This window comes from Streptomyces sp. NPDC055103, from assembly GCF_053607625.1.
The window spans coordinates 1-56,502 of sequence record NZ_JBSGTX010000021.1 but is presented as its reverse complement, the minus strand read 5'-3'; the positions used below and the strand labels follow the sequence as shown (position 1 = coordinate 56,502).

Below are 56,502 nucleotides of genomic sequence, written 5' to 3'. Positions count from 1 at the left end.
CGCGCTGCCGTTCTTCGGGATCGTCAGCGAGATCATCCCGGTCTTCGCCCGCAAGCCGATCTTCGGCTACGCGACGCTCGTCGCCGCCACCATGGCGATCACCGGCCTGTCGGTGGTCGTCTGGGCACACCACATGTTCGCGACGGGCGCGGTGCTGCTGCCGTTCTTCTCGTTCCTGTCGTTCCTGATCGCGGTGCCGACCGGGGTGAAGTTCTTCAACTGGACCGGGACGATGCTGCGGGGCTCGCTCTCCTTCGAGACGCCCATGCTGTGGTCCGTCGGCTTCCTGGTGTCGTTCCTCTTCGGCGGGCTGACCGGCGTCATCCTCGCCTCGCCGCCGATGGACTTCCACGTCACCGACTCGTACTTCGTCGTGGCCCACTTCCACTACACGGTCTTCGGCACGGTCGTCTTCGCGACCTTCGCGGGCTTCTACTTCTGGTGGCCCAAGTTCACCGGCCGGATGCTCGACGAGCGGCTCGGGAAGGTCCACTTCTGGACCCTGTTCGTCGGCTTCCACCTGACGTTCCTGGTGCAGCACTGGCTCGGCGCCGAGGGCATGCCCCGGCGGTACGCCGACTACCTGGACGCGGACGGCTTCACCGCCCTCAACACGGTGTCGACGATCGGCGCCTTCCTGCTCGGAGCGTCCACGCTGCCGTTCCTCTACAACGTGTGGTGGACCTGGCGGTACGGCGCGAAGGTCGACGTGGACGACCCCTGGGGCTTCGGGCGCTCCCTTGAGTGGGCGACCTCGTGCCCGCCGCCCCGGCACAACTTCGAGGTCGTGCCGAAGATCCGCTCCGAGTCACCCGCCTTCGACCTGCACCACCCGGAGTTCGCGGACTACGAACGGATGCGGCTCACGAGCCCGCCGCCGACTCGCCGGCGCTCCTCCCCGCCGTCTCCCCCGCCGGCCTCCCCTCCGTCCGATCGAGAGCCCGGGACAGCCGGTCCCTGAGGTCGCGGACCCGTTCGGTCAGCTCCGGCGGCTCGACCACCTCGAATTCGAGGCCCATGAGCACCACGTGCACCACCGCGAGCTGGAGGTTGTGCGCCCCCGCCCGCAGAAGGCAGGTCCCCTCGCTCTCGGGCTCCAGGATCCCGTCCATCGGACCGACGACCCCGGCGGCCTCGGCGAGCGGGACGAAGAGCCGGACGGTGACCTCCGTCGCGTAGGCCGCGCCGGACACCCCCTTCGACACGTGCGCGGCGAGGTCGTCGGCGGGCGGTTCGCGGGGCGGGAAACGCGGGCCGTGCGGCGGCTTCGGCTCGATGCGGTCGGCCCGGAACGTCCGCCAGTCCTCGCGGTCCAGGTCCCAGGCGACGAGGTACCAGCGCCGCTCGGTGCAGACCAGCCGGTGCGGCTCGACGGTCCTGCGGGTGGCGGCGCCGCCGTGGTCGCGGTACGCGAAGCGGAGCCGCTCACTGTCGCGGCAGGCGTTGGCCAGCTCGGTGAGCACCTCCGGGTCCACCATGTCCCGGGGCGTACGGAGCATGGGCACGGTGAACTCGGTGAGCGCGCCGACCCGTCGCCGCAGCCGCGCCGGCAGGACCTGCTCCAGCTTGGCGAGGGCGCGCACGGAGGTCTCGCCGATGCCCTCGACACCTTGGCCGGCGGCGGTGCGCAGGCCGACCGCGACCGCCACGGCCTCCTCGTCGTCGAGGAGCAGCGGCGGCAGCTCGGCCCCGGCCCCGAGCTGGTAACCGCCGCCGGTGCCGGGGCTGGCGTGCACGGGGTAGCCGAGCTCGCGCAGCCGGTCGACGTCGCGCCGTACCGTACGCGAGGTCACCCCGAGCCGGTCGGCGAGATCGGCACCGGACCATTCCCGGTGGGCCTGGAGCAGCGATAGCAGACGCAGCAGCCGTGCGGAGGTCTCCAACATGCCCCGAGTCTGCCAGCCCTCGCGGACAGCTACGGTCCTCGATACGACCCCGAGGGGGGCACCCGCACCGAGGACCGTCGGGCCGGAGTCCGTCCCGCCGAACTCCGTCACGCCGAAGACCGACCCGCGGAATCCGTCACGCCGGAGTCCGTCCCGCCCAGGACCGTCCCGCCGGGGACGGTCACGCCAGAGTCCGTCAGCGGATGCGGCGCAGCAGTCCGCGGGCCAGGCGGCCCGCCCTCGCCTTCAGGGTGTAGACCGCGTCGACGGCCCGGCCGACGGCGTGGTGCCGCTTCGCGTGCCCCGCCGCGTGGGTGCGCCGACTAGCGCCCCGGTCGACGAGTTCCGTCCAGAGCGCCTCGTGCCGGGCTCCGATCCGGGCGGGGTCGAAGCGCTCCGAGGCGGCGAGCGCCGCCCGCGCGGTCTTCGCGCGCAGTTCGTCGTCCTCGACGAGACCGCGCAGCGCCCCCGCGACCGCGGCCACGTCGTCGACCGGCACGAGCCGCCCGTCGACCCCGTCCTCGATGATCTCGCGCGGTCCGTTCGGGCAGTCGGTCGACACGACCGGCAGCCCGCAGCGCATCGCCTCCACGATCGTCATCCCGAAGGACTCCCGCTGCGAGGTCACCGCCGCGATCGAGCCCTTGACCCACTCCGCTTCCATCGAGTCGACGGCGCCCATGAGGAAGACCTGCCCGCCGAGGCCCCGTTCCTCGATCTGCCGGGCCAGCGCGCCCTTGAGGTCCTGGACGGCGTCCCCGGTGCCGTAGATCCGGAGCTTCCAGTCCGGGTGGTCCGCGGCCACGTCCGCGAAGGCGTCGATCAGCACGTCGTACCGCTTGACCCGGGTCAGCCGGCCCGCCGCGACGACGGTTTTCGCCGCGGGGTCGGCGGGCGGGATCGCCGGCGCGGGCACGCTGTTGGGCACGGCCTCGATCCGTACGCCGGGCAGCCCCAGCCGCCGGTAGGCGCGGGCGTCGGCCTCGGTGACCGTGGTGACGGCGTCGAGGAGCGCGTACTCGTGGCGGATGTCCCGGCGCAGCCGCACGCTGTGGCCGTCCAGGATCAGGTGTTCCTGGCCGATGAGGACCGGCCCGCGCCGTGCCTGCCGGGCGAGGTGCACGTTGAGCCCCGGGCGGGTGCCGACGAGGACGTCGGCCCCGACGCCGCGCAGGTGCTCCCCGATCCGGGCGTCGGTGAGCGCGCTGTACTGCTTCCAGCGGCCGTCGCCGCGCGGGAAGACCTCGGCGGGCCGGTGGAAGTCGGGGTGGTCGCCGTCGTAGTCGGGGCTGTCCTTGCGCAGGTCGACGAGGTGACGCAGTGACACGTTCGTGGGGAGGCCGAGGAGCGGCCGGTCGCGGTGCCGGAACACCGAGACGATCTCGACCTCGTGGCGCGTGGCCAGTTCCTCGGCGAGCGTGAAGGTCGACCGGATCGTGCCGCCGTAGTGGTAGCCGTTGTGAAGCAGAAAAGAGATACGCATCGCGCTGCCGGTTCCCCCCGGTCAGTGAGTCGGTCAGTCGGTCAGTCGGTCGGTCGGTGAATCGGTCAGTCGGTCGGTGAGGCCGTCTGTTGGTCGGTCGGCCCGACTGTACTGCCGGGACGGACCCCCGTTTCACGGCAGGTGTCCCCCGGTCCATGTCTCATGGCCGATAGGCGAGCTGGGGCACGGTCGCGCAGTTCTCCGTCATGTCGCCCTGACCCACCCAGCCGCGACCGCCCTCCCAGCGCGCCACGGACAGACAGGTGTGACGGGTCTCGGGCGGTCGCGCGAGGTGCTCGAAGCGGACGGGCAGCAGCAGTCCGCGCGCGGTGTACGGCTCCGGCCGGTTCAGGAACTCCTCGACGCACCCCCGGGTGAGCCCGTCCCCCGCCAGGCAGGAACGGGCCGCGTCGGTGAACCACATCGCCGCCGCCCACCCTTCCAACTGCCACTGGGACAGCGGCCGTTCCCCCATGGCGTCCCGGAACTCACGGACGGCCGGATGGCCGGTTTCCTGGTGGTTGCGGCTGGACCCGGTCACCCACAGGGAGTTCAGGCAACCGGGGGCGCGGGCGTAGTCGCGGGCGACGGACGAGGACCAGTTCTGGACGTTGGTGACCTTGGCGTCGACGCGGACCCCGAGCGCCTCCATCGCCTCGCACAGCCGCACGTTGCCGTGGGTGTCCAGCGCGTCGAAGAGGAGGTCGACGTCCCGGTCCCGCAGATCGGCCGCGACCGCGCGGAAGTTGGGCAGGGCGAAGTCGACCTGCTCGTCGACGACCCGGTAGCCCTCGGCGCGCAGCCCGTCCGAGACCAGCCGGGCGTACGCGGCGGACGCGGCCTGGTTGTACGAGACGACGGCGGCGGTCCGCGCCCCCTTCTCCCGCTCGAACCAGCGGTAGACCTCGGTCCCGCCGTACAGCGTCCCGTCCCAGCCGGGCTTCCCGCCGGTGCGCGGGGCGGAGCTGCCGTAGATCCCGTAGAGGTGCGGATACGTGTCGTAGGCGGGCGTGAGGGGCTGGCCGCCGATGTCGGGGACCCCGGCCTTGGCGACGAGGGGCGCGCCCGCGTAGTTCAGGGCGGTGGTGGCGACGAGCGCGAAGACGTGGCGCTCGTCGATCAGCCGGTGCACGCAGGCGTTGTTGCCGACCCCGCTGCCGCCGTCGTCGCAGGTCTCGACCTCGATCCGGCGCCCGTCGAGGCCGCCGCGGGCGTTGAGCGCGTCGAAGTAGGCGCGGGCACCGTCGCGGGGGCCGGTGAAGGCCTGCCCGCCGACCGGGCTCGTGGCGCTGGTGATGATCCCGACGCGGAGCGGCTCACCGCCGGAGGGGGTGGCGGTGGGCCGCGTCTCGAAGGCGCGCTCCGGGAGCCGGCTGCCGCAGCCCACGAGAAGGGCGAGCGACACGGCCAGGAGCAGCGCCGCGACCGCCTCAGCAGCCCTGAACGGTGACACCGCTCAGCTCGACCAGGCCGCAGAGGGTCTTCACGGAGACCTTCCAGGTGTCGTCCTGGAGGATCGAGGTGCCCTGGGAGTCGGGCAGGGCGGGGGACCCGCCGACGAGCAGGTCGTAGGTGACGTTGGCCTCGGTGGCCGAGGTGAACTCGACGCCCGTGACCTTCGCCGAGGTCGCGGCGGCGTTCTCGTTGCCGACGAAGGCCGCGAGGACCGGCCGCATCTCGGCGCCGTTCTCGAGGACCCTCACCTTCTCGTCGGCGGAGGTCTTCGGGTCGAAGAAGGCCGTCCAGTTCTTGATGATCTCGGCCTCGGCCGCGGCCGGGTCGGCGGGCTCACCGGCCCCCGGCGGCTGGGCGGTCATCCCGGGCGGCGGGGTCTCCTCGACCTGGTTGCCGGACTTCGTGTCGTCCGAGCAGCCCGCGACGGCGGGCACGAAGGCCAGGACGGCGACGGCGGCGAGGGCCGCGAGCCGGGGGCGTCCGCCGAGTCGTTCGAGAACCATCTGGCTCACCACCGGGTGTGTCTCCAGACCGAACGGTCTGCTACTACCAGGGTGGGGCGAACCAGGGCATAGTGCAAGGAAGGGGCAAGGAGAAGAGGCGAAGAAAGAAGGAGAGGAAGACGGAAGGCGAGAGACGAGGGAGGCCCGTGCCGAGTTCCCGGATCCTGCTGTGGGGCGGTGTCGCGGCGGCCGCCGGTGGCGCGGTGCTGTGCGTGCTCGGCTGGTACGGGATCTCCGGCGAGCGCTTCGCCGAGCGGCAGCTGCCCTATCTGGCCTCGTGCACGGTCCCGGGGGCGGCGCTGATCGTGGCGGGCGCGGTGCTCGTGGCGGCCACGCTCCTGCTGCCGGCGCCCTCTCCGCTGCCGGCCCCACCGGAGCCGGCGGAGACTCCCCCACCGTCCTCGGACGGCCCGCCGCTGCGCGTCCCCGGCGGGACCCTGGCCCACCGTCCGGACTGCCCGCTGGTGGCGGGCAGGGCGGAGGCGACGGCAGCGGGCGACGCGGCCCTGGAACCCTGCCCGATCTGTGAACCATGGCCTCCCTGACGTACGAACTGACGCTCGCCGGCCTCGCGGTCGGCAGCGCCGCCGCGCTCACCGGGATCGGCCTGGTCGTCACCTACCGGGCGACGGGGGTGCTGAACCTCGCGCACGGCGCCGTCGCCATGATCTGCGCGTACGTGCTGCGGCAGCTGGTGGTCGTCTGGGACTGGCCGCTGCCGCTGGGCGCCCTGGTCACACTCCTGCTCGTCGCTCCCGGCCTCGGCCTCGTCCTCGACCGTGGCGTCTTCCGCCCGCTCGCGCTCCTCGGCTCGCACCCGGCGCAGACCCTGGTGGCCTCCCTCGGCGTCTTCGTGCTGCTCGTCGGCGGGGCGGCGCTGCTGTGGGGCGGTGGGGCGCGGGACGACGCGCCGGTGCTGCTCGGCGACGACCCGTGGGCGCAGCTGGGGGCGGTGGTGGCGCTGGCCTGCCTGGTGGCTGCGGTGACCCGCTGGACCCGGTTCGGCCGGGAGCTGCGGGCGGTGGTGGACAACCGTCCGCTCGCCGTCCTCTCGGGGGTCGACGCGGACCGGGTGGCGGCGGCGGGGTGGGCGTTCGGCTCGTTCACCGCCGGGCTGACGGGGGTACTCCTCGCCCCGTACGTGCGGCTCGACCCGTACGGGATGCCGCTGCTCGTCGTCGAGGTGATCGCGGTCGCGGTGATCGCCCGGATGCGCTCGCTGCCGGTCGCGGTGGGGGCCGCGATCGCGATCGGCGTCGCCCAGGCGCAGATGACGCGACTGCACCCGGAGGGCTGGGCGGGACCGCTGGTGCAGGCGGTCGGGGCGAACCTGTTCGTGGTGGCGCTCCTGGTGGCGGCGGTGGTCCTGCCGGGCGTCGGCGGCAAGGGCCGGGACGCCCTGCCCCCACCGGCCCGCGCCGCCCGCGTCCCCACCCCCCTCTGGCTGGTCACCGGCGTCCTGCTCCTCCTCCCCCTCGGTTTCGCGGGCTCCGACCTGCACACGGCGGTGCAGGTCCCGGCGCTCGCCGTGATCCTGCTGTCCCTGGTCGTGGTGGCGGGCCGGGGCGGTCAGATCGCCCTGGGCCAGGCGGCGTACGCGGGCCTGGGCGCCCTCCTGACGGCCCTGCTCGCGACGGCGGGCGTTCCCGCGGTCCTGGCGCTGGGGCTCGCGGTACCGATGGTGGCGGTGGTGGGCCTGGTGACGGCCTGGCCCGCGATCCGCCGTCACGGCCTGGCGCTCGCGCTGGTCACCCTGGCGATCGGCGTCGCGGTGAGCCGCTTCGTCCTCACCCAGCCGTACGCGACGGCCGGGCTGTCCCTGGGCCGCCCGACGGGCTTCTCGGACGACCGCGCCTTCTACGCCCTGGAACTGGCCGTCCTGGCCGGCTGCCTGGCCCTGGTGGCGGCGCTGCGCCGGGGCCGCACGGGCCGCGCGCTGGCCGCGCTGCGGGACCACGAGCCGGGCGCGGAGGCGACGGGCGTCCCGGTCCCCGCCCTCAAGCTCCTCGCCTTCGTCGTGGGCGCGGCCCTGGCGGCCCTCGGCGGCGGCCTCCTGGGCATGGGCCTGCGCGCCTTCGACCCGGGAGCGTACGACCCGGTACGCGGCCTGCTCTGGTTCGCGGCGGTCCTGGTCCTGGGCGCCGACAGCCTGCTCACGCCGCTGGCGGCGGCCGCGCTCCTGATCACCCTCGACGCGGGCCCCCAAGCGGGCGCGGCAGCGGCCGTAGTAGGCCTCCTGGCCACCCAGACAGGCCGCCTGCCCCCACTGACGACGCTCCTGCTCCCGCGCACACGTCCGGCGACTACCGGCACCGGTACGGGCACCGCCACCGGCACAGGGACCGGCACCACCACGGGCACCGGCACCGGCACCGGCACGGATGTCCCGGCCGAAGGCCGGGGGGCCGAAGGCCGGGGGGCCGAAGGCCGGGGGGCCGAAGGCCGGGGGGCCGAAGGCCGGGGGGCCGAAGGCCGGGGGGCCGAAGGCCGGGGACGCTTCGCGCCGGGTGGGGCTCCCGCTTCGGCCGAAGGCCGGGCGCACCTCCACCGGCCTGCGGCCGCCGACGGCGCCGCACCCCCCACGGGAAGACCGGCACCTCTGTCGACGATCCGCACGGGTGGTGCGGGTGGGAACTCCAGCCCGACCGCAGGTCGGGCGCACCCCCGCCGGCCCGCACCGGGCCACCCACCCGCACCACCCGCCACCCACCCCGCACCCCCACCCGCCCCGGAACTCCGCGCGGACGACCTCACCCTCACCTACCCCGGAGGGATCACCGCCCTCTCCCACGTCACCCTCACCCTCGCCCCCGCCCGCGTCACCGCCCTCGTCGGCCCCAACGGCGCCGGCAAGAGCACCCTCTTCGACTGTCTCGCCGGGACGCTCCACCCTCGCCGGCACCAGGGGCTGATCACGCTCGACGGCGCCGACATCACCTCACGCCCGGCACACGCCCGGACCCGGCTCGGGATCGCGCGGACCTTCCAGCGGCTCGCCGTGTTCCCGTCGCTCTCCGTCGAGGAGAACGTCCGGCTCGGCGCCGAGCGGGGCCGGGTCCGCGGGGACCCCGCCGCCGTCGAGCGCAGCCTGCGGCTGCTCGGCCTCGAAGGCCCCGTACGGCACCGCGTGGCCGCCGGCCTCCCGACCGGGACGCTGCGCCGTGTCGAGCTGGCCCGCGCGCTCGCGGGGCAGCCGCACACGCTCCTCCTCGACGAGCCCGCCGCCGGCCTCGACGCCGACGAGACCGCCGCCCTCGCCCGGCTCCTCGCCGCGCTCGCCGCAGACGGCCTGACGGTCCTCGTCGTCGAGCACGACCCGGACCTCGTCGCCGGGATCGCTGAGACGGTGCACACCATGGAAGGGGGCCGGATCGTGTCATGAGCGTCGAGATCGAGCTGCGCGCGGCCCGGGTCCGCTACGGCCCCCTGGAGGCCCTGCACGGCCTCGACCTGCCCGTCCCGTCCGGCACGGTCACCGTGCTCCTGGGACGGAACGGATCGGGCCGCACCACGGCCCTGCGGGCCCTCGCCGGCACGGTACGGCTCTCCTCCGGCCTCGTGGTGTGGCGCGGCGCCGACGTGACCCGGCTGCCGCCGCACGAGCGGGCACGCCGCGGGCTGTGCTTCGTACCGGATCTGCGGGCGGTGTACGAGGGGCTGACCGTCGCCGAGAACCTCGCGCTCACCGCGCCGGACGCCCCCGCCCCGTACCCCGAGCTCGTCCCCCTGCTGTCCCGGTCCGCCGGGACCCTCTCCGGTGGGGAGCGCCGGATGCTGGCCCTGTCCCGTGCCCTGCTGAGGCCCGCGCGCGTGGTGCTGGTCGACGAGCCGTCGCTCGGCATGGCCCCGGCGGTCGCGGCGCGGACGTACGGGCTCCTCGCTGCGCTCGCCGTGGAACACGGGGCGGCCGTGGTCCTCGCCGAACAGCGCGTACCGGCGGGGCTGCCGCGCGGCTCGCTCGTCCACGAGCTGCGGCGCGGCTCCCGCACGTCCTCCGGCGAGCCGCACGAGTTCCCCCAGGGCCCCACGGCCTGACCTCGCGGCCTGACCCACAGGCCGACGTCACGGCCCAACCCCACAGACCGACCCCGCGGACCGGACCTCAGAGCGGCGCGATCCGCAGCATCGTCCCGACGACGATCCGGTTCGGGTCGGGCCCGACGAGACTCCGGTTCGCCGCGTAGAGCGCCTGCCAGCCGCCCTTGACGGCGAAACGGCGGGCGATCGAGCCGAGCGAGTCCCCCGGCTGGACGGTGTGGACGCGGCCGCTCAGCCCGTACCGCTTCGAGCAGACGGGCCAGGCCCCCCAGCCCTGGCTGCGCAGGACCTCCTCGGCGATCGTGATCTGCTGCGGGCGGGTGGCGAGGTCGGCGCGCGCGGCGTACTTCCGTCCGCCGTGCTCGACCCAGGTCGGCTGCCAGAACTGGAGCCCGCCGTAGAAGCCGTTGCCGGTGTTGACGTGCCAGCGGCCGCTGCTCTCGCATTCGGCGACGCATCCCCACGGCCACTGGTCACCGGCGCAGGCGTAACCGGGCACGGCGGCCGCCGCGCGCACGGCGTCGGCGGAGGCGGAGACCGCCCCGGAGACCGCCTCCGCCACCGCACCGGACACCGCACCCGACACCGCCCCGACGGCCGCTTCCGCCGTCGCCCCGGCCGCGGCCGCCCCGACGGCGGCCTGCCACGGCTCCTCGGACGCGTCCCGGGCCTGCGCGGACACCGGCGTCAGCGTGATCAGGGCCGCCGCCGCGGCCACCACGGAACCGGCTGTCCAAAATCGGATCTTCGACATCGGGGCAGGCTAGGCAGCCGCCCGGCGGCCCCGCCCCGTGCCGCGCGGAACAGTGTTCACACCCCACCCGGTCGGAGTCACGGGCCCCGCCGCACACGCCACCGGCAAGTTGCCTCGCTTCCACGCGTGACCCCTGCCGATCCTGACCCGTTGAACTCGGCATGAGACGCCCGGGAACGGCCCGGCGTCCCCCCGTACCGAGTCCAGGGAGCCCCCCGTGCCGCGCATGCTCGACGTTCACGAGGACGTACGCGCCGAGATCGGCGACGAAGAAGCCGACCGTCTGGTTGCCGGCGACAACGCCCCGGGCAGCTACGACTGCACCTCCTGCCGCACGCCGGGGGACTCCGAGCAGGAGCGCACCAGCACGGTGCTGTTCGTCGGTGAGGAGACCGCGGTCCTCGCGTTCGCCCACGCCAGCTGCATCCCGTCGCAGGTCGTCAAGGTCGCCGAAGCCCAGCTCCAGGGAGCCGTCGCCTCGATCACGGCGGCGGACGCCGCCGACGCGCTGTCCGCCGCCCACCCCCAGCAGGCCGTGCTCGGCGTCACCAGCGGTCTCGTCCTGATCGAGGGCGAGCTGCACCCGGCGCTGGTCGTGGAGCCGACCGCCCCCGTGGCCCGCCCGGGCACCGACGGCCTCGTCGACGAGTTCCTGCCGCTCCTCGGTGAGCAGGGCTTCCGGCCCGTCACCGACCTCAACGAGAAGCCGGCGGTCCTGCCGGGCTGGTCGGTCCTGGTCGCCATGGGCCAGCTGCACTCCGTCCTCCAGCCGGGGCCGAACGGCGCGGGTCAGGCCGCCTGGTGGCAGGCCCACCAGCCGCTCCAGGTCACCGAGGGCTGGCGCGCCGCGGCCAACAAGTCGCACACGGTCCTGGTCTTCGCCGCGCCCGTGGGCTCCATCGGCCAGCAGCCGCGCGAGGACCTGCTGCGCGACGCCCTGGAGAAGGCCGCGGCGAACGGACGCCTGGTGGCGGCCGCGATGCCGCTGGCCGGTACCTGATGGACGACGGCCGGCCCGGCATAGGGCCCGCGCGGGCCCCGGGGGGACGGGCGGGCCCGTCGGCGCCCGGAGGACTGGGAGAGCTGGGCAGGCTGAGCGGACCGGCAGGGCGCGGCGGACCGGCGACGCCCGTCGGTCCGGCGGCGGGCATCCCGCCGGGGGCGACCGCCGATCCGGCGGCGGCGGGCAGCCCTCCGGGGGCGACCGCCGATCCGGCGGCCGCGGGCATCCCGCCGGGGGCGACCGCCGCGGCCGGCACGGCGGGGCCCGAGGTCCCGACCGTGCCGCGCCCCCGGCGGGCGGCTCTTTCGGAGAGTCGCCCGCATCCGACCGGCGGCGGGGTCGTTGGCACGTACGTGCACCCATACGACCCTTTCCTCCAGCCGCATCCGAGCCAGATCCCCTCCATGCGCCCGGCGCAGGACGTCACGGCGGGCCAGTCGGCCACGCCGATCTACGACGCCCTGTTCTCGGAGTACCGCCGGTCGTTCCGCACGCTGCCGGGTGACCGCAGCGGCGAGGAGGAGGTGGCTTTCCGGGCCTTCGGCACGACCGCCAGCACGGGTCTGTACGGAAACGGCCAGGGATACGGTGCCGGGCAGGGATACGGCGGCGGGCAGCGGTACGCCTCCGCGTATCCACCGATGTGGTCGGCGCAGCAGCACCACACGCCGGCGGCGCTCCCGCCGGGTCCCCGCCGGGGACTCTGAGGCCGGCGGACACCGCGGCGGACTACCGTGACACGGCTGAGGGCCGGGGCTCGTCGCCCCGGCCCTCAGCCGTGTCCCACCGCGCGGTCACACCGCGCACCGACTACTTCTTGCGGCCGCGCTTCTCGCGCACGCGCACCGAGATGTGGATCGGGGTGCCCTCGAAGCCGAACTCCTCGCGCAGACGGCGCTCGATGAAGCGCCGGTAGCCGGCCTCCAGGAAGCCCGAGGCGAAGAGGACGAACCGCGGCGGCTTGGTGCCCGCCTGCGTACCGAAGAGGATGCGGGGCTGCTTGCCACCGCGGATCGGGTGCGGGTGGGCCGCGACGATCTCACCGAGGAAGGCGTTCAGCCGGCCGGTGGGGACGCGGGTCTCCCAGCCGGCGAGGGCGGTCTCGATGGCCGGGACCAGCTTCTCCATGTGGCGGCCGGTCTTGGCGGAGACGTTGACCCGGGGTGCCCAGACGACCTGCTGCATCTCGGTCTCGATCTCGCGCTCGAGGTAGTAGCGGCGCTCCTCGTCGAGCTCGTCCCACTTGTTGTAGGCGATGACGATGGCGCGGCCCGACTCGACCGCCATCGTGATGATGCGCTGGTCCTGGACCGAGATCTTGTCGGTGGTGTCGATGAGGATGACGGCCACCTCCGCCTTCTCGATGGCGGCGGCGGTCCGCAGGGAGGCGTAGTAGTCCGCGCCCGACTGGAGGTGGACCTTCTTCCGGATGCCCGCGGTGTCGACGAACTTCCAGGTCACGCCGCCGAGCTCGATCAGCTCGTCGACCGGGTCGCGGGTGGTGCCGGCCAGCTCGTTGACGACGACCCGGTCCTCGTTCGCCACCTTGTTGAGCAGGGAGGACTTGCCGACGTTCGGACGGCCGATGAGGGCGATGCGGCGCGGGCCGCCGACGGCGTTGCCGAAGCGCTGCTCGGGGGCCTCGGGCAGCTTCCTCAGGACCTCGTCGAGGAGGTCGCCGGTGCCGCGGCCGTGCAGCGAGGAGACGGGGAACGGCTCGCCGAGGCCCAGGGACCAGAGCGTGGCGGCGTCGGCCTCGCCGGACTGGCCGTCGACCTTGTTGGCGGCGAGGACGACCGGCTTGCCCGCGCGGCGGAGCAGCTTGACGACGGCCTCGTCGGTGTCGGTGGCGCCGACGGTGGCGTCCACGACGAAGAGACAGGCGTCGGCGGCCTCGATGGCGAACTCCGCCTGGGCGGCGACGGAGGCGTCGATGCCGAGGACGTCCTGCTCCCAGCCGCCGGTGTCGACGACCTTGAAGCGGCGCCCGGCCCATTCGGCCTCGTAGGTGACGCGGTCGCGGGTGACACCCGGCTTGTCCTCGACGACGGCCTCACGGCGGCCGATGATGCGGTTCACCAGGGTCGACTTGCCGACGTTCGGCCGGCCGACGACGGCGAGGACGGGGAGGGGGCCGTGTCCGGCCTCCTCGATCGCGCCCTCGATCTCTTCGGCGTCGAAGCCTTCTTCCGAGGCGAGCTCCATGAACTCCGCGTACTCGGCGTCGCCAAGTGCCCCGTGGTCGTGCTGGTCGTTCATGAAGTCCGTTCCTTGATCATTCGTGGTCGGTGGATCCCCGAGCCGCGGGGCCCACTACTGAAAGTCTCGCTCAGCGCCCGGTGAGGCGCCTGGCGTTTTCCAGGTGAGCGGTGAGCCGCCCCTGGATCCGTACGGTGGCCTCGTCAAGCGCCTTGCGGGTCCGACGGCCTGAACCGTCCCCCGCCTCGAAGGCGTCTCCGAAGACGACGTCGACGCGGCCGCGCAGCGGAGGCAGTGCCTTGACCAACCGTCCCCGGCGCTCGGTACTTCCCAGGACGGCGACCGGGACGATCGGCGCGCCGCTGCGCACGGCGAAGTACGCGAGGCCGGCGCGCAGCGAGGCGAAGTCGCCCTCGCCCCGGGTGCCCTCCGGGAAGATCCCGAGGACGCCGCCCTGCTCCAGGATGCCCAGGGCGTTGCCTATCGCGTTGCGGTCGGTGCTGTCGCGGTCGACCTTGACCTGCCCGATGCCCTCCAGGAAGGGCCCGAGGGGCCCGACGAAGGCTTCCTTCTTGATGAGGAAGTGCACCGGGCGCGGTGCGGTGCCCATGAGCATGGGGCCGTCGATGTTGTGCGCGTGGTTGACGGCGAGGATGACGGGGCCGGAGGCCGGCACCCGCCAGGCGCCGAGGACGCGCGGCTTCCAGAAGCCGTACATCAGGCCGATGCCGATGCGTCGGCCGACGACGGCGCCCTTCGCGGAGGGCAGGGTCACTTGGCGGCCGCCCTCTTCTCCGTGCCCTCGGTCGCGCTCCGCCGCTCGTCGACGAGGGTGACGACGCACTCGATGACCTGGTCCAGGGTGAGGTCGGTGGTGTCGACCTCGACGGCGTCGCCGGCCTTCGCGAGCGGAGAGGTCTTGCGGCCGGAGTCGGCGGCGTCCCGCTTGATCAGGGCCTCCTTCGTCGCCTGCACGTCGGCGCCCTTGAGCTCGCCGGAGCGGCGGGCGGCACGGGCCTCGGGCGAGGCGGTGAGGAAGATCTTGAGGTCGGCGTCGGGCAGGACGGTGGTGCCGATGTCCCGGCCCTCGACGACGATGCCGTGCTCGGCGCTCTTCGCGATGGACCGCTGGAGCTCGGTGATGAGCGTCCGCACCTCGGGGACGGCGCTGACGGCGCTGACCTTGGAGGTGACCTCTTCGGTACGGATGGGCCCGGCCGCGTCGGCACCGTCGACGGTGATCGTGGGACGGCCCGGGTCCGTGCCGGAGACGATGACCGGCTTGGCGGCGGCGTTGGCCACGGCCTCGGCATCGGTCACGTCGACGCCGTTGCTGATCATCCACCAGGTGATCGCCCGGTACTGGGCGCCGGTGTCGAGGTAGCTCAGCCCCAGCTTGGCGGCGACCGCCTTCGAGGTGCTCGACTTGCCCGTGCCGGACGGCCCGTCGATGGCGACGATCACGGATTCCACGGTGGGAACACCTTCCTGGGGAAGCGGTAGGGCCTCGGCGGAGATGCAAGGGGCCCCCACAAGGTTACCGAGTCCCACGCACCCGTTCGGCCCAGCCCGCGTCGGGACCCCCCGCGGGACCCCTCGGAGGGGCCCCGCGGGAAGCCGTCGGCGCCGTCAGCTCGTACGCAGGGCCCAGCCGCGTTCCTGGAGGGCAGCGCCCAGGGCCGGGGCGCCCGCGGGGTCGACCATGAGCTGGACGAGGCCCGCCTGCTGGCCGGTGGCGTGCTCGATGCGGACGTCCTCGATGTTCACGCCGGCGCGGCCCGCGTCGGCGAAGATCCGGGCCAGCTCGCCCGGCTGGTCGCTGATGAGGACGGCGACGGTCTCGTAGGCGGTGGGGGCGGCGCCGTGCTTGCCGGGGACACGGGCACGGCCGGCGTTGCCACGGCGCAGGACGTCCTCGACGCCGGAGGCGCCGTCACGCCGCTTGTCCTCGTCGGCGGACTGCAGGGAGCGCAGGGCTCGTACGGTCTCGTCGAGGTCGGCGGCGACGCCCGCGAGGACGTCGGCGACGGGGCCCGGGTTGGCGGAGAGGATCTCGAGCCACATGCGCGGGTCGGAGGCGGCGATCCGGGTGACGTCACGGATGCCCTGCCCGCAGAGGCGTACGGCCGACTCGTCGGCCTCCTCCAGACGGGCGGCGACCATCGACGACACCAGCTGCGGGGTGTGGGAGACGAGGGCGACGGCCCGGTCGTGGGCGTCGGCGTCCATGACGACGGGAACGGCCCGGCAGAGGGCGACGAGCTCCAGGGCGAGGTTCAGGACCTCGGTGTCGGTGTCGCGGGTCGGTGTGAGGACCCACGGCCGCCCCTCGAAGAGGTCCGCGGTCCCCGCGAGCGGGCCCGAGCGTTCCTTGCCGGACATGGGATGCGAACCGATGTACGCGGTGAGGTCGAGGCCCAGCGCCTCCAGCTCCCGCTTCGGCCCGCCCTTGACGCTCGCCACGTCCAGGTAGCCGCGCGCGATGCCGGCCGACATCGCCTCGGCGAGGGTCGCGGCCACGTGCGCCGGGGGTACGGCGACGATCACGAGGTCCACGCGTCCCGCGGGCGCCTCGTCGGTGCCCGCGCCGAGCGCGGCGGCCGTCCGGGCGCGCGCCGGGTCGTGGTCGCGGAGGTGGACGGTGACGCCGCGGCTCGTGAGGGCCATCGCGGCGGAGGTGCCGATCAGTCCGGTGCCGATGACGAGCGCTGTTCTCACTGGGCGATGTCCTTGCGCAGGGCGGCCGCGGCACCGAGGTAGACGTGCGCGAGCCGGGACTTGGGCAGATCGGTCTCGACGTGGGCGAGGAGCCGCCGGACGACCCTCGGCGTCGCCCCCTCGATGTCGAGCTCCTGGGCGCAGATCAGGGGTACATCGTCGATGTCGATCCCGACCCCCCGGGCCGCGGCGGCGGGGAAGTCGCCGTGCAGGTCCGGCGTGGCCGTGAACCAGACGCTGATGAGGTCGTCGGCGGTGAGTTCGTTGCGCGCGAGGACGGCGGTGAGCAGCTCCACGTTCTGCTCGCGCATGTGTCCGGCCTCGTCCCGCTCCAGCTGGACGGCGCCTCGGACCGCTCGTACGGCCACGTCCTCCTCCTTCGCCTGCGTCAGATGCTCCGTTCAGCCTAGGCCCTGTCCGTCGGATCATGATCGGGGCCCCGATCCGACGGACAGGGCCTGGCCGGCCCTGGACGGGACGCGTCGCGGCGCCCGCCCTCCGAGACGGAGAGCGGGCGCCGGGGAGACCCGTCAGAGCTGCTGCTGGCGGATGAGGTCCTCCAGGGAGCCCTGGGGCACCGAGCCGTCCGGGGTCAGCTTGTCGACAGCCTGCGGCAGGGACCGGGCGATCTCGTCGGCCGCCTCCTGCGGGCTGACGCCGGCGTCGGCGGCGACCTTCTGGAGGGTGTCGTCCGGGAGGGCGTCGGCGATCTGGGTGCCGCTCACGGGCTGGTTCTCGCCGGTGCCGACCCAGGACTGCGTCTGGTCGGTGAGGCCGGACCTGGTGAGCATGTCGAGGAGCCCGCCGAGCGGGTTCGAGCCGTCGGCGCCGCCGCTCTTGCCGCCCGCGAGGGCGCCGAGCAGGGAGCCGAGGATGCCGCCGGCGCCGCCGCTACCGCCCTGACCGCCGCCTCCGAGGAGGCCGCCGAGGAGACTGCCGAGGTCGTTTCCCGCCATCGTTCTGCCTTTCGTCCGGTACGGAACACGCCCAATCTCACCCATACCGGGGTGTTCCGCCACCGGCGTACACGTCGGACGCGGTGGACCGGTAGAACGGTCGCCATGCTGCTGCACGTCGTACCACTGGCCGACTGGTCCGCCGATCCCACCGCCCCCTACGCCCCGGCGTCGCTCGCCACCGAGGGCTTCGTCCACTGCTCGGCCGACGGGCCCGCGGCCCTGGCGATCGCCGACGGCCCGTACCGGTCCGTTCCGGGACCGCTGCTGGTCCTCGTGATCGACGAGTCCCGGCTGAGCGGCGAGGTCCGCTGGGAGGGCACGGAGGGCCGGCTCTTCCCGCACGTGTACGGAGCGATCGAGCGGGCGGCGGTGACGGAGGTCCTGGAGGTCCGCAGGGACGCGGACGGCCGTGCGAGGGAGCTGACACCCCGCCCGTAGGCGTGTTGCGGTGCCCCGGGACGGGGCGCCACCAAGCTGGTGCCATGACTTCACGTGCCACGAACCGCCGTACCGTCCTCTTCGCCGCCGCGGCCCTGACGACGGGCTGCGGCTCGGACGGCGGGGGTGACGGCGGGACGGCGACGAGCGCCCCGGCCACGACGGGCGCCCCGGCGACGTCGGCCACGACGACCGGTGCGCCCCCACTGGCCATGACCTCCGAGATCCCGGTCGGCGGCGGCACGGTCTTCACCGAGGAGAAGGTGGTCGTCACGCAGCCGACCGCCGGCGAGTTCAAGGCCTTCTCCGCGGTCTGCACCCACCAGGGCTGCCTGGTGAACAAGGTCGCGGACGGCACCATCAACTGCCCCTGCCACGGCTCCAAGTACCGCGTCGCCGACGGCTCGGTGGCGGCGGGCCCGGCTCCCCGCCCCCTCCCGGCCGCGCGGATCAATGTCTCGGGGGAATCGATCACCCTCGCGTAGCCTCACCGGCATGACCCCGGACGAGCTGGTGCGCGACCACACGATCTACTCCTGCGTGATGGGATCGCGCGCCTTCGGTCTGGCGACCGAGGACAGCGACACCGACGTGCGGGGCGTCTATCTCGCCCCGACGCCGCTCTTCTGGCACTTCGACAAGCCCCCGGCCCATGTGGAGGGCCCGGCCCCGGAACAGTTCAGCTGGGAGCTGGAGCGCTTCTGCGAGCTGGCCCTGCGGAACAACCCGAACGTCCTGGAGTGCCTGCACTCCCCCGTCGTCGAGCACGTCGACGACCTGGGCCGCGAACTCCTCTCCCTGCGCGGGGCGTTCCTCTCCCGGCAGGCCCACCAGACCTTCGTCCGTTACGCCGGCGGCCAGCGCCGCAAGCTGGACGCGGACGTCCGCCAGTACGGGCATCCACGCTGGAAGCACGCCATGCATCTGCTGCGGCTCCTGATCAGCTGCCGCGACCTGCTGCGCACCGGCGAGCTGCGCATCGACGTCGGCGAGGAGCGCGACCGTCTCCTCGCGGTCAAGCGCGGCGAAGTCCCCTGGCCCGAGGTCGAGTCCTGGATGAACCGCCTCCAGGAGGAGGCGGACCGCGCCCACGACACGAGCCCGCTGCCGGCCACCCCCGACCACACGCGCGTCCAGGACTTCCTGATCCGCGCCCGCCGGTCGGCTGTCTGAAACGCGGACGGCTGAACAACGAGAAACCGGTGCCCCGGCGGACATCCCGCCGGGGCACCGGCATGTCCGTCCCCACGGAAGGCCCCTGCGGAAGGCCCCTGTCGGACAGGCCTTCTAGACCGCGCCGCCGGTCCGGACCCGTACGACGAGGTCGTGGAGCGCGTCCCACGCGCTCGGCGCCTCCGCCAGCTCCGACGCGGCCTGGGCCTCGTCCAGGACGCCGTGCAGCGCCTCGACCTCTGCCCGTACGTCCTCGAACGCCGTCTCGGCGGGCCCGTGCTCGGCCGCCGCCTTCGCCGCGACGAGGTCGGGCAGCCGGACCGGAGCCTCGGCCACCTCCTCCACCAGGGTCGGCAGATGGGCCTGCACCTCGCCCGAACGCATCAGGTGGATGCCGGTGAGCAGCACCCGGTAGGTGTACAGCAGCGGCTTGAGCTCGCCGCTCTTCTCGAAGAGCCGCCACTGCGTTCCGGCGAAGCCGCGGTAGTGGTGGGCGTGGTGACGGGTGAGCACCGCGGGCACGAGCGCGCGCAGCTCCGCGTGGGTCTCCGTGGTGTGCGCCACCAGCGGGGACGTGAGCTGCTCCAGGACGTAGCCGTTCGGGCGCAGCATCAGCCGGACGAACTTCCGCAGGTCGTGGGTGACGAGGTCCATCTCGACGCCGTCCCGGTCCCACATCCGGCTGCGGGTCTCCTCGGGCTCGCGCAGCCCGATGAGCGCGTCCACCGGCAGCAGGTGCGCACCTCTCAGGTCCACGTCCGAGTCACGGGACGGGAATCCGTAGAGGTGCGCACCCGACACGGTCGCGAAGAGCAGGGGGTCGGGCTGTTCGGCCACGACGGCGGCGAGGTCGGTGTCGAGGGCGGACCCGAGGGCGAGTGTCATGGCTCAAGCGTCCCAGAGCGCGCCGAACGTCAGCAGGTCGCTCCGGTACTCGACGTGCTCCGCCCATTCCTTCGGCCAGGCGTCCGCGCCCAGGTGCGCGCCGGCGAAGGCGCCGGCGAGGGCGGCGATCGAGTCGGAGTCGCCGCGGGTGCAGGCCGCCCTGCGCAGGGCGGTGAGGGGCTCGCCGGGGAAGAGGAGGAAGCAGAGCAGGCCGGTCGCGAGGGCCTCCTCGGCGATCCAGCCGTCGCCGGTGTACGCGCAGGGGTCGAGCTCCGGGTCCGCCGTGCGCTGGACGGCGTCCAGGCGCTCCAGGACGGCCAGGCACTCGTCCCAGCCGCGCCGGACGAAGGAGAGCGCCGAGGGGTCCTGGGAGCGGGTCCAGAGGTCGCCGAGCCAGTGCTCGTGGTAGCGGTCGCGGTTCTCGTACGCGTACGAGCGCAGCTGTCCGACGAGGCCGGCCGGGTCCACGCCCTGGGCCAGGAGGTACACCGCGCGGGCCGTCAGATCGGAGGCGGCGAGCGCGGTGGGGTGGCCGTGGGTGAGGGCCGCCTGGAGCTGGGCGGCGCCCGCGCGCTGCTCCTCGCTCAGCCCGGGGACGAGGCCGATCGGCGCGACCCGCATGTTGGCGCCGCAGCCCTTGGAGCCGATCTGGGAGGCGTCCTGCCAGGGCCGGTCGCCGTCGAGGAGCAGGCAGGCGCGCAGGCAGGTGTTGCCGGGGGCGCGGTTGTTCTCCGGGGAGTGGTACCAGTCGACGAACTCGTCCCGGACCGGCCGGGCGAGCCGCAGCGGGGCGAGCACGCCGCGGTCCATGGCCGTCCGGATGCCCCGGGCGAAGGCGAGGGTCATCTGTGTGTCGTCGGTGACGTACGCCGTCCCCCGGGTGAGCGGGAGCGGCATCTCCCGCCAGGGGCCGAACGCGGCGAGGATCGACGGCACGTCCTTGAACTCGGTCGGGAAGCCCAGCGCGTCGCCGAGCGCGAGGCCGGTCAGGGAGCCGGTCGCGGCCTGCTTCGCCGCGGTACGGGGCGGGGTCAGGGTCATGAGGGGTGTCCTTCCGGTCGCAGGAGGGGCGGGTGGAGGGCCGTGGCCTCGCCCGCCCGGTAGAGAGCGGCCGGTTTCCCCCGTCCGCCGGTGCGGCGCGGCGGACCTTCCACGGCCCGGACGAAGCCGGGTGTGGTGAGGACCTTGCGCCGGAAGTTGGGGCGGTCGAGTGCGACGCCCCAGACCGTCTCGTACACCTGCCGCAGCTCGCCGAGGGTGAACTCGGGCGGGCAGAAGGCGGTGGCGAGGCAGCTGTACTCGAGCTTGGCGCCGACGCGTTCGCGGGCGTCGGCGAGGATCCGGTCGTGGTCGAAGGCCAGGGGCCCGTACGAGCCGTAGGGCAGCCACCGCGCCTCGACCGCGTCGCCGCCGCCGCGCGGCTCGGGCAGGCCGGGGACGAGCGCGGTGAAGGCGACGGAGACGACCCGCATCCGCGGGTCCCGGTCGGGGTCGCTGTAGGTGCGGAGCTGTTCGAGGTGGAGCCCCGCGACGACGGCCTCGGACAGCCCGGTCTCCTCGGCGAGTTCGCGGCGGGCGGCCGTCTCGGCGGACTCCCGGGGCAGGACGAAGCCCCCGGGCAGCGCCCACTCCCCCGCGTACGGCTCCTGGCCCCGCTGGACGAGGAGGACGTGCAGGCGTTCCTCGCGGACGGTGAGGACGGCGAGGTCGACGGTGACGGCGAAGGGCTCGAAGGCGTACTTGTCGTAGCCCTCCGGTGCGGGCGGGACGGTGCTCATCGGCGCTCCGGGAGGGGGTCGGCGAAGCGCGCGCCCTCGGCGAGCAGCGCGTCGACGGCGGCGACGGCCGCCGCGAGCCGCTCCTCGTGCGGGCCGCTGAGGACGGCCGTCCGGCGGCCGGTGTGGGCGAGCTGGGTGAGGAAGCGCGCGGTCATCCAGGGCCGCAGGCGCTCCCCGTCGCGCAGCGCCGCGCCCTCGTCGTTCTCGAAGGCGACACCCCGGTGGTCGGTGAGCAGCCAGAGGTGCTGTCGGCCGTGGGCGGCGATCTCCCCGGTCTCGGGGCTGGCGGTGCCCATGTACCGCTCGTGCCGGATGGTGGTGGCGAAGGCGTCGGTGTCGCAGAAGAGCACGGGCGAGCCGTCCCGGGCCGCCTCCTCCTCCAGCTCGGCCTGGCGCTGCGCGATGACGGGGAAGTCGGAGGAGCGGAAGGTGACGTCGGACCAGGTGGCGTCGGGGTGTCCGGCGCGGAGCTCGGCGAGTTTGAGTGCGCTGTACTCGCGCCCGTACTCCGGTACGTACCGGGTGCGGGCCCAGACGCCGCCGCGCCGCCGGTAGTGGTCGGCGAGGGCGAGGGCCATGGTGGTGGTGCCGGTGGACTCGGCGCCGAGGACGACGACGCGCCGGGTGAGCGCGGAGCGGACCGGCGGCTCCAGAAAGTCCCAGCAGCCGGCGAGGTCGGCGCGGACGGCGGTGCCGGAGACGGGGAAGCGGGTGCGGTCGGGGTCGACGGCGACGGACTCCGCGCCGAAGCGGCGGCCGAGCTCCTCCCCGTACGGCTCCGAGGTGAAGACGGCGTCGACGCGCTCGGGCACGGCGGCCCGGAAGACGGCCATGTGGGCGTCCCAGCCGTCGGGGTCCTGGAGGTCGACGGGGGTGTCGTCGACGGCTCCGACGACGAGGGTGTCGGGGTGGATCTCGCGCATCCAGGCGACGCGGTCGTCCAGGGACAGGGTTTCGACCGAGGAGGCGCAGACGAGCACGGTGAGACGGTCGCACCGCTCGCGCGCGGTGCGGACGAGGTGGTGGTGGCCGGCGTGCGGCGGATAGAACCTGCCGAGGACGAGGCCGTGGCCGTAGCGCTTGACGCCGCCGGAGTTCACACCGTCGGAGTTCACGCCGCCGGAGTTCACGCCGTCGCAGTTCACGCCGTCACCTCCGCCGGGAGGGCGGCCCGTACCGCGGGGTCGAGGGCCTCCACCGCCCCCACCGGGACGGTCTCGGAGCCTGGTCCACCCCCGTGGGTCCAGGTCCGCCGGCCGTACGCGGCGAGGGCGATGAAGACGGACGGGAGGCCGCCGTCGGCGTGGATGTCCGTGGCACTCACCCTCCTTAAGAGTCACTCTGACTATAAATGACGGCGGGCTTCGGCCACAAGCACGAAAAGGACATGGGAAAGGCCCGTGACCGACCAGCGGTCACGGGCCTCCCACGGAGACGGCGGGAACTACATCCCGACTTCCTTCATCAGCATGCCGACCTCGGTGTTGGTCAGACGGCGCAGCCAGCCCGACTTCTGGTCACCCAGCGAGATCGGGCCGAAGGCCGTACGGACCAGCTTGTCGACCGGGAAGCCGGCCTCGGCGAGCATGCGGCGCACGATGTGCTTGCGGCCCTCGTGCAGCGTGACCTCGACCAGGTAGTTCTTGCCGGTCTGCTCGACGACACGGAAGTGGTCGGCGCGGGCGTACCCGTCCTCCAGCTCGATGCCGTCCTTGAGCATGCGGCCGACCTCGCGGGGCAGCGGGCCGGTGATGGCCGCCAGGTAGGTCTTCTTCACGCCGTACTTGGGGTGCGTGAGGCGGTGGGCCAGCTCACCGTGGTTGGTGAGCAGGATGATGCCCTCGGTCTCCGTGTCGAGCCGGCCGACGTGGAAGAGCCGGGTCTCACGGTTGTTGACGTAGTCGCCGAGGCACTGGCGGCCTTCCGGGTCCTCCATGGTGGAGACGACGCCGGCGGGCTTGTTCAGCGCGAAGAAGAGGTGGGACTGGGTGGCGACGGTCAGGCCGTCCACCTTGATCTCGTCCTTCTCCGGGTCGACGCGCATGCCCTGCTCGAGCACGATCTGACCGTTGACCTCGACGCGGGACTGCTCGATGAGCTCCTCGCACGCACGCCGCGAGCCCATGCCGGCGCGGGCGAGGACCTTCTGCAGACGCTCACCCTCCTGCTCGGCGCCGGGGAACGTCTTGGGGGTCTTGATCTCCGGCTTGCCGGCGTACCGCTCCCGGTTGCGCTCCTCCGTGCGGGCGTCGTACTCGCGCGAGCGGGACGGCTCGGTACGGCCGCCACCGCGCTGCGGGGACTGCCGGGGGCCACCCTTGGCGCCACCGCGCGCGGAGGCGCCACGGCCGCTCTTGGGGCCGCCGGCGGAGCCGCTCAGGCCGGGTACGTCGTACTGGCGCTCTTCGGGACGCGGGTTGCGCGGCCTGGCGCTGCCGCCGCCCTGCCTGTCGTCGCGGCCGCCGCCGGCGCCGCGGTAGCCACCGCCACCGCCGCTGCTGCCACCACGGCTGCCGCCGCCACCGCTGCCACCACGACCGGCGCCACCGCCGCTGCCGCCGCCTCGGTAGCCACCGCCACCGCTGCTGCTGCCGCCGCGGCCACCGCCGCTGCCGCCGCGGCCGCCGCTGTTGCCACCACGGCTCCCGCCGTTGTTTCCGCTGCTGTTCCTGCCGCTGCTGCTTCGCATCAAATTTCCGTCTTGTCGTCTACGTCTGCGTCCGGATCGAACGACGGGACGCCTTCCAGGGAGTCCGGCTCGACCGCCTCCGCCTCGGGGAGGAAGGGCGCGAGCTCGGGGAGTTCGTCCAGGCCGCGCAGGCCCATCCGCTCCAGGAAGAAGTTCGTCGTCCTGTACAGGATCGCACCTGTTTCGGGTTCCGCGCCCGCCTCCTCCACCAGACCCCGCTGGAGAAGGGTCCTCATGACCCCGTCACAGTTGACCCCGCGCACCGCGGAGACCCGGGAACGGCTGACCGGCTGGCGGTACGCGACGACCGCGAGGGTCTCCAGGGCCGCCTGGGTGAGCCGGGCCTGCTGCCCGTCGAGGACGAAGGCCTCGACGGCCGCCGCGTGGGCGGCGCGGGTGTAGTAGCGCCAGCCGCCGGCCACCCGGCGCAGCTCGAAGCCGCGGCCCTGGGCGGTGTACTCGTCGGCCAGCTCGTGCAGGGCGTCGGCCACCTCGCGCGGGGACCGGTCCAGGACCTTCGCGAGGTGCTGCTCCGTGGCGGGCTCGTCGACGACCATCAGGACGGCTTCGAGGGAGGGCTTGAGATCGCTCACGCGGTGGTCTCCTGGTCGAACTCGTCGGTCACGGCCCCGGACGGATCCGCCTCCCCGCCGGTCCAGGAGACCGCGAGGTCCCCCAGGGCGGTCTCCTGGTCGAGGGCGACGGCCTTCTCCCGGTAGAGCTCCAGGAGGGCGAGGAAGCGGGCGACGACGGTCAGGGTGTCGTCTCCGACGTCCTCGATCAGCTCCCGGAAGAGGGCCGTGCCGCGCTCGCGCAGCAGCGCGACGACCACGGCGGCCTGCTCGCGGACGCTGACGAGCGGGGCGTGGATGTGGTCGACGTACACCTGGGGCTCGGCCTTGGGCTGCATGGCCTTGACGGCCAGCCTGGCGAAGCCCTCGGCCCCGATCGAGATGACGACCTCGGGGAGCAGCTCGGCGTACCGCGGTTCGAGTCCGACGGTACGGGGGTGGCGGCGGCCCTCCGCCTCCCAGCGGTCCTGGAAGATCTCCGCGATCCGCTTGTACGCGCGGTACTGGAGGAGGCGGGCGAAGAGCAGGTCGCGGGCCTCCAGGAGCGCGAGGTCTGCCTCGTCCTCCACCTCGGCGGCGGGAAGCAGCCGGGCGGCCTTCAGGTCGAGCAGGGTGGCGGCGACGACGAGGAACTCGGTGGTCTGGTCGAGGTCGCCGTCGGGCCCCAGGGCGCGGAGGTGCGCCATGAACTCGTCGGTGACCTGGGAGAGGGCGACCTCAGTGACGTCGAGCTTGTGCTTGGTGATCAGCTGGAGGAGCAGGTCGAACGGCCCCTCGAAGTTCGCGAGCCGCACGGTGAACCGCCCACCGCCGGGCTCGGCGGCATCGCCGGGCTCGGCGGCATCGCCGGACTCGGCGGCCGTGTCAGCCGCGGCGGGCTCAGCGGCCGTGGCAGCCACCGTGGCCTGGACGACCTTGGCGGCCGGGGCGGCCGGGCTGGGCTCGGCGACCCTTACGGCCTCGGCGCGCCCGGCGACCGTGGCGGCCTCGGCGGCCACGACGTCCGTCGCGGCCTCCGCCGGACGTCCCTCCGCCACCGGAAGCCCCTCCGCCGCCGGAGCGGCCTGCGGGCCCGCGGGCCCCCGCGTCTCGCCCGGGCCGCGGCCCAGGGGGCGGCGGCCCGGCGGGCGGGACGTTTCGTCAGAGGCGTGGCGCATGGGGGTCCAGGGGGAACGGGGAGCTCGGCAGCCCGCAGGCTACCCTCAGCGGCCGCGCAGGCGGCGTACGAGGATGCTCGCGTCGCCGCGGGACTCCAGGTCCGCCAGGACGACGGCGACCGCCTCACGGACGATCCTGCCCCGGTCGACGGCGAGGCCGTGCTCGCCCCTGAGGACGAGGCGCGCGTGCTCCAGGTCCATGAGCTCCTCGGCGGAGACGTAGACCGTGATCTTCTCGTCGTGGCGCTCGCGGCCGCTGGGCCGCCGGTTCGGGGCACGGCCACCACGTCGCCGCGCCGCCGGTGCCGGCACCGTGGCGGGGTTCGCCGGCTTCGTGGCGGTGCCTTCCGGCTCCGCCGTCCGGGCGCGCGGTTCGGCCGCCTCGGAGTCCGCCGTCGTGTGTTCCGCGGAGCCCTCGGCCGCCGTCGTGTCGCTCTCGCCCGCCGGAGCCGGGACGGCCCGGCGGGGTGAGGACGACGTGAGCGCCGTCCCCCCGGTCGTACGGAAGAGTTCGTCGGCGCCGGGCAGACTCACTCGGCGTGACACCGGGCGAGCACCTCCCTGGCGAGCTGACGGTAGGCGGCGGCGCCCACGGAGTTGGAGGCGTAGGTGGTGATGGGCTCGCCGGCGACCGTGGTCTCCGGGAAGCGCACCGTCCGCCCGATGACCGTGTGGTACACGTGGTCGTCGAAGGCCTCGACGACGCGCGCGAGGACCTCACGGCTGTGCACGGTCCGCGAGTCGTACATCGTGGCGAGGATGCCGTCGAGCTCCAGGTCGGGGTTGAGCCGCTCCTGGACCTTCTCGATCGTCTCGGTCAGCAGCGCCACTCCGCGCAGGGCGAAGAACTCGCATTCCAGCGGCACGATGACCTTGTGAGCCGCCGTCAGGGCGTTCACGGTCAGCAGGCCGAGCGAGGGCTGACAGTCGATCACGATGTAGTCGTAGTCGTTCATCAGCGGCTTCAGGGCGCGCTGGAGCGTGGACTCGCGCGCGACCTCGCTGACCAACTGGACTTCGGCGGCCGAGAGGTCGATGTTGCTCGGCAGCAGGTCCATGTTGGGAACGGCGGTCTTCAGGAGGACCTCGTCCGCCGACATGCCCCGCTCCATGAGCAGGTTGTAGACGGTGAGGTCGAGCTCCATCGGGTTCACACCGAGGCCGACCGACAGGGCTCCCTGCGGGTCGAAGTCGACGAGCAGCACCCGTCGTCCGTACTCGGCGAGCGCGGCACCCAGGTTGATGGTCGACGTGGTCTTGCCGACGCCGCCCTTCTGGTTGCACATCGCGATGATCTTGGCGGGTCCGTGGTCGGTCAGGGGACCCGGGATCGGGAAGTACGGCAGCGGCCGTCCGGTGGGGCCGATCCGCTCGCGGCGCTGACGGGCAGCGTCGGGTGCGAGGGTGGCCGCGTACTCCGGGTCGGGCTCGTACTCGGCGTCGGGGTCGTAGAAGTGCCCCTCGGGCACCTCGTCAAAGGCGGCGAAGTGGGTGGACTCTCGGCCCATCTCGTTGCCGGCCGTGGCGTTCACGTGTAGGCCGTCCATCGTCTTCATCGTGTGGGCTGTCGTCATGGGCTGGTGCGTCGCGAAGGTCCGCACCGCGACGGAGCCGATCGGAGCACCTGGCGCACCGCTCCCGGGAGTAATTGTCGACTCATTCACAAGTCGTCTTACCTCCTTGGATGTCACCAGGAACATTTATCGATAGGTCAGCGTGGCACCATGCCGACGGTTGGCGACTCTATGGCGTGTCACCGCTCCGCAGCAACACAATCCGCCGGACCCGGCCGGATGTGTCGGCAACCGAACACGTCTCTGTCAAGGGTGCGCAGGCATGCATCCACACGTTTCAGGGGTGCGCGAAACGGTTAAAGGGTTACGTTCGAGGCGAGTTGCGCGGGCCCCGGACGTGGCCGGACGCACAGCCGGCCGGACCTTGTCGAACAAGGTCCGGCCGGGTGTGTGGCATTGACGGCACGCGTTGACGGCGGTGCCTCGGGGATCAGCCCAGGAGGGTGCTCAGCTCGACGTGGTCGAGGCCGTGCGCCTCGGCGACCTCCTTGTAAACCACCTTGCCGTCATGGGTGTTGAGACCCAGACCGAGCGCGGAGTCGCGGCGCAGCGCCTCGACCCAGCCGTTGTTCGCCAGCGACACGATGTAGGGCAGCGTGGCGTTGGTGAGCGCGTAGGTGGAGGTGTTCGGGACCGCGCCCGGCATGTTGGCGACGCAGTAGAAGACCGAGTTGTGGACCTGGAAGGTCGGCTCGGCGTGGGTGGTCGCGTGCGAGTCCTCGAAGCAACCGCCCTGGTCGATCGCAATGTCGACAAGGACACTTCCGGGCTTCATCTTGGCGACGAGCTCGTTGGTGACCAGCTTCGGGGCCTTGGCGCCCGGGATGAGGACGGCGCCGATGACGAGGTCGGCCTCGACGACGGCCTTCTCCAGCTCGTAGGCGTTGGAGACGATCGTCTTCACCTTGGTGCCGAAGATCTTGTCGGCCTCGCGGAGCTTGTTGATGTCACGGTCGAGCAGGGTCACGTGGAAGCCCATGCCGACGGCGATCTGCGTGGCGTTCCAGCCGGAGACGCCGCCGCCGATGACGACGCACTCGCCGGCGTGGGTGCCGGGGACGCCGCCGGGGAGGACGCCGCGGCCGCCGACCGAGCGCATCAGGTGGTAGGCGCCGACCTGCGGGGCCAGACGGCCCGCGACCTCGGACATCGGGGCGAGCAGCGGCAGGGCGCGGTTCGCGGTCTCGACGGTCTCGTAGGCGATGGCGGTGGTGCCGGACTCGAGCAGCGCGTCCGTGCACTCGCGGGAGGCCGCGAGGTGCAGGTACGTGAAGAGGGTCTGGTCCTTGCGGAGGCGGTGGTACTCCTCCGCGATGGGCTCCTTGACCTTGAGCAGCAGGTCGGCAATGGCCCAGACCTCGTCGGCCGTGGCGAGGATCTCGGCGCCGGCGCCGACGTACTCCTCATCCGTGATCGAGGAGCCGACACCGGCGTTCTGCTCGATGAAGACCTGGTGGCCGTTGCGGACGAGCTCGTGGACACCCGCAGGGGTGATGGCCACGCGGAACTCGTTGTTCTTGACCTCGCGGGGGATGCCGACCTTCATCGTCGATCACGGTCCTTGAATCTGGGGGGACAACTGGGTTATTGCGATACATACCCGGATGCACTGCGGCGCACCGGGGCAGACCACGTTCGAACGCGGCGGACCCAGTCTAATGAAGGAGTTCCCGGTGTCTAGCCTTTCAAAGTACTAATCTTTCTCGAACCCACTGCGGATTTCGTAGGCTGGGGCTTCCGTTTCCAGCAATCGCTCGGCTGCGGCCCTGTGCAGCCTTGCGGCGGCCGGGTCGCCGAGCCGGTCGAGGGTGTCCGCGAGCCGCAGCTGGAGGGCCGCCTGGAGCCGGCCGTCCTGCGCCCGGCGGGCCCATTCCACCGCCTCCTCGCAGGTCCGCAGCGACTCCTCCGGCCGCCCCGCGTACTCCTGGACCCGGGCCGCCTCGCTCAACGCCCGGGCGTGGCCCGGGAGATCGGCGAGCCTGCGGTAGCCGGCGGCGGCGGCCCGCCAGTTCCGCAGGGCTTCGCCGTACCGCCCCGCGTAGGTCTGCACGGCGCCGAGGCGGCCGTACAGCCGGGCCTGGTCGGCGCGCTCGTCCCGGGCGAGGCGCTGGGCGAGCGCCCGCCCGTACCAGTCGCCGGCCCGCTGCCAGTCCCCCAGCTCCTGATACGAGCCACCTACGGATTCCATTGCACGACCGGTGGCGTACGGATCATTTGCCGCCCTGCCGGCATCCAAAGCCAACCGATATCGCAGCAGAGCGTCCTGCGTCCGTCCGGTCCTGGCGTCGAGATCCGCGAGGTTCAGCAGGGCGGCGGCCCGCTCGCGGTGCAGTCCGCGCCGCTCGGCCACGTCGAGGACCAGCTGGTGGAGGCCGTACAGCTCGGGCGCCGCGGCCTCGGCCCCCCGGTGCGCGGCCAGCGCCCTGACCAGGGAGGCGATCAGGCGGCGGGCCAGGGTGTCGAGCTCCCCGTCGGCGACGGCGAGGCGGGCGGAGGCGAGCAGGACGGACTGCCGGGACCGGAGCCACTCGGCGCCGGCCTCCCGGGTCGGGAAGCGCAGGGCGCGCGGCAGTCCGGCCAGTTTCCGCCGGGAGGCCGAGCCCTCGGGTTCGGTGACCGCACGGCACGACTGGAGGAGCCGTACGGTCCGCTCCAGCATCCGGGCCCGGGCGAGCTGCACCTCGGCGGGCCGGTCGCGCTCCTCCAGCTGAGCGCGAAGGAGGGGGACGAGATGGCCGGGCACCTCGTACTGCCCGTCGTCGCCGGCGGCGACGAGACCCAGGGCGGCGAAGTCGGCGAGGGTGGTGGCCGCCGCCGAGACCGAGCAGCCGGCCAGGGCGGAGGCGGTGTGGGCGTCGGCCCGGCCGAGCGGGGCCAGGGAGAGGAATCGCAGTATCCGGGCGGCGGTCGCGGGCAGCGCCTCGTGGGCGAGCAGGAAGGTCCGGGTGAGCGGATCGCCGCTCAGCCCGCGCAGCTGCTTGGCGAGGTCCGCGACGGAGGCCTTGGGGCGGGCGGCGAGCCAGCCCCCGGCAAGGACGACCGCACCGGGCATCCCCCCGCACGCCTCGACGAGCGTCTCGGCGGCCTGCGGGTCGACGGTGATGCGGACGGAGCCGGTGAAGGCGGTGAGCAGCTCGATGGCCGACTTGGGGTCGAGCCCTCCGAGGGTGCAGGGCCGTACGTCGGGGATGCCGGTGAGCGGCCCGCGCGAGACACCGACGACGAGGGTGTCCGGGTTGTCGGGGATCAGCGGGTCGGCCTGCTCGGCGTCGACGGCGTCGTCGAGGATCAGGACGACCCGGCGCTCGGCGAGGGCGTGGCGGACCAGTTCGGTCAGCTCGTCCTCGCCGGCCCCGGGCGGTTCGGCCACGCCGAGCGCGGCCAGGAGTTCCTGGGCGACGCGGGCGGTGGGGACGGGGTCGCCGCCCGGCTCGGTGAGCCGGGCGCGGAACACCCCGTCGGGGTAGCGGTCGGCGAGCCCGTCGGCCAGCTCCTCGGCGAGGGCGGTGCGCCCCGAGCCCGGCTTGCCGGCAACGAGCAGGACCCGGGCCCGGGGTGCCTTGCGGCCCGTGAGGGTGTCGAGGCCGGTCCGCTCGATGTCGGCGCGCAGAGCCTTCAACTCCCGCTGCCGGCCGAAGAACCGCCGGCCCACGGCCGCCGCCACCGCCTGATCCGTCACGGGCCACGCTCCCGTCCACCTGCGCACGAGCCGATCCCGCGGGGGGCTCCGCACGGGCGATCCCGAGCGTAGTTCAGGGCACGGCACGGACCCGGTGGAGCGCGGCGGACACATCCCCCGATCGGATCAGCGGATGGTCACACCGCAGGGTCGCGGGCGTACGCCCCGAGAGGACGCCCACCCGGACCGCTGCGGCCAGGGTTCGTCTTTCTGATCAGACCGGATCAGGCCGGATCAGGCCGGATCAGGGAGCCCCGCGAGCCTGCCCTGACCCCGAAGACGGCCCCAGGACCGGACGGCCCCCGCGCCCCGAAAGGGGTCCTACGCCTCGAACGGCCGGGCCGGCCAGGGCGCGTCCGCCGGGCGCAGCGCCTCCAGGCCCTCGCCCGCACGTGCGGCGGCCAGCGACAGGACGCCCACGACGAGGCAGTTGTTGTGCAGTTCGCCCGCGAGGACCCCGCGCACGAGCTCCGCGAGCGGGACCCGCGCCAGCTCCATGTCGGCCTCCTCGTCGGCGACCTCGAAGCGCTCGCCCTCCGCCTCCGCGAGGTCCCGGGCGAGGAAGATCCGTACGGCCTCGTCGCAGCCGCCCGGGGTCGTGTAGACGTCGGTCAGGACCCGCCAGTCCCCGGCCTTGACGTGGGCCTCCTCGAACAGCTCGCGCTGGGCGGCGTGCAGCGGGTTCTCACCGGGCACGTCGAGGAGTCCCGCCGGGATCTCCCACAGCTTCTGCCGCACCGGGTGCCGGTACTGCTTGAGCAGCAGGACCCGGTCCTGCTCGTCCAGGGCGAGGACGGCCACCGAGCCGGGGTGGACCTGGTAGTCGCGGCGTGCGACCGTGCCGTCCGGCATGACCACGTCGTCCGTGCGGACACTGGTCTTGTTTCCCTGGAAGGGGGTCGTCGTCGCGACGACCCGCCACTCCTCCGGGGTGTCCTGCAACTCCATCTGGGTCCTCCCACGTACGCGGACATACGAAAGCCGGGGTACGGATCCTCAAGGACCCGCACCCCGGCAACGTTAACGCCCGGCGGTTACTCGGCCGGCTTGCCCGTCTTGCGCGCTTCCTCCTGCCGCTGCACGGCTGCCTTCACCAGGCCGGCGAAGAGCGGGTGCGGGCGGGTCGGGCGGGAGCGGAGCTCCGGGTGCGCCTGGGTGGCGACCAGGTAGGGGTGGATCTCGCGCGGGTACTCGACGTACTCGACGAGCTTGTTGTCCGGGGAGGTGCCGGAGAAGACCAGGCCGGCCTTCTTCTCCAGCTCCGCGCGGTAGGAGTTGTTGACCTCGTAGCGGTGGCGGTGGCGCTCGTCCACGTACGGCTGGTCGCCGTAGACCTCACGGACGATCGAGCCCTCGGCGAGCTTCGCCGGGTACAGACCCAGGCGCATCGTTCCGCCCAGGTCGCCGGCGCCTTCGACGTACGCGAGCTGCTCCTCCATCGTGGAGACGACGGGGTGCGCGGTCGCCGGGTCGAACTCGGTGGAGTTGGCGTCCGGGATGCCCGCGAGGTTCCGCGCGGCCTCGATGACGATGCACTGGAGACCGAGGCAGATGCCGAGCAGCGGCACCTTGTTCTCACGGGCGTACTGGATCGCGCCGATCTTGCCGTTCACACCGCGGTCGCCGAAGCCGCCGGGGACGAGGATCGCGTCGACGTCGCCGAGCTGCTTCTGGGCGCCGGCCGGCGTCTTGCAGTCGTCGGAGGTGACCCACTTGACCTTGACCCGGGCCTTGTTGGCGAAGCCGCCGGCCCGCATGGCCTCGGTGATCGAGAGGTAGGCGTCGGGCAGGTCGATGTACTTGCCGACGAGCGCGACCGTGACCTCGTGGTCGGGGTTGTGGACGCGGTCCAGCAGGTCGTCCCAGGTGGACCAGTCCACGTCGCGGAACGGCAGGTCGAGCTTACGGACGACGTACGCGTCCAGGCCCTCGGTGTGCAGGACCTTCGGGATGTCGTAGATCGACTTGGCGTCGATCGCGGCGACGACCGCGGCCTCGTCGACGTCGCACATCAGCGAGATCTTGCGCTTGATGGCGGTCGGGACCTCGCGGTCGGCGCGCAGGACGATCGCGTCCGGCTGGATACCGATGTTGCGCAGGGCGGCGACCGAGTGCTGGGTCGGCTTGGTCTTCAGCTCGCCGGAGGGGCCGATGTAGGGCAGCAGCGAGATGTGCACGACGAAGACGTTGTCGCGGCCGACCTCGTGGCGGACCTGGCGGACGGTCTCCAGGAACGGCAGGGACTCGATGTCGCCGACGGTGCCGCCGACCTCGGTGATGACGACGTCCACGTCGTCCGTCGCCATGCGGCGGATCCGGGACTTGATCTCGTTGGTGATGTGCGGGATGACCTGCACGGTGTCGCCCAGGTACTCGCCGCGCCGTTCCTTGGCGATGACCTGCGAGTAGACCTGGCCGGTGGTGACGTTGGCCGAGCCGTCGAGGTCGACGTCGAGGAAGCGCTCGTAGTGGCCGATGTCCAGGTCGGTCTCGGCGCCGTCGTTGGTGACGAACACCTCGCCGTGCTGGAAGGGGTTCATCGTGCCCGGGTCGACGTTCAGGTACGGGTCGAGCTTCTGCATCGTGACCCGGAGGCCGCGGGCCTTGAGGAGCGCACCCAGGCTGGAGGCGGTCAGCCCCTTGCCGAGGGAGGAGGCGACACCCCCGGTGACGAAGATGTGCTTGGTCGTCGTGGTGTTGGGCGGCATCGCCAAGAGGGGGCTCCCGTGGTCGCGTTCTGGAGGTGCGTACCGGCGTCCCCTCCGGAAGAATCGGGGGGTGCCGTCGCTGCGGTTTCGGGGTCCTCGGCTGTCGCCGTTTCCCACCGGTCCACGGGGTACCAGGGTATCAGCGACATCGGGAGACCGCTTCCGGCCACACGCGGCAGTCGGGTGTACACGGACGGCGACGGAAGGGCGGGGCGGGATCCGTGCGGCGGGGTGATCCACGGGGTCACGGGCCTGTTCACCTGATCGGAGCAGCGACGTTACCCGGGTGATCACCGGGTCATTAGGGTGCGACGTATCCTGCTGGGACCTTGCCCGCCGAGCAGGCCGGCCTGAACACCCCGCCGGCACAACACAAGCAAGCGCCCCCTGGGGGCGGACGTGGCCGTTCGACTGGAGTGAAGCACGTGGCCGGGCGCATCGAGGATTACGCACTCATCGGGGACATGCAGACCGCCGCCCTGGTCTGCCGGGACGGCAGCGTCGACTGGCTGTGTCTCCCCCGCTTCGACTCCCAAGCGGTTTTCGCGGGACTCCTCGGCACCGAGGAACACGGGTTCTGGCGGGTGGCGCCCGCCGTGGCCGAGGACGCCGAACCACCGCCGGCCGACCGGCGCCGTTACCGGGGCGACTCGCTGATCCTGGAGTCCGAGTGGGACACCCCGCGCGGCACGGTCCGGGTCACCGACTTCATGCCCCCGCGCGACGGCGCCCCGCAGATCATCCGGATCGTGGAGGGCGTCTCCGGCCGGGTGCCGATGAGCTCCGCGCTGCGGATGCGCTTCAGCTACGGCCGGATCGTGCCCTGGGTCCACAAGGTCGGCGAGCGCACGGTCGCCGTCGCCGGGCCCGACTCGGTGTGGCTGGACACGGACGCGGAGACGCACGGCGAGGACCTCACCACGTACTCCGAGTTCACCGTCTCCCCCGGTGACCGGATCACCTTCACGCTCTCCTGGCAGCCCTCCCACCGGGAGCCGCCGGCGCTGCCGGACCCGGAGGGTTCGCTGGAGGCGACCGCCGACTTCTGGCGCGAGTGGGTCGACCACTGCACGTACCACGGCCCCTACCGGGAGGCGGTGGTCCGCTCCCTGATCACGCTGAAGGCGCTGACGTACGCGCCGACCGGCGGGATCGTGGCCGCGCCGACCACCTCGCTGCCCGAGGAGATCGGCGGCGTCCGCAACTGGGACTACCGCTACACCTGGCTGCGGGACGCGGCGATCACCCTCTCCTCGATGCTGCGCACCGGCTACCGCGAGGAGGCCCGCGCCTGGCGGGACTGGCTGCTCCGCGCGGTCGCGGGCGACCCGGAGAACCTCCAGATCATGTACGGCATCGCCGGTGAGCGGGAGCTCGGCGAGGCGGAGCTCGACTGGCTCCCGGGGTACGAGAACTCCGGCCCGGTCCGGGTCGGCAACGGCGCCGCCAACCAGCTCCAGCTCGACGTCTACGGCGAGGTCACCGAGGCCCTCCACCTCGCGCACATGACGGGGCTCTCCCGCAACGACTACGCCTCGCTGCTCCAGCTGAAGCTGATCAGGTACCTGGAGACCCACTGGGACCAGCCCGACGAGGGCATCTGGGAGGTCCGCGGCCCGCGCCGCCACTTCACCCACTCCAAGGTGATGGCCTGGGTGGCGGTGGACCGCACGATCAAGCTCATCGAGTCCGGGGACGCCGACGGCCCGCTGGAGCGCTGGCGCGAGCTCCGCGACGAGATCCACCGGGACGTCTGCGCGAAGGGCTACGACCCGGAGCGGAACACCTTCACGCAGTCGTACGGCTCCAAGGAGCTGGACGCCTCGCTGCTGCTGATCCCGCAGATGGGCTTCCTGCCGCCGGACGACAAGCGGGTCATCGGCACCATCGAGGCGATCCAGCGGGAGCTGTCCACGGAGGACGGCTTCGTGCTGCGCTACCCGACGGCCGGCGAGGAGGCCGGCGTCGACGGCCTGGAGGGCGACGAGGGCGCCTTCCTCGCCTGCTCGTTCTGGCTCGCCGACGACCTGGCGATGATCGGCCGGGTCGACGAGGCCCGCACGCTCTTCGAGAAGCTGCTCTCGCTCCGTAACGACCTCGGGCTGCTCGCCGAGGAGTGGGACCCGCGGCTCCAGCGCCAGGTGGGGAACTTCCCGCAGGCGTTCAGCCACGTCCCGCTGATCGACACCGCGCTGCGCCTGACCGCCAGCGGGGCGTACGGCGGCTGAGGCCCGTCCGGCGGACCAGGGGCGGACAGCCCTGGTCCGCCCCGCGCGGGGAACCCCACCCGGACCTACGATGAGAAGGTCCCGTCCCCCGCACGAAAGGGGGGCTCTCATGGCTCCCCACGTCTCCGAAAGCGCCCTGGCCGGACTGGTCGAGGACCTGGCCGGCGAGGTGATCATCCCTGGTGATCCGGGTTACGACGCGGCGCGTGCCCTCCACAACGGCATGATCGACCGGCGCCCTTCGGTGATCGCCCAGTGCGCGGGCCAGGCGGACGTGTCCAACGCGATCCTGTTCGGCCGCGAGGCCGAGCTGCCGATCGCGGTGCGCGGCGGCGGACACAGCGTCGCCGGGACCTCGGTGATCGACGGCGCGCTGGTCGTCGACCTCCGCCGGATGCACGGGGTCGTCGTGGACCCGGAGGACATGACCGTACGGATCGAGGGCGGGGCGACCATGGCCCACCTGGACCACGCGTGCCAGCCGTTCCACGTGGCGACCACCGGCGGCCGGGTGTCCACCACGGGCGTCGGCGGCTTCACGCTGGGCGGCGGCTCGGGCTGGCTGGAGCGGAAGTTCGGTCTCGCCAGCGACAATCTGCTCGCCGCCGACCTGGTGACCGCCGAGGGCAAGCACGTCCACACGGACGCGGACGAGAACCCGGAGCTGTTCTGGGCGCTGCACGGCGGCGGCGGCAACTTCGGGGTGGCGACCTCGCTGACGATGCGGCTGCACCCGCTGCCCCGGATGAGCCTCGCGATGCTGTTCTTCCTCCCGGACCAGGCGCCCGAGGTGGTGCGCACCTTCCGCGATCTCGGCGCCCGCGCGCCGGACGAGATCGGCGGCGGCGCGATCTACATGCCCGCGCCCCCGGAGCCGTTCGTCCCCGAGGAGCTGGTCGGGAAGCTGGTGTGCGGGGCGCTGTTCACGTACACCGGCCCGGTCTCCGAACTCCGTGAGTTCGCGGCGCCGCTGTTCACGCTGAAGCCCGTGGTCGAGGTCGTCGCGGACATCCCCTACGTGGACCTGCAGTCGATGCTCGACGACCCGCCGGGGCTGCGGAACTACTGGTCGGCCGAGTACCTGCGGCACTTCCCCGACGAGGCCGTCGACATCTTCTGCGACCGCGGCGCGCGGATCCCGGCGTCGACCTCCACCCAGCACGTGCTGATCCTGATGGGCGGGGCCGTGGCCGCGGGGCCCGACCGGTATCCGCAGCCGTGGCGCACCGCCCCCTGGGCGGTGCACCCGTTCGCGACCTGGGAGGACCCCGCGTACGACGAGCAGGCGAAGCAGTGGGTCCACGACGTGCGGGCCGACGTGCGGCCGTGGGCCCTCGACGCGACGTATCTGAACTTCATCGGCGCCGAGGGCGAGCAGCGGATCGTCTCCTCCTTCGGTGAGGCGAACTACCGCCGGCTCGCCGCCGTGAAGGCCGCGTACGACCCCGACAACGTGTTCCGCTTCAACCAGAACATCGTGCCGGCCGGTTGAGTCGGCTCAGCGCAGCGCGTCGATCACCTCCCTGGCGGCGCGCTCGCCCTCCGTGGCCCCGCCTTCCATGAAGCCCTGGAAGTCGTAGCTGCAGTGCTCACCGCCGATGTGGACGTTGCCCTGGGCCTTGCCCTCGTACCCCGCGTACCTGTGGAGGTAGCCGACGGGCCAACAGGAGTACGCGCCGAGGGCGTACGGGTTCTTGTGCCAGGCGGAGAGCTGGGCACGGCCGTTGTACGCCCTGGAGGTGCCGGGGAAGAAGGCGTCGATGCCCGCGAGGTAGCGGGTGACGAGGCCGCGCACGTACGGGTCGGACTCGGTGGAGAACGGCCCGGCCGGGTTCAGGTTCCTGGCCAGGCTGCCGCCGTTGTACTGGATGAGGATGCCGCCGGTACCGCCCTGGACCTTGGTGGTGTCCCAGGTCTGCTGCACCTCGCTGTCGGTGAAGCAGTCTCCGGCGGAGACCCCGGGCCACGCGCCGGTGCCGCGCCAGGGGCGGGTGCCGAACTGCATGTTGAGCTTGGTGCAGTAACCCATGCGGGCGTCGCGCAGCAGGTTGCGCATGAGCGGGTCGAAGCCCGCGAGGGACAGGTCGAGCTGCTTGAGGATCGGCAGCGGGAGGCAGAGGATCGTCTTGTCGGCGGTGACGGTCCGGGTGGCGCCGGCCTCGTTGAAGGTCAGTGTCTGGGTGCCGTCGGCGTTGGCCCGTACGGCGGTCAGGGACCAGCCCTGGCGCAGGGTGCCGGGCACGAGGGCGCCGGCGATGGCGTTCGGGAGCTGGTCGTTGCCGCCGACGACGTGGTACCGCTCGTTGGACAGGCCCCAGATGTTGAAGTTGCCCGGATTGGTCTGGTAGCCCATGAGCAGGACGAGGGCCAGCGAGGACTGTTCGGTGGTGTCGGCGCCGTACTCGACGTTGTAGGCGACGTCGATGAACTTGCCGAGCGGCGAGGTGTGTCCGCCGGGGACGCGGGTCTCGATCCACTCGTGGATGGACATGTTGTCGAGGGCGGTGCCGGTGGGCGTGGTCTGGTTCCAGAAGACCTCGCCGGCCTCGGAGAGGTCGCGGCGCAGCGCCTGGTAGACGGCGTTGAAGTCCTCGTCGGCCTGGTCGCGCGGGTAGTAGGCGCCGTCGAACCAGAGGACCTCCTCGGCCCCGTTGGGGCCGCCGCCGAGGAAGTCCTCGACCTGGAGGTTGAAGCGGCGGCAGAGCTCCAGGATCTTCTTGTGGCTGGTGTCGATCAGCTCGCCGCCGATCTCGGAGGTCTGGCCGTACGCCCAGTGGCCGCGCTGGGTCCACATGCGGCCGCCGACCCGGGACGGGTTGGCCTCGTAGAGGACGGGCCTCAGGCCGGCGTCCTGGAGGGTGAGGGCGGCCGTGAGGCCGGATATCCCGGCCCCGACGACGGCGATCCGGGCGGCGCTCTGGATCGGCGGGTCCAGGGTGGCGGCGCGGGCGGGGACGGCCCCGCCCAGGCCGGCGGCACCGGCGGCGCCGACGGCGACACCGGCGGCGGCCGCGTACTTGAGGAGGGACCGGCGCCCGAGGGTGTCGGCCCTCATGCCTCGGAGTTCGTCGACGGGGATGTCGAGCCGTCGGGCGTCGGCGTGCTCGGCGGCGAGACGCTTCAGGAGGTGCATCGGGTTGGTGCGTGCCATGGGGGCGCTCCTGGGAAGGGGAAGGGGGTCAGCTCTGGGATACGGCGGCGGGAGCGGGGGCTTCCTCGTCGGTGCGCTCGGTCGCGTCCTCCAGGACGATCCGGCCGATGATCTCGTAGCGCTCGGGCCGCTTGGCCTTGAGGTAGAAGCCGAGGCCGAGGCCGCCGAAGAAGACCGCGCCGACGATCCAGGGGATCGCCTTGAAGAAGAGCGAGTCGGCGGCGAGACCGGCCGCGGTCTCCATGTTGATGACCAGCAGGACGACGACGGCGATCATGCCGATGCCGCCGAGGAGCGGGGCGACGAGGGTCTTGAACCAGTGCCGGTCCTCGGGGTGGTTCCTGCGGAAGTACCCGATGACGGCGAAGGAGCAGAGGGTCTGGACGATGAGGATCGCCATGGTGCCGAGGATCGCGAGCAGTGTGTACAGGTGGATGTAGGGGTCCTGGCCGCTGAGCCAGAAGGCGACGACGAGGCCGATGGCGATGGCGCTCTGCACGTAGGAGGCGATGTACGGCGAACCGTGCTTCGCGTGGGTGCGGCCGAGCGCCGGGTGGAGGAAGCCCTCGCGGCCGATGGCGTACAGGTAGCGCGAGGCGCACTGGTGGAAGGCCATGCCGCAGGCGAACGAGCCGGTCAGGAGCAGCCACTGGAAGGCGTCGACGGCCCAGGCGCCGATGAAGGACTGGGTGGGGGCGAAGAACAGGTCGAGGGGCGAGGCGGAGGCCGACAGCTTCACCGACTCGGTGAGTCCGTTTCCGGCGATCGTCATCCAGGAGACGTAGATGTAGAAGAGGCCGACGCCGATGACGGATATCAGGGTGGCGCGCGGGATGACCTTCTTCGGGTTGCGCGACTCCTCCCCGTACATCGCGGTCGACTCGAAGCCGACCCAGGACCAGAAGGCGAAGAAGAGGCCGAGCCCCGCCGAGGTGCCGCTGAAGGCGTTCATCGGGTTGATCGGCTCGACCGGGATGCCGTCGGGGCCGCCGCCGGCGATCAGCACGGCGGTGGCGACCGCGAAGAGGACCGCGATCTCGGCGATCAGCATCACACCGAGCGCCTTGGCCGTCAGGTTGATGTCGAAGTACGAGAGGACGGCCGTCACGGCCAGCATGACCGCCGCGTACAGGATCCAGGGAAGGTCGACGCCGAGCTGGTCGGCGACCGTCGTCTTGGTGAAGTACGCGAAGACGCCGACGATCGAGGCCTCGAAGACGATGTACGCGAGGACCGCGAGCATGCCGGACGCCATGCCGGCGATCCGGCCGAGGCCGTGCGAGATGTAGCCGTAGAAAGCGCCCGCGGCCGTGATCCGCTTGGCCATGGCGACGTAGCCGACGGAGAAGACGGTCAGGACGAGCGTCGCGAAGAGATATCCGGCGGGTGCGCCGGTGCCGTTGCCGAAGCCGACGGCGATGGGGAGGTTGCCGGTCATCGCGGTGATCGGGGCCGCGGTGGCCACGGCCATGAAGACGACGCCGACCAGACCGACGGAGTTCGCCTTCAGCCGGTGGACCTCTGGGGTGGAGTTCTTTGCCATGCCGCGAGAGCATCCTCGCGTGTGACACAGGCCACAATCGACATGCGGTCGCACAATTCACGCCACGGGGCGACGAGTTGTCGCCCCGATGCACGAAGTGTCCGGTCCCGTAACCCTCGGGTGATGTCACAGGAACACGGACGGGGGGTAGCGTCCGGCCCCATGGACAATCAGGGCGGGATCACCGTGCAGCGGGCGCTCGAACTCCCGGGGCTGCGCAGCGGGCTCCCGGAGGTCGTCGCCGGCGCGGACCGGCTGCACCGCACGGTGCGCTGGGTGCACGCGGGCGAGGTGCCGAACATCGCGTCGCTGCTCAAGGGCGGCGAGCTGCTGCTGACCACGGGCCTCGGTCTCGGCACCCGCCCGGCCGAGCAGCGGGCCTTCGTCCGCCGGCTCGCCGACCGGGGCATCGCGGCGCTCGTGGTGGAGCTCGGCCCGCGCTTCGCCCGCCTCCCGGCGACGATAGTGGAGACTGCGCGGGCGGCCGGTCTGCCCCTCGTCCAGCTCCACCGCGAGGTCCCCTTCGTGGCCGTGACGGAGGAGATCCACACCGAGATCGTCAACGGCCACTACGCGCTCCTCCGCCAGGCCGAGGAGGTCCACCGGCAGTGCACGGAGGCCCTGCTCGGCGGCGGCGGGATCCCGCAGGTCCTGCGCATCCTCTCCGACTTCGCCGCGAACCCGGTCTTCCTGGAGACCGCCGACGGACAGCTGCTGTACGCGGCGGGCACCGAGTCCGGGCCCGCCGACCCGCTCCAGGTCTGGGACGGGCTGCGCGGCGGGCGGGCGGCCCGCGAATCCGGCCCGCCCACCGGCACGGTCCTCGTCGACGTGCCGGGCGGCGGCCCCGGTACGGGCTCGGTCCGGGCCCGTCTGGTCCTCCTCGCGGTCTCCGGCGCCCTCTCCCCCGTCCACCGGATGGCGGCCGAGCGGGCGGCGGGCATCCTCGCCGTGGTCCTCATGCAGGCGCGCCAGGAGGAGGAGCTGGCCGCGCGCGGCCGCGGCGACTTCCTGACGGACCTGGCGGAGGGCCGGATCACCGCGGAGGCCGCCCCCGCCCAGGCCCGGGTCCTCGGCTTCAAACCGGGCGACGGCCCCCTGCTGCCGGTCGTCATGCGCCTGGCCTCGGAGCTCTCCCCCGCGGGCAACTGGGCGCTGCTCGCCCGGGCGGTCCTCGAAGAGCTGTCCTCGGTCGGCGTCCCCGTCCTCCTCGGCGTCCGCCCGGTGGAGGGACGCGTCCCCCTGCTCCTCGGTCTGCGCTCGGAGACGGAGCGCACGGCCGTCGCCGACCGGGTCGCGGCGGCGCTCCGCGCAGGCGTGGAGCGGGCCGGCCTGGAACGCGCGGGCGTCCACCCGCCGGTGGTCGTCGTGGGCGTCGCCGGCAGCTGGGCGGCGGCCTCCGCGGGCCTTCGGCACGCGGCGGAGACGGCGACGGCCGCGCAGGGCCTCTCGGAGCTCCCCTGGTACGACGCCCGCCGCCTCGACATCGATCTGCTCCTGTGGCGGCTGCGCGACCATCCGGACCTGGCGGCCTTCGTGGACCGCGCGATCGGCCCCCTCCGCGACCACGACCGCACGTCCCGCCCGCCGCTGCTTCCCACCCTGGAGACGTACCTGGCCCACGCGGGCCGGAAGGCGGAGACGGCCCGCGAACTCCACCTCAACCGCCAGACCCTCTACAACCGCCTGGCCCGCATCTCCGAACTCCTGGGCACGGACCTGGACGACCCCCAGACGGTCCTGGCCCTCTCGCTCGCCCTGAGGGCGAGACGCCACACGACATAGCCCGCCCGCGGCCAGGCACCACCCAGGCCCGTTGTGGGCATGCGTTCCGCCGGGGCGGAACGGGTGGGCACAACCGCCCACCGGCCCGCGGACGCAGGCCGGCCCCGGGGTTCGGGGGCGGAGCCCCCGGTCTCGTCAGAGTTTCGGGAAGGGGTGGGGTGCGGTGGGGGAAAACACCCCACCCCACCCCACCGCGTCAGCGCCCCGCCAGCTCGTCGTACACGCTCAGCACGTGCGCGACCGTCTCGTCCTCCGTCGGCCACGTCCCCGCCTGCACCCGCCCCGCCGCCGCCAGGTCCATCCGCCGCTCGGCGTCGTCCAGCAGCCCCCGCACCGCCCCCGCGAGGGCCGCCGCGTCCCCGTACGGCACCAGTTCCGCCGCGTCCCCGACGAGCTCCGGCACCCCGCCGACCGCCGTCGCGACCAGCGGCACGCCGAGCCGCAGCGCCTCCTGCGCGAGCAGGGAGCGGGCCTCCCGGCGCGACGGGAGCACCGCCACGTCCGCCGCGGCCAGCAGCTCCGCGACGTCGTCGCGGCGCCCGATCAGCCGCACCGCGAGCCCCTCGTCGGTGATCCGCCGCTGCAGCGCGGCCCGTTCGCGCCCCTCGCCCGCGATGACGAGCAGCGGCTGCGGGTCGAGGTCCCGCCACGACCGTGCCGCGTCGAGCAGCGTCCCGTACCCCCGGCCCCGTTCGAGCGCCCCGACCGCCATCAGCAACGGCCGTTCGACCGCGCCCAGTTCGGCGCGGGCCTTGCCGTCGTGGAGGCAGACCGGCCCCCGCGCGGCCGGCACGGTGATGGGCGCGAGCCGCGCGTCGCGCGCCCCGCGCCGCCGGGCCCGGGCGACGAGTTCGGACGACGTGCCGAGGACGACGGACGCGGCCCGCACGGTCCGCCGCTCCAGGAGCCGCTGTACCCCACCGCGCGCCCCGTCCAGGTGGTTCCGGCTGTGCCAGGTGGTGACGAGCGGCGTCCGCCCGCCGCCGGACGGCCCCCTGCCGGAGGACGGCGCCGCCAGCGCGAGCGCGGCCCGCACGGAGGCCTGCAGCCCGTGGGCGTGGACCACGTCCGCGCCGAGGCAGGCGTTACGGAGCGCGGTGACGGTCGCGGGGTCCCCGAGGCGCGGCAGGGGCACGAAGTGCGCGCCGGCGCCCAGGTAGTCGTAGAGACGGTCGAGTTCTGCCGGGGCGCACACGGTCACCCGCACGCCCCTCGCCACCAGGCCAGAGGCGAGTGATCGGACGTGAGAGCTGCTGCCCGCGCTGCCGCCGCCCAGCACTTGGACCGTACGGAGCTGTGTCACGCGCCCAAGGATGCCAGCCCGTGCCGTCGACCGTACGCACGTTCCGCCACCGAAGTGGCGTCGTTCCCTTGTACGGAGGCGGTCCACCGTCCCGGCCCACCCCAGGGTTCACCCACTCGGGTGAGCGCGCGAGGCGACGCCCCGCTCCCCCCACACCGCGGCGGCGACAAGACCCATCGCGTGCGCGGCGAGGCCGATCCGTCCGTTCCCGACGGCGATCGCGGCGCCGACGGCCGCGCCGAGCGCGTGCGCCCCCATGTCGCCGAGCATCGCGCGCTCCCCCAGGTCGTCGCCGAGGACCGCCGCCGCCGCTCCCATCGGTGCGGCGGCGAGCGAGCCGCGCAGCACCCCGGGCGCGGCGAGCGCGAGCACGGTCAGGCCCGCCCGCCCCGGCCGTACGTCCACGAGGTTCACCAGGTGGGCGCTGCCGGCGATGACGACGCCGGCGAGGACCTTGTCGACGGGCCGTTCCTTGAGCAGCGCCCCGGCCACGAGCGAGGCCGCGCCGATGCCGAGGAGCTTGACGGCTCCGCTGGTCGCCTCACCGTCCCGAAGCGCCGTCAGATGCGCCCGGAAACCGCGCCGGTGGTCGCCACGCAGGTCGTCGTACCGCCCGCAGACGGCCGCCACGACGACGGCCAGGGCGGCGCCGGGCGCGAGGGCAGGCCCTAGGGGCGCGACGGCGGCCGCCGAGCCGAAGGCGGCGGCGGCTCCGGCCTGGAGAACGACCGGCCGGCCCGCGTAGTTGACCCGTTCCCAGCTGAGCGGGTTCCCCGGCGGTCGCCGCCTCAACTGCCCGTACGCGAGCCGGGTGGCGCCGAAAGCCACGGCGAACGTACCGATCCGCCCCACATCACGCCTCACACGCCCGCCCGCCTCAGATCCCGCCTCACAGGCCCGACCCGGGTCCGCGCCTCACCCGTCCGACCCGGATCCGCGCCCCGGGCCGCGCCTCACCCGTCCGACCTGGCCGTGGCGAGGAGCTCCTCCGCGTGCGCCCTCGCCGTCTCGGAGTCCTCCTGGCCGGCGAGCATCCGGGACAGCTCCCGGACCCGCTCCTCGCCCTCCAGGACGGTGACGCCGGAGCGGGTCACGGAGCCGTCGTTGGTCTTCTCGACGAGCAGCTGCCGGTCGGCGAAGGCCGCGACCTGCGGCAGGTGGGTGACGACGACGACCTGCGCGGTCTTGGCGAGCTTGGCGAGCCGCCGGCCGATCTCCACGGCCGCCTTGCCGCCGACGCCCGCGTCGACCTCGTCGAAGAGGTACGTCGGGACGGGATCGGTCCCCGCGAAGACGACCTCCACCGCGAGCATCACGCGGGAGAGCTCGCCGCCGGAGGCGCCCTTGGCGATCGGCCGCGGCGGCGCGCCGGGGTGCGGGGCGAGCAGCAGCTCGACCTCGTCGGCCCCGGACGGCCCGTACGCGACCCGCCGGCCGCCGACCTCGACGCCCTCCGGGTCCTCGGTCTGGCTGATGTCGAACGACACGCGCGCGTGCGGCATGGCGAGCGAGGCGAGCTCGGCGGTGACCGCCCCGGCGAACCGGTCGGCCGTCTCCGTGCGAGCGTCGGTGAGCCCCTGGGCGAGGACGGACAGTTCGTCGCGCAGCCGGTCCCGCTCGGCGGTCAGCTCCTCGACGCGGTCGTCGTCGCCCTCCAGCTCGCCGAGCCGGGCCGCGCTCTCCTCGGCCCAGGCGAGGACGGCCGTGATGTCCTGGCCGTACTTCCGGGTGAGCTGGGTGAGGGCCGCGCGCCGCTCCTCGACGGCGGCGAGCCGCAGCGGGTCGGCGTCCAGGTCGTCGGCGTACCCGGCGAGCTCCCCGGCCACGTCGCCGAGCAGGATGGAGATCTCCCCCATCTGGTCGGCGAGCGCCGCGAGCGCCGCGTCGTGCGCCCGTACGGCCTCCAGGGCCCGTCCCGCGCCGGCGACGAGGGTCGTCGCGTCGACGGCCTCGGGGTCCTCGGGGTTGCCCGCGAGCGCGCCGTGCGCGAGCGCGGCGGCGGAGGCGAGGGCCTCGGCGTGCCCGAGCCGCTCCGCCTCCGCGGCGAGTTCGACGTCCTCCCCGGCGAGCGGGGCGACGGCCTCGATCTCGCCGAGCCCGAAGCGCAGCAGATCGGCCTCCTGGGCCCGCTCCCGGGCCCGGGTGGTGATCTCCTCCAGCTCGGCGGTGACGGCGCGCAGCCGCTTGTACGCCTCGCCGTAGGCGGCGAGCGGTACGGCGACGGCCTCGCCCGCGTACCGGTCGAGCGCGCCGCGCTGCCGGGCGGGCTTGAGCAGGCCCTGCTGGTCGGTCTGGCCGTGGACGGCGACGAGCTCGTCGGCGAGCTCGGCGAGCAGCCCGACGGGCACGGAGCGCCCGCCGAGGTGGGCCCGTGAGCGTCCCTCGGCCGAGATGGTGCGGCTGACGAGGAGCATGCCGTCGTCGAGCTCCGCCCCGGCCTCCTCCGCGCGCACGGCGGCGGGCGCGCCCGGGGGCACGCTGATCCGTCCTTCGACGACGGCCGAGGCCGCGCCGATCCGTACGAGGGCCGGGTCGGCCCGTCCACCGAGCAGCAAGCCCAGACTGGTCACGACCATGGTCTTGCCCGCACCGGTCTCACCGGTCACCGCGGTGAAGCCGGGCGACAGCTCGACCACCGCGTCGTCGATGACCCCGAGCGACCGTATCCGCATCTCCTCCAGCACGCCCCAGACCATACGAGGTTTCCCTGGTCCGATGCGACATCGCCCCGGGCGTAACTCTCCGGCGCGCCGATCGTTCGGGCGGCGGGAGCCGGCGCCGCGAGGAACGACGTACGTCAGTGCGGAGCGCCCCGCCACCCCGACACCGGCAGGGCGAACTTGGCGACCAGCCGGTCCGTGAAGGAGGCGTGGTGCAGCCGGGCCAGCCGTACGGGCACGGCACCCCGCCGCACCTCGACCCGCGCGCCCGCCGGAAGCTCCACGGTCCGTCGCCCGTCGCACCACAGCACGCCGTGCGGGGTGTGCGGCTCGACCTCGACGGCGAGCACCGACTCGGGGGTGGTGACGAGCGGCTTGGCGAACAGCGCGTGGGCGCCGATCGGGACCATGAGCAGGGCCTCGACCTCCGGCCACACGACCGGTCCGCCCGCCGAGAAGGCGTACGCGGTGGAGCCCGTCGGTGTCGCGCAGATCACCCCGTCGCAGCCGAAGCCGGTCACGGGACGGCCGTCGATCGCGAGCACGACCTCCAGCATCCGCTCCGGCGACACCTTCTGGACGGCCGCCTCGTTGAGGGCCCAGTCGCGGTGCAGGACGTCGCCGTTCTCGTACACGACGACGTCGAGCGTCATGCGCTCCTCGACCTCGTACGCCCTCGTCACGACCCGGTCGACGACCTTGTCGAGGTCGTCCCGCTCGGCCTCCGCGAGGAAGCCGACGCGGCCCAGGTTGATCCCGAGCATCGGGACCCCGGAGGCCCGGGAGAACTCGGCGCCCCGCAGCAGTGTGCCGTCGCCGCCGAGGACGACGAGGAGTTCACAGCCGTCGAGGGCGTCGGAGCAGGCCTCCGGCACCTTCTCGACGGACGGCGGCAGCGGCAGGTCCGAGGCCTCGGCCTCCAGGACGCGGACGCCGATGCCACAGCGCAGCAGCCCCAGGACGACCAGTTCGGCGCTGCGCACGGCGGCGGGCCTGCCGGTGTGTGCGAGCAGGAAGACGGTGCGTGATGTTCCCGATGGTGCTGCCGTTGAGCTCAACGAGGTCCCTCCGCCACGGCGCGGTCGACGTCCGCCGGATCGAGCGCGGGTGCGCCGGCCCGCAGCCACAGAAAGTACTCGACGTTCCCGGAGGGTCCGGGCAGCGGGCTGGCGGTGACGCCGAGGACACCGAGTCCGAGCTCGGCCGCCCGCCGGGCGACGTTCTTCACGGCGTCGGCCCGGAGTTCGGTGCTCCGCACGACCCCGCCCGTACCGAGCCGCTCCTTGCCCACCTCGAACTGCGGCTTGACCATCAGGACGAGGTCGGCGTCGGGCGCCGTGCACGCCACCAGGGCGGGCAGCACGAGGCCGAGCGGGATGAAGGACAGGTCGCCGACGACCAGGTCGACCGGGACTCCGTCGATCGCGTCGAGCGTCAACTCGCGTACGTTCGTCCGGTCCTTCACGGTGACGCGCTCGTCGCTCTGGAGCGACCAGGCGAGCTGCCCGTAGCCGACGTCGACGGCGACGACATGGGCGGCGCCGGAGCGCAGCAGCACGTCGGTGAAGCCGCCGGTGGAGGCTCCGGCGTCCAGGGCGCGCCGGCCCTCGACCCGCAGCCCCTGCGGTACGAAGGCCTCGAAGGCCCCGGCGAGCTTGTGGCCGCCGCGCGAGACGTAGTCGGGGTCGTCGTCGTCCTGGACGACGACGATGGCCGCGGCGGTCTCGACCTGGGTGGCGGGCTTGGTGGCGACGGTCTTGCCGACGGTCACCCGGCCCGCGGCGATCAGCTGGCTGGCGTGCTCGCGCGAGCGCGCGAGCTTGCGCCGTACCAGCTCGGCGTCGAGACGGCGGCGTGCCACTCCTGCCACGTTCGGTTCAGCTCCTGTGGTCGTGCGGACGGGGGGCGGGACGCGCGTCGAGCGAGGTCAGCTCGGCGCGCAGTCCACGGTGTACATCCTCGTACACCGCCAGGTGTCCGTCCGCCGGGAGGTGGTCCACCTCGCCGAGCCGCGCCAGGTGGGCGTCGACGGCGTCGTGGCCGGTGAGCTCCAGGTCGACGCCGAGCGGCGCGGGCGCGGCGGGCTCGTGGTCCTCCGTGGCCCCCGTGGCCTCCTCCGCCTCCTCCGCCTCCCGCTCGATGGTTCCCCGCTCGGTCGTCGTATCGCTCATCCCCCGACGCTATCGCGAAGCCCTGGGGTACGGTCGACCGCGATGGCGACGATCACTGAGTGCCGTGGCGCACTGGACAGACTTTCGGACAATCTCGCGCGGGCCGACGGCGACGTGCGGGGTGCGACCGCGCTCGACCGCACCCTGAGCTGCCACATCACGGACCTGGACACGACCTTCACGGGCCGTCTCGCCGACGGCCGGATCGAGGTCGTGGACACGGTGCCGGGCCCGCCGCCGGCGAAGGCGCAGATCCGGCTCGCGATGACCGGTGACGACCTGGTGGCGATGGTGGGCGGGGAGCTGAACTTCGCGAAGGCCTGGGCGTCCGGCCGGGTCAGGCTGGAGGCCGGCTTCCGCGACCTGCTGAAGCTGCGCTCGCTCCTGTAGGACCGCCCCGACGGTCCTACTTCCGCAGCGCGGGGACGCCCTCGGCCTGGCCGTCGGCCTGACCCTCGGTCTGGCCCTCTGTCGGGCCCTCGGTCTTCCGGGCCCGCGCCTTGCGTCCGGCCGGTACGACCAGCGGCGTACCGGTCTCCGGGTCCTCGATGACCTGGCAGCGCAGTCCGAAGACCCGCTCGACGAGCTCGGCCGTGACGACCTCGGACGGCGGGCCCTCGGCGACGACCTCGCCGTCCCGGACGGCGATGAGGTGGGTCGCGTACCGGGCCGCGTGGTTGAGGTCGTGGAGGACGGCGACGAGCGTCCGGCCCTGTGTCTCGTGCAGCTCGGCACAGAGGTCGAGGACGTCGATCTGGTGCTGGATGTCGAGGAACGTCGTCGGCTCGTCGAGGAGCAGCAGCGGAGTCTGCTGGGCGAGCGCCATGGCGATCCACACCCGCTGGCGTTGCCCGCCGGAGAGCTCGTCGACGTACCGCTCGGCCAGTTCGGCGACGCCCGTCGAGGCCATCGACTCCTGGACGATCCGCTCGTCCTCGGGCGACCACTGCCGCAGCAGCCCCTGGTGCGGGTAGCGGCCCCGGGCGACGAGGTCGGCGACGGTGATGCCGTCGGGCGCGATCGAGGACTGGGGCAGCAGACCGAGGGTCTTGGCGACCTTCTTGGCGGGCAGGGAGTGGATCGACGCCCCGTCGAGCAGGACGCGACCCTCGGCGGGCTTCAGCATCCGGGAGAGGGCGCGCAGGAGGGTCGACTTGCCGCAGGCGTTGGGCCCGACGATGACGGTGAAGGAGTGGTCGGGGATCTCGACGGACAGGTCACGGGCGATGACCCGCTGCTCGTACGCGAGGGTGACCGATTCCGCGCTCAGACGCTGCTTCTGCCGACCGGCCATGCTCGTACTCCTGTTGTCCTTGTTCGTGGTCATATCCGGCCCGCCTTGCGTTCGGTGACGAGCAGCCAGAGCAGATAGCAGCCGCCGAGGATGCCGGTGACGACGCCGACCGGGAGCTGGCGCTCGCCGAAGGCGTTGGTGGCGATCCAGTCGGCGCCGAGCAGCAGCGCCGAGCCCATGAGGGCGGAGGCGGCGAGGTTGGGCCCGGGGGCCCGGGTCAGCCGGCGGGCCAGCTGGGGCGCGCTCAGCGAGACGAAGACGATCGGCCCGGCGGCGGAGGTGGCGACGGCGACGAGCAGCACGGCCGAGGCCATCAGGACGATCCGGGTCCGCTCGACCTTCACCCCGAGGGCGTACGCGGCGTCGTCGCCCATCTCCAGCATGCGCAGGGCCCTGCCGTGGCCGAGGACGAGCGGCAGCAGGACGCAGCAGACGGCGAACAGCGGCCAGAACTGGGACCAGTCGCGCCCGTCGAGGGAGCCGGTCATCCACACGGTGGCGCGGGTCGCGTCCGACAGGTTGGCCTTGGTGATCAGGTAGTGGATGACGGAGGTGAGCATCGCGGCGGCGCCGATGCCGACGAGGACGAGCCGGTAGCCGTGCACGCCCTTCTTCCACGCCAGCAGATAGATCGTCACGCCGGTGACGAGCCCGCCGACGACGGCCCCGCCGGCCGCGGCGGCGGCGCTGCCCTGGAAGAGGACGATGACGGCGAGCGCGCCGACGGTGGCGCCCTGGCCGAAGCCGATGACGTCGGGGCTGCCGAGCGGGTTACGGGAGACCGACTGGAAGACGGCTCCGCCGACGGCGAGCGCGGCGCCGACGAGGACGGCGACCAGGACCCGCGGCAGCCGCAGGTCCATGACGGCGAACTCCTGGACGACGGTCCCCTTGCCGAGGAGCGTGTCGACGACCTCGCCGGGCGACATGGGGAAGTCCCCGGTGCCGATGAGGACGACGGCGAGGGCGAGGGTGAGCACGAGCAGGCCGAGGGCGGAGAGCGCGGCCCGGGGCTCGTACCGTACGGAGAGGCCGCCGCCGGCCCGCAGGGTCTTGGTGGTCACAGCTGGGCCATCCTCTTGCGGCGGACGAGTCGGATGAAGACGGGCCCGCCGATGAGGGCGGTCACGATGCCGACCTGGAGCTCCGAGGGCCGGGCCACGAGCCGCCCGACGACATCGGAGCCGAGGAGCAGGACCGGCGCGAGAACGGCCGCGTACGGCAGGATCCAGCGCATGTCGGGCCCGGTGATCGCCCGCACCATGTACGGGACCATCAGCCCGAGGAACACGATGGGGCCGCAGGCCGCGGTGGCGGCTCCGCACATCAGGGTGACGGACACCATGGCGATGACGCGGGTCCTGTTGATGTGCGCGCCGAGCGCCCGCGCGGTGTCGTCACCCATCTCCATGGCGTTCAGGGGGCGCGAGATGAGAAGCGCGAGGACGGCGCCGCCCAGGATGAAGGGGGCGACCTGGCGAATGGTCGCCATGTCGGCGGAGGCGAGCGATCCGACGGTCCAGAACCGCAGCCGGTCGAGGGCGGCGGAGTTCAGCAACTGGACGGCGTTGACGTACCCGTAGAGCGCGGCGGTGGCGGCGGTCCCGGCGAGCGCGAGGCGCACCGGGGTGGCGCTGCGGCTGCCCCCGAGCAGATAGACGACCACGGCGACGACAGCGGCTCCGACGAAGGCGAACCAGACGTAGTCCTTGACGTCGGACACCCCGAGGAACGCGATCGCCGAGACGACGGCGGCGGCGGCCCCCGCGTTGACCCCGAGCAGCCCGGGCTCGGCGAGCGGATTACGGGTCAGCCCCTGCATCACGGCCCCGGACAGCCCGAGAGCGAGCCCGACGAGCAGCCCGAGGAGAGTACGAGGGACGCGTACGTCATGGATGACGACGTCATTGCCGACACCGCTGTTCCGGAACAACCCGTGCCACACGTCGCCGAGCGGCACCGGCTTGGCGCCGATCATGATGCTCAGGACACAGACCAGCAGCAGGACCGCTACGGCCACCACCAGCCCGACGGCACGCACGGAGTTCCGGCGCGTCGGAGACGGGGCGGCGGACGTCGGCTCCGCGCTCGCTCGGGAGGGACTCTCAACCAACACGGAGTTAGGTTAGCCTACCCAATTTTCTGCCCTCGCCCGGCTCAGGGCGAAGCCCCCGGCCGGGACAGCGGGACCCTCACCACCCCAGCAGGGGAACCCTCACCACCCCAGCAACGCCAACGCCTTCCCCGCGTCCGCCTCACACACCCCATTGCCCGCGGCAGACCACGCGGCCCCGCACAGCGCCCGCACCCCGTCCATCACATCCGCCCCGGAGGCCGCCCCCGCAGCCCCCTCCAGCAGCAACTCGCCCCCGCTCACCGACGCCCGCCACCCCCCGCACACCACGACTCCCCCGGCCTCCCCGACGACCTCCGGCTGCTCCACGAGCAGCCCCCGCAGATCCGCCGCCACATACGTCGGCCGATGCTCCGGCGCCGCCGTCAGCAGCTGCGGCACATCCGTCACCCCGGTGAGGACGAGCAGCGAGTCCACCCCGCCGTTGAACGCGCCCTCGATGTCCGTGTCCAGCCGGTCCCCGACCACCAGCGGCCGCTCGGCCCCCGTCCGCAGCACCGTCTCCCGGTGCATCGGCGGCAGCGGCTTCCCCGCGACCTTCGGCTCCGCCCGGCCCCCGCTGGCGATCCGCACGACCTCCACCGCGGCACCGTTCCCCGGCCCGATCCCCCGCGCGCCCGGAATCGTCAGGTCGGTGTTCGAGGCGTACCACGGCACCCCCCGCTGCACCGCGTACGCCGCCTCCGCGAACCGCCCCCACGGCAGGTCAGGACCGCCGTACCCCTGGACGACCGCCGCCGGTTCGTAGTCCGCCGACTCCACCGGTACGAGGCCCCGCTCGCGCAGCGCCACCCGCAGCCCCTCACCCCCGATGACCAACACCCGCGAGCCCGGCGGCACTTCGTCGGCGATCAGCCGCGCGACCGCCTGCGCCGAGGTGACCACGTCCCCGGCCACCGCCGGCACCCCCAGCTCGGTGAGGTGCGTCGCGACCTCCTCCGGCGTCCGCAGCGCGTTGTTGGTGACGTAGGCCAGGTGCATGCCGCCGGTCCGTGCCACCCCGAGCGCCTCGACGGCGTACGGAATGGCCTCCCCGCCCGCGTACACGACACCGTCCAGGTCGAGGAGCGCCGTGTCGTACGCCGCGCTCAGCGGCACCGCGCTGCTCCCCGGAAGCCTCCTGCCGCCGTCCCGCCGCCCCTGGCCGATCCGCTCCGTCACCACTCGCTCCTCGCCTCGTCACGCCCCGCTCGCCGGGTGAGATTCCCCCGCTCCCCCCGATCATCGCTCATGCCCCCGCACACATACGATGTCGAGATGAACACCTCAGGTCACGCGGCCGACGCCGTCCGCGACGACACCGCAGGGCTGCGCCTGGCCCCGTTCCGCGGACTCCGTTACGTCCCCGAACGGGTCGGCAGCCTCGCCGCCGTGACGTCTCCTCCCTACGACGTCGTCGTACGACCTGACGGACTTCTCCATCTGGAATCGGCCGACCCCCACAACATCGTCCGCCTGATCCTCCCCCAGGCGATCACCGCCGGCACCCGCCACCGCAAGGCGGCCGTCACCCTCGACCGCTGGCTCGCCGACGGCGTCCTCGCCCCGGACCCCGAGCCCGCGCTCTACGTGTACGAGCAGGACGGCGACGGCATCCTCCAGAGGGGCATCATCGGTGCCCTGGAGCTCTCCACGCCGGCCGAGGGAGTGGTCCTCCCCCACGAGGACGTCATGCCGCACGTCGTCGAGGACCGTGCGGCCCTCATGCGGACGACGGCCGCCAATCTGGAGCCCCTGCTCCTCACCTACGTCGGAGAGCCCGACGGCGGCGCCGACGCCGTCATCGAGCGCACCGTCCGCCGCGAGCCCCTGCTCTCCACCACCACGGAGGACGGCTTCCAGCACCGCCTCTGGGCGGTCACCGACCCGGCCGAACAGGCCTTCGTCGCCGCGGAACTCCGTCACCACCAGGCCCTCATCGCCGACGGCCACCACCGCTGGGCGACCTATCTGCGCCTGCGCGAGGAGCACACCGCTCCCGGCCCCTGGAACTACGGCCTGGTCCTCCTCATCGACACCGCCCGCTACCCCCTGCGGGTCCGCGCCATCCACCGCCTCCTCAACCGCCTGCCGGTCGCCGACGCCCTGGCGGCGCTCGGCGACTCCTTCCGGGTACGCCGGATCGAGCGCCCCCTTCCGGTGGCCTTGGAGGCCCTGGCCACCGCCGCGGCCGAAGGCAACGCGTTCCTCCTCGCGGGTGACGGCGCCTTCCATCTCCTCGACCACCCGGACGCCACGCTCCTCGACCGCACGATCCGCACGGACCGCCCGGACGCCTGGCGCACCCTGGACGCGACCGTCCTGCACTCCACCCTCCTGGACCACGTCTGGCACATCCCGGACGCGCCCGAGGACATCGCCTACATCCACGACACCCAGGCAGCGGTCGCCCAGGCGGAACGCCGCGGCGGTACGGCCGTCCTCATGCATCCGGTACGGGAGGAGGTCGTACGGGACCTCGCACGGCAGGGCGTGACCATGCCCCGCAAGTCGACCTCGTTCGGCCCGAAGCCCGCGACCGGCCTGGTCCTGCGAAGCCTCGCACTGGACTGAGCCCCTGGAAAACGAAGAAGGGCGGCACCCCGAGGGGTGCCGCCCTTTCTCACATGTTCACCGGATCAGCGGACGTCACGGTCGTCGACGTCCTCATCCTCGATGTCGTCATCGCTGATGTCCTCGTCACGAACGTCCACGTCCACGTCCAGGTCCAGGTCGCCCTCGACGTCGACATCGACGTCGTCCTCGACCTCGTCGACACGCCCCTCGACGAGCTCGTCCTCCGAGTCGTCGAAGGCGTCCACGAACTCGACGCCGTCCAGCTCGGCGAGCCGGTCCGAGGCGTCCGTGACGCCGTCCTTGTCAGCCTCCAGCGCCTTGGCGAACCACTCCCGCGCCTCGCTCTCCCGCCCGGCGGCGAGCAGCGCGTCGGCGTAGGCGTAGCGCAGGCGCGCGGTCCACGGGTGCACGGCACCGGACGCGAGCTCGGGGCTCTGCAGCGTCACGATCGCGGCGTCCAGCTGGTCCATGTCCCGACGGGCGCCGGCGGCCACGAGCCGCATCTCGACCTGACCGGCCTTGTCCAGCTTCTGCACCTCGGGCTCGCCGGCCATCGCCAGCGCGCGCTCGGGACGGCCCATGCCGCGCTCGCAGTCGGCCATGACGGGCCACAGCTCGACACCACCGCTCATCCGCCGTGCCGCCCGGAACTCGGCCAGCGCCTCGGAGTACTTCTGGGTGGCGTACGCGGCGAAGCCGGCGGCCTCACGCACGGCCGCGACACGCGACGCGAGCCGCAGAGCGATACGGGAGTAGTCGTACGCCTTGTCCGGCTCCTCGTCGATGAGCTGGGCGACCATCACGAGGTTGCGCGAGACTTCCTCGGCCAGCCCCTTGGGGAGGCTCATCAGCTCCTGGCGCACGTCCGGGTCGATCTCGTCACCGGTGACCTCCGGCGGGATCGGCAGCCGCTTGATCGGCGCGCGGTCGCCACGGTCCCGGTCACGGTCGTCCCGCGCCCCGTAGCCACCCCGGTCGTCCCGCCCGCGGAACCCACCACGATCGCCGTCACGCCGGTCGTCACGACGGAAGCCGCCACCGGTGCCACCGCCACGGTTGTCGTCGCGACGGTCGTCACGACGGAAGGGAGGCCGCTCGTCACGACGCTCGTCCCGACGGAACCCACCACCACGGCTGTCATCGCGCCGGTCGTCCCGCTGGAACGAGGACGGCCGCTCGTCACGACGGAACCCACCGCCGGCGCCGCCGCCACGGTTGTCGTCGCGACGGTCGTCACGACGGAACGCCGGCCGCTCGTCACGACGCTCATCGCGACGGAACCCACCACCACGGTTGTCGTCCCGCTGGAAGGAGGACGGCCGCTCGTCACGACGGAAGCCACCGCGGTTGTCATCGCGACGGTCGTCCCGCTGGAACGACGAGGGCCGCTCATCGCGACGGAAGCCACCACCGGTGCCACCGCCACGGTTGTCATCCCGCCCACGGAACCCACCGCCGGCGCCGCCGCCACGGTTGTCGTCACGACGGTCGTCACGACGGAACGCCGGCCGCTCGTCACGACGCTCGTCCCGACGGAACCCACCACCACGGTTGTCGTCCCGCTGGAACGAGGACGGCCGCTCGTCACGACGGAAGCCACCACCGGCGCCGCCACCACGGTTGTCATCCCGACGGTCATCCCGACGGAACGCCGGCCGCTCGTCACGACGCTCATCGCGACGGAACCCACCGCCACGGTTGTCGTCACGGCCTCGGAAGCCACCACCGGTACCGCCACCACGGCTGTCGTCACGGCCACGGAACCCACCACCGGTACCGCCACCACGGTTGTCATCGCGGCCTCGGAAGCCACCACCGGTGCTACCGCCGCGGTTGTCATCGCGACGGAACCCACCGCCGGTACCGCCACCACGGTTGTCATCGCGGCCTCGGAAGCCACCACCGGTGCTACCGCCGCGGTTGTCATCGCGACGGAACCCACCACCGGTACCGCCACCACGGTTGTCATCGCGGCCTCGGAAGCCACCACCGGTGCTACCGCCGCGGTTGTCATCGCGACGGAACC

52 protein-coding genes and 1 pseudogene (1 of these 53 only partly in view) are annotated in these 56,502 nt (G+C 73.1%); 14 read left to right on the top strand and 39 right to left on the bottom strand.

Features of this window, described 5'->3' with window-relative positions; all coding sequences use genetic code 11:
- Positions 1 to 961, top strand: the 3' portion of a protein-coding gene (gene ctaD, locus ACWFR1_RS15840) for an aa3-type cytochrome oxidase subunit I (protein WP_453551178.1). 788 nt of this gene lie to the left of the window's left edge; only the last 961 of its 1,749 coding nucleotides appear in the window; its start codon lies off the left edge, out of view; the stop codon is at positions 959 to 961.
- Here ctaD and ACWFR1_RS15835 read toward each other — a convergent pair.
- From ACWFR1_RS15835 to ACWFR1_RS15820, 4 genes are all read right to left on the bottom strand, one after another.
- On the bottom strand, positions 864 to 1,886 hold the full coding sequence (locus tag ACWFR1_RS15835) for a helix-turn-helix transcriptional regulator (protein ID WP_453551175.1): 1,023 nt from the start codon (positions 1,884 to 1,886) through the stop codon (positions 864 to 866). The genes ctaD and ACWFR1_RS15835 overlap by 98 nt on opposite strands.
- 196 nt (positions 1,887 to 2,082) lie before the next feature.
- On the bottom strand, positions 2,083 to 3,369 hold the full coding sequence (locus ACWFR1_RS15830; RefSeq protein ID WP_453551173.1) for a glycosyltransferase: 1,287 nt from the start codon (positions 3,367 to 3,369) through the stop codon (positions 2,083 to 2,085).
- Between the two features lie 160 nt (positions 3,370 to 3,529).
- Positions 3,530 to 4,822, bottom strand: a complete 1,293-nt coding sequence (locus ACWFR1_RS15825; protein ID WP_453551170.1) for an ABC transporter substrate-binding protein — start codon at positions 4,820 to 4,822, stop codon at positions 3,530 to 3,532.
- Positions 4,800 to 5,327, bottom strand: a complete 528-nt coding sequence (locus ACWFR1_RS15820; RefSeq protein ID WP_453551167.1) for a hypothetical protein — start codon at positions 5,325 to 5,327, stop codon at positions 4,800 to 4,802. Before ACWFR1_RS15820 ends, ACWFR1_RS15825 begins: the two co-directional genes overlap by 23 nt.
- Positions 5,328 to 5,473: 146 nt before the next feature.
- Here ACWFR1_RS15820 and ACWFR1_RS15815 point away from each other — a divergent pair, with 146 nt between their 5' ends.
- The 3 genes from ACWFR1_RS15815 to ACWFR1_RS15805 are packed head-to-tail and all read left to right on the top strand — an operon-like array spanning position 5,474 to position 9,362.
- Positions 5,474 to 5,872: a hypothetical protein gene (locus ACWFR1_RS15815; protein ID WP_453551164.1), complete on the top strand. Its 399-nt coding sequence runs from the start codon at positions 5,474 to 5,476 to the stop codon at positions 5,870 to 5,872.
- A complete protein-coding gene (locus ACWFR1_RS15810; RefSeq protein WP_453551162.1) occupies positions 5,860 to 8,709 on the top strand; it encodes an ABC transporter permease subunit in 2,850 nt (949 codons plus the stop codon). The genes ACWFR1_RS15815 and ACWFR1_RS15810 overlap by 13 nt, the downstream gene beginning before the upstream one ends.
- Positions 8,706 to 9,362, top strand: a complete 657-nt coding sequence (locus ACWFR1_RS15805; RefSeq protein ID WP_453551159.1) for an ATP-binding cassette domain-containing protein — start codon at positions 8,706 to 8,708, stop codon at positions 9,360 to 9,362. Before ACWFR1_RS15810 ends, ACWFR1_RS15805 begins: the two co-directional genes overlap by 4 nt.
- 67 nt (positions 9,363 to 9,429) lie before the next feature.
- Here the strand turns inward: ACWFR1_RS15805 and ACWFR1_RS15800 are convergent, their stop codons facing one another.
- Positions 9,430 to 10,119 (bottom strand): LysM peptidoglycan-binding domain-containing protein, encoded by a 690-nt coding sequence (locus ACWFR1_RS15800; RefSeq protein ID WP_453551157.1) that lies wholly within the window; start codon positions 10,117 to 10,119, stop codon positions 9,430 to 9,432.
- 217 nt (positions 10,120 to 10,336) lie between these two features.
- Here ACWFR1_RS15800 and ACWFR1_RS15795 point away from each other — a divergent pair, with 217 nt between their 5' ends.
- Positions 10,337 to 11,119, top strand: a complete 783-nt coding sequence (locus ACWFR1_RS15795; protein ID WP_453551154.1) for a hypothetical protein — start codon at positions 10,337 to 10,339, stop codon at positions 11,117 to 11,119.
- A gap of 407 nt (positions 11,120 to 11,526) precedes the next feature.
- Positions 11,527 to 11,829, top strand: a complete 303-nt coding sequence (locus ACWFR1_RS15790) for a hypothetical protein (protein WP_453551152.1) — start codon at positions 11,527 to 11,529, stop codon at positions 11,827 to 11,829.
- Positions 11,830 to 11,932: 103 nt separating this feature from the next.
- On the opposite strand, the gene der is transcribed toward ACWFR1_RS15790, so the two are convergent.
- The 6 genes from der to ACWFR1_RS15760 all read right to left on the bottom strand — a co-directional run bounded on the left by der (position 11,933) and on the right by ACWFR1_RS15760 (position 16,995).
- The gene (der, locus tag ACWFR1_RS15785; RefSeq protein WP_453551149.1) at positions 11,933 to 13,381 is read right to left on the bottom strand and encodes a ribosome biogenesis GTPase Der; all 1,449 of its coding nucleotides are present in this window, start codon (positions 13,379 to 13,381) and stop codon (positions 11,933 to 11,935) included.
- A gap of 70 nt (positions 13,382 to 13,451) precedes the next feature.
- Entirely contained in the window at positions 13,452 to 14,165 is a 714-nt protein-coding gene (locus ACWFR1_RS15780; RefSeq protein ID WP_453551146.1) for a lysophospholipid acyltransferase family protein, read from the bottom strand.
- Positions 14,093 to 14,794 (bottom strand): (d)CMP kinase, encoded by a 702-nt coding sequence (cmk, locus tag ACWFR1_RS15775; protein ID WP_453551144.1) that lies wholly within the window; start codon positions 14,792 to 14,794, stop codon positions 14,093 to 14,095. Before cmk ends, ACWFR1_RS15780 begins: the two co-directional genes overlap by 73 nt.
- Before the next feature lie 156 nt (positions 14,795 to 14,950).
- Positions 14,951 to 16,039: a prephenate dehydrogenase gene (locus tag ACWFR1_RS15770; protein WP_453551142.1), complete on the bottom strand. Its 1,089-nt coding sequence runs from the start codon at positions 16,037 to 16,039 to the stop codon at positions 14,951 to 14,953.
- A complete protein-coding gene (gene aroH / locus ACWFR1_RS15765; protein ID WP_453551139.1) occupies positions 16,036 to 16,407 on the bottom strand; it encodes a chorismate mutase in 372 nt (123 codons plus the stop codon). Before aroH ends, ACWFR1_RS15770 begins: the two co-directional genes overlap by 4 nt.
- A 162-nt stretch (positions 16,408 to 16,569) precedes the next feature.
- A complete protein-coding gene (locus ACWFR1_RS15760) occupies positions 16,570 to 16,995 on the bottom strand; it encodes a YidB family protein (protein ID WP_453551137.1) in 426 nt (141 codons plus the stop codon).
- Positions 16,996 to 17,100: 105 nt separating this feature from the next.
- On the opposite strand from ACWFR1_RS15760, the gene ACWFR1_RS15755 reads away from it, so the two are divergent.
- From ACWFR1_RS15755 to ACWFR1_RS15745, 3 genes are read left to right on the top strand one after another with little or no spacing between them, the layout of a single operon-like run.
- Positions 17,101 to 17,436, top strand: a complete 336-nt coding sequence (locus tag ACWFR1_RS15755) for a DUF952 domain-containing protein (RefSeq protein WP_453551134.1) — start codon at positions 17,101 to 17,103, stop codon at positions 17,434 to 17,436.
- A 44-nt stretch (positions 17,437 to 17,480) separates the two neighbouring features.
- Positions 17,481 to 17,921: a Rieske (2Fe-2S) protein gene (locus ACWFR1_RS15750; protein WP_453551132.1), complete on the top strand. Its 441-nt coding sequence runs from the start codon at positions 17,481 to 17,483 to the stop codon at positions 17,919 to 17,921.
- Positions 17,922 to 17,931: 10 nt separating this feature from the next.
- Complete coding sequence (locus ACWFR1_RS15745; protein WP_453551129.1) at positions 17,932 to 18,609, top strand: nucleotidyltransferase domain-containing protein; 678 nt, start codon at positions 17,932 to 17,934, stop codon at positions 18,607 to 18,609.
- Positions 18,610 to 18,723: 114 nt separating this feature from the next.
- Here ACWFR1_RS15745 and ACWFR1_RS15740 read toward each other — a convergent pair whose 3' ends face one another.
- The 14 genes and pseudogenes from ACWFR1_RS15740 to ACWFR1_RS15675 all read right to left on the bottom strand — a co-directional run bounded on the left by ACWFR1_RS15740 (position 18,724) and on the right by ACWFR1_RS15675 (position 33,651).
- Complete coding sequence (locus ACWFR1_RS15740) at positions 18,724 to 19,494, bottom strand: nucleotidyltransferase domain-containing protein (protein WP_453551127.1); 771 nt, start codon at positions 19,492 to 19,494, stop codon at positions 18,724 to 18,726.
- 3 nt (positions 19,495 to 19,497) lie between these two features.
- Positions 19,498 to 20,535, bottom strand: a complete 1,038-nt coding sequence (locus ACWFR1_RS15735; protein WP_453551124.1) for an ADP-ribosylglycohydrolase family protein — start codon at positions 20,533 to 20,535, stop codon at positions 19,498 to 19,500.
- The gene (locus ACWFR1_RS15730; protein ID WP_453551121.1) at positions 20,532 to 21,272 is read right to left on the bottom strand and encodes an NUDIX hydrolase; all 741 of its coding nucleotides are present in this window, start codon (positions 21,270 to 21,272) and stop codon (positions 20,532 to 20,534) included. Before ACWFR1_RS15730 ends, ACWFR1_RS15735 begins: the two co-directional genes overlap by 4 nt.
- Entirely contained in the window at positions 21,269 to 22,417 is a 1,149-nt protein-coding gene (locus ACWFR1_RS15725; RefSeq protein WP_453551118.1) for an AAA family ATPase, read from the bottom strand. Before ACWFR1_RS15725 ends, ACWFR1_RS15730 begins: the two co-directional genes overlap by 4 nt.
- A gap of 59 nt (positions 22,418 to 22,476) precedes the next feature.
- Positions 22,477 to 22,581, bottom strand: a pseudogene (locus ACWFR1_RS15720) (nicotinamide riboside transporter PnuC); the annotation flags it as partial.
- 135 nt (positions 22,582 to 22,716) lie between these two features.
- Entirely contained in the window at positions 22,717 to 23,961 is a 1,245-nt protein-coding gene (locus ACWFR1_RS15715) for a pseudouridine synthase (RefSeq protein WP_453551116.1), read from the bottom strand.
- Complete coding sequence (scpB, locus tag ACWFR1_RS15710; RefSeq protein ID WP_453551113.1) at positions 23,961 to 24,554, bottom strand: SMC-Scp complex subunit ScpB; 594 nt, start codon at positions 24,552 to 24,554, stop codon at positions 23,961 to 23,963. Before scpB ends, ACWFR1_RS15715 begins: the two co-directional genes overlap by 1 nt.
- Positions 24,551 to 25,690: a segregation and condensation protein A gene (locus ACWFR1_RS15705; RefSeq protein WP_453551110.1), complete on the bottom strand. Its 1,140-nt coding sequence runs from the start codon at positions 25,688 to 25,690 to the stop codon at positions 24,551 to 24,553. The genes scpB and ACWFR1_RS15705 overlap by 4 nt, the downstream gene beginning before the upstream one ends.
- Before the next feature lie 45 nt (positions 25,691 to 25,735).
- Complete coding sequence (locus ACWFR1_RS15700) at positions 25,736 to 26,224, bottom strand: hypothetical protein (protein WP_453551291.1); 489 nt, start codon at positions 26,222 to 26,224, stop codon at positions 25,736 to 25,738.
- The gene (locus tag ACWFR1_RS15695) at positions 26,221 to 27,246 is read right to left on the bottom strand and encodes a ParA family protein (protein ID WP_037631020.1); all 1,026 of its coding nucleotides are present in this window, start codon (positions 27,244 to 27,246) and stop codon (positions 26,221 to 26,223) included. Before ACWFR1_RS15695 ends, ACWFR1_RS15700 begins: the two co-directional genes overlap by 4 nt.
- A gap of 448 nt (positions 27,247 to 27,694) precedes the next feature.
- The gene (ald, locus tag ACWFR1_RS15690) at positions 27,695 to 28,810 is read right to left on the bottom strand and encodes an alanine dehydrogenase (RefSeq protein WP_453551107.1); all 1,116 of its coding nucleotides are present in this window, start codon (positions 28,808 to 28,810) and stop codon (positions 27,695 to 27,697) included.
- A gap of 147 nt (positions 28,811 to 28,957) precedes the next feature.
- The gene (locus ACWFR1_RS15685) at positions 28,958 to 30,943 is read right to left on the bottom strand and encodes an AAA family ATPase (RefSeq protein WP_453551105.1); all 1,986 of its coding nucleotides are present in this window, start codon (positions 30,941 to 30,943) and stop codon (positions 28,958 to 28,960) included.
- Between the two features lie 321 nt (positions 30,944 to 31,264).
- The gene (locus tag ACWFR1_RS15680; protein ID WP_453551102.1) at positions 31,265 to 31,891 is read right to left on the bottom strand and encodes an NUDIX domain-containing protein; all 627 of its coding nucleotides are present in this window, start codon (positions 31,889 to 31,891) and stop codon (positions 31,265 to 31,267) included.
- A gap of 86 nt (positions 31,892 to 31,977) precedes the next feature.
- A complete protein-coding gene (locus ACWFR1_RS15675) occupies positions 31,978 to 33,651 on the bottom strand; it encodes a CTP synthase (protein WP_453551289.1) in 1,674 nt (557 codons plus the stop codon).
- 425 nt (positions 33,652 to 34,076) lie between these two features.
- Between ACWFR1_RS15675 and ACWFR1_RS15670 the strand changes: the two genes are divergently transcribed.
- A complete protein-coding gene (locus ACWFR1_RS15670) occupies positions 34,077 to 35,879 on the top strand; it encodes a glycoside hydrolase family 15 protein (RefSeq protein ID WP_453551099.1) in 1,803 nt (600 codons plus the stop codon).
- Between the two features lie 109 nt (positions 35,880 to 35,988).
- Complete coding sequence (locus tag ACWFR1_RS15665; RefSeq protein WP_453551097.1) at positions 35,989 to 37,371, top strand: FAD-binding oxidoreductase; 1,383 nt, start codon at positions 35,989 to 35,991, stop codon at positions 37,369 to 37,371.
- A 6-nt stretch (positions 37,372 to 37,377) separates the two neighbouring features.
- On the opposite strand, the gene ACWFR1_RS15660 is transcribed toward ACWFR1_RS15665, so the two are convergent.
- Both ACWFR1_RS15660 and ACWFR1_RS15655 read right to left on the bottom strand, forming a co-directional pair.
- Entirely contained in the window at positions 37,378 to 39,030 is a 1,653-nt protein-coding gene (locus ACWFR1_RS15660) for a flavin monoamine oxidase family protein (RefSeq protein WP_453551094.1), read from the bottom strand.
- A gap of 28 nt (positions 39,031 to 39,058) precedes the next feature.
- Entirely contained in the window at positions 39,059 to 40,573 is a 1,515-nt protein-coding gene (locus ACWFR1_RS15655; RefSeq protein ID WP_453551092.1) for an APC family permease, read from the bottom strand.
- 162 nt (positions 40,574 to 40,735) lie between these two features.
- On the opposite strand from ACWFR1_RS15655, the gene ACWFR1_RS15650 reads away from it, so the two are divergent.
- Positions 40,736 to 42,358: a PucR family transcriptional regulator gene (locus ACWFR1_RS15650; protein ID WP_453551089.1), complete on the top strand. Its 1,623-nt coding sequence runs from the start codon at positions 40,736 to 40,738 to the stop codon at positions 42,356 to 42,358.
- Positions 42,359 to 42,554: 196 nt separating this feature from the next.
- Here the strand turns inward: ACWFR1_RS15650 and ACWFR1_RS15645 are convergent, their stop codons facing one another.
- The 6 genes from ACWFR1_RS15645 to ACWFR1_RS15620 form a co-directional block, all read right to left on the bottom strand.
- Positions 42,555 to 43,661: a glycosyltransferase family 4 protein gene (locus tag ACWFR1_RS15645; protein WP_453551087.1), complete on the bottom strand. Its 1,107-nt coding sequence runs from the start codon at positions 43,659 to 43,661 to the stop codon at positions 42,555 to 42,557.
- A 108-nt stretch (positions 43,662 to 43,769) separates the two neighbouring features.
- Positions 43,770 to 44,525, bottom strand: a complete 756-nt coding sequence (locus ACWFR1_RS15640) for a hypothetical protein (RefSeq protein WP_453551085.1) — start codon at positions 44,523 to 44,525, stop codon at positions 43,770 to 43,772.
- A gap of 89 nt (positions 44,526 to 44,614) precedes the next feature.
- Complete coding sequence (gene recN / locus ACWFR1_RS15635; protein ID WP_453551083.1) at positions 44,615 to 46,357, bottom strand: DNA repair protein RecN; 1,743 nt, start codon at positions 46,355 to 46,357, stop codon at positions 44,615 to 44,617.
- Positions 46,358 to 46,458: 101 nt separating this feature from the next.
- Positions 46,459 to 47,379 (bottom strand): NAD kinase, encoded by a 921-nt coding sequence (locus ACWFR1_RS15630; protein WP_453551080.1) that lies wholly within the window; start codon positions 47,377 to 47,379, stop codon positions 46,459 to 46,461.
- The gene (locus tag ACWFR1_RS15625) at positions 47,376 to 48,191 is read right to left on the bottom strand and encodes a TlyA family RNA methyltransferase (RefSeq protein ID WP_453551077.1); all 816 of its coding nucleotides are present in this window, start codon (positions 48,189 to 48,191) and stop codon (positions 47,376 to 47,378) included. Before ACWFR1_RS15625 ends, ACWFR1_RS15630 begins: the two co-directional genes overlap by 4 nt.
- A 7-nt stretch (positions 48,192 to 48,198) precedes the next feature.
- A complete protein-coding gene (locus ACWFR1_RS15620; protein ID WP_453551075.1) occupies positions 48,199 to 48,492 on the bottom strand; it encodes a hypothetical protein in 294 nt (97 codons plus the stop codon).
- A gap of 42 nt (positions 48,493 to 48,534) precedes the next feature.
- Between ACWFR1_RS15620 and ACWFR1_RS15615 the strand changes: the two genes are divergently transcribed.
- Positions 48,535 to 48,882, top strand: a complete 348-nt coding sequence (locus ACWFR1_RS15615) for an SCP2 sterol-binding domain-containing protein (protein WP_329624245.1) — start codon at positions 48,535 to 48,537, stop codon at positions 48,880 to 48,882.
- A 16-nt stretch (positions 48,883 to 48,898) separates the two neighbouring features.
- Here ACWFR1_RS15615 and ACWFR1_RS15610 read toward each other — a convergent pair whose 3' ends face one another.
- The 4 genes from ACWFR1_RS15610 to ACWFR1_RS15595 all read right to left on the bottom strand — a co-directional run bounded on the left by ACWFR1_RS15610 (position 48,899) and on the right by ACWFR1_RS15595 (position 53,069).
- Positions 48,899 to 49,819 carry an ABC transporter ATP-binding protein gene (locus tag ACWFR1_RS15610; RefSeq protein ID WP_453551071.1) on the bottom strand — a complete coding sequence of 307 codons (921 nt, stop codon included), beginning with the start codon at positions 49,817 to 49,819 and terminating at the stop codon, positions 48,899 to 48,901.
- On the bottom strand, positions 49,816 to 50,850 hold the full coding sequence (locus tag ACWFR1_RS15605) for a FecCD family ABC transporter permease (protein WP_453551069.1): 1,035 nt from the start codon (positions 50,848 to 50,850) through the stop codon (positions 49,816 to 49,818). The genes ACWFR1_RS15610 and ACWFR1_RS15605 overlap by 4 nt, the downstream gene beginning before the upstream one ends.
- Complete coding sequence (locus ACWFR1_RS15600) at positions 50,847 to 51,806, bottom strand: iron chelate uptake ABC transporter family permease subunit (RefSeq protein WP_453551287.1); 960 nt, start codon at positions 51,804 to 51,806, stop codon at positions 50,847 to 50,849. The genes ACWFR1_RS15605 and ACWFR1_RS15600 overlap by 4 nt, the downstream gene beginning before the upstream one ends.
- A gap of 195 nt (positions 51,807 to 52,001) precedes the next feature.
- Positions 52,002 to 53,069 (bottom strand): HAD hydrolase-like protein, encoded by a 1,068-nt coding sequence (locus ACWFR1_RS15595; protein ID WP_453551285.1) that lies wholly within the window; start codon positions 53,067 to 53,069, stop codon positions 52,002 to 52,004.
- Between the two features lie 108 nt (positions 53,070 to 53,177).
- Here ACWFR1_RS15595 and ACWFR1_RS15590 point away from each other — a divergent pair, with 108 nt between their 5' ends.
- A complete protein-coding gene (locus tag ACWFR1_RS15590; protein WP_453551067.1) occupies positions 53,178 to 54,473 on the top strand; it encodes a DUF1015 domain-containing protein in 1,296 nt (431 codons plus the stop codon).
- 65 nt (positions 54,474 to 54,538) lie between these two features.
- Here ACWFR1_RS15590 and ACWFR1_RS15585 read toward each other — a convergent pair whose 3' ends face one another.
- Entirely contained in the window at positions 54,539 to 55,324 is a 786-nt protein-coding gene (locus ACWFR1_RS15585; RefSeq protein WP_453551064.1) for a hypothetical protein, read from the bottom strand.
- Positions 55,324 to 56,502 (bottom strand): hypothetical protein (locus tag ACWFR1_RS15580; protein ID WP_453551061.1); only part of this gene is annotated, 1,179 nt, incomplete at its 5' end. The genes ACWFR1_RS15585 and ACWFR1_RS15580, both read right to left, overlap by 1 nt.

Coding starts and splice junctions, on each gene's coding strand:
- ACWFR1_RS15835 (WP_453551175.1), bottom strand. CDS start 1,886: ATGTTGGAGACCTCCGCACGGCTGCTGCGTCTGCTATCGCTGCTCCAG.
- ACWFR1_RS15830 (WP_453551173.1), bottom strand. CDS start 3,369: ATGCGTATCTCTTTTCTGCTTCACAACGGCTACCACTACGGCGGCACG.
- ACWFR1_RS15820 (WP_453551167.1), bottom strand. CDS start 5,327: ATGGTTCTCGAACGACTCGGCGGACGCCCCCGGCTCGCGGCCCTCGCC.
- ACWFR1_RS15810 (WP_453551162.1), top strand. CDS start 5,860: ATGGCCTCCCTGACGTACGAACTGACGCTCGCCGGCCTCGCGGTCGGC.
- ACWFR1_RS15805 (WP_453551159.1), top strand. CDS start 8,706: ATGAGCGTCGAGATCGAGCTGCGCGCGGCCCGGGTCCGCTACGGCCCC.
- ACWFR1_RS15800 (WP_453551157.1), bottom strand. CDS start 10,119: ATGTCGAAGATCCGATTTTGGACAGCCGGTTCCGTGGTGGCCGCGGCG.
- ACWFR1_RS15790 (WP_453551152.1), top strand. CDS start 11,527: ATGCGCCCGGCGCAGGACGTCACGGCGGGCCAGTCGGCCACGCCGATC.
- der (WP_453551149.1), bottom strand. CDS start 13,381: ATGAACGACCAGCACGACCACGGGGCACTTGGCGACGCCGAGTACGCG.
- ACWFR1_RS15760 (WP_453551137.1), bottom strand. CDS start 16,995: ATGGCGGGAAACGACCTCGGCAGTCTCCTCGGCGGCCTCCTCGGAGGC.
- ACWFR1_RS15755 (WP_453551134.1), top strand. CDS start 17,101: ATGCTGCTGCACGTCGTACCACTGGCCGACTGGTCCGCCGATCCCACC.
- ACWFR1_RS15750 (WP_453551132.1), top strand. CDS start 17,481: ATGACTTCACGTGCCACGAACCGCCGTACCGTCCTCTTCGCCGCCGCG.
- ACWFR1_RS15745 (WP_453551129.1), top strand. CDS start 17,932: ATGACCCCGGACGAGCTGGTGCGCGACCACACGATCTACTCCTGCGTG.
- ACWFR1_RS15740 (WP_453551127.1), bottom strand. CDS start 19,494: ATGACACTCGCCCTCGGGTCCGCCCTCGACACCGACCTCGCCGCCGTC.
- ACWFR1_RS15735 (WP_453551124.1), bottom strand. CDS start 20,535: ATGACCCTGACCCCGCCCCGTACCGCGGCGAAGCAGGCCGCGACCGGC.
- ACWFR1_RS15730 (WP_453551121.1), bottom strand. CDS start 21,272: ATGAGCACCGTCCCGCCCGCACCGGAGGGCTACGACAAGTACGCCTTC.
- ACWFR1_RS15715 (WP_453551116.1), bottom strand. CDS start 23,961: ATGCGAAGCAGCAGCGGCAGGAACAGCAGCGGAAACAACGGCGGGAGC.
- ACWFR1_RS15705 (WP_453551110.1), bottom strand. CDS start 25,690: ATGCGCCACGCCTCTGACGAAACGTCCCGCCCGCCGGGCCGCCGCCCC.
- ACWFR1_RS15695 (WP_037631020.1), bottom strand. CDS start 27,246: ATGAAGACGATGGACGGCCTACACGTGAACGCCACGGCCGGCAACGAG.
- ald (WP_453551107.1), bottom strand. CDS start 28,810: ATGAAGGTCGGCATCCCCCGCGAGGTCAAGAACAACGAGTTCCGCGTG.
- ACWFR1_RS15680 (WP_453551102.1), bottom strand. CDS start 31,891: ATGGAGTTGCAGGACACCCCGGAGGAGTGGCGGGTCGTCGCGACGACG.
- ACWFR1_RS15675 (WP_453551289.1), bottom strand. CDS start 33,651: ATGCCGCCCAACACCACGACGACCAAGCACATCTTCGTCACCGGGGGT.
- ACWFR1_RS15665 (WP_453551097.1), top strand. CDS start 35,989: ATGGCTCCCCACGTCTCCGAAAGCGCCCTGGCCGGACTGGTCGAGGAC.
- ACWFR1_RS15660 (WP_453551094.1), bottom strand. CDS start 39,030: ATGGCACGCACCAACCCGATGCACCTCCTGAAGCGTCTCGCCGCCGAG.
- ACWFR1_RS15655 (WP_453551092.1), bottom strand. CDS start 40,573: ATGGCAAAGAACTCCACCCCAGAGGTCCACCGGCTGAAGGCGAACTCC.
- ACWFR1_RS15650 (WP_453551089.1), top strand. CDS start 40,736: ATGGACAATCAGGGCGGGATCACCGTGCAGCGGGCGCTCGAACTCCCG.
- recN (WP_453551083.1), bottom strand. CDS start 46,357: ATGGTCTGGGGCGTGCTGGAGGAGATGCGGATACGGTCGCTCGGGGTC.
- ACWFR1_RS15620 (WP_453551075.1), bottom strand. CDS start 48,492: ATGAGCGATACGACGACCGAGCGGGGAACCATCGAGCGGGAGGCGGAG.
- ACWFR1_RS15615 (WP_329624245.1), top strand. CDS start 48,535: ATGGCGACGATCACTGAGTGCCGTGGCGCACTGGACAGACTTTCGGAC.
- ACWFR1_RS15610 (WP_453551071.1), bottom strand. CDS start 49,819: ATGACCACGAACAAGGACAACAGGAGTACGAGCATGGCCGGTCGGCAG.
- ACWFR1_RS15590 (WP_453551067.1), top strand. CDS start 53,178: ATGAACACCTCAGGTCACGCGGCCGACGCCGTCCGCGACGACACCGCA.
- ACWFR1_RS15585 (WP_453551064.1), bottom strand. CDS start 55,324: ATGAGCCTCCCCAAGGGGCTGGCCGAGGAAGTCTCGCGCAACCTCGTG.